Source organism: Apilactobacillus quenuiae, from assembly GCF_002994005.1.
Taxonomy (GTDB): Bacteria; Bacillota; Bacilli; order Lactobacillales; family Lactobacillaceae; genus Apilactobacillus; species Apilactobacillus quenuiae.
Genome location: NZ_POSN01000005.1, coordinates 57,672 through 112,798 on the forward strand (window position 1 = coordinate 57,672; position 55,127 = coordinate 112,798).

At 32.4% G+C, this 55,127-nt stretch carries 12 protein-coding genes (1 of these 12 only partly in view); 5 read left to right on the forward strand and 7 right to left on the reverse strand.

Annotated elements, in window-relative coordinates:
* Nucleotides 1-7,376, reverse strand: the 5' portion of a protein-coding gene (locus C7N44_RS07345) for a DUF5776 domain-containing protein (protein ID WP_105957270.1). The gene continues 3,262 nt to the left of window position 1, outside the view; the window shows 7,376 of its 10,638 coding nt (coding positions 1-7,376); the start codon lies at nucleotides 7,374-7,376; its stop codon lies off the left edge, out of view.
* Between the two features lie 242 nt (nucleotides 7,377-7,618).
* Between C7N44_RS07345 and rlmD the strand changes: the two genes are divergently transcribed.
* Genes rlmD through C7N44_RS07360 form a run of 3 tightly spaced genes read left to right on the forward strand, consistent with a single transcriptional unit; the run spans nucleotide 7,619 to nucleotide 10,041 of the window.
* Nucleotides 7,619-9,022 carry a 23S rRNA (uracil(1939)-C(5))-methyltransferase RlmD gene (gene rlmD / locus C7N44_RS07350; RefSeq protein ID WP_105957271.1) on the forward strand — a complete coding sequence of 468 codons (1,404 nt, stop codon included), beginning with the start codon at nucleotides 7,619-7,621 and terminating at the stop codon, nucleotides 9,020-9,022.
* 48 nt (nucleotides 9,023-9,070) lie between these two features.
* Complete coding sequence (locus tag C7N44_RS07355; protein WP_105957272.1) at nucleotides 9,071-9,469, forward strand: hypothetical protein; 399 nt, start codon at nucleotides 9,071-9,073, stop codon at nucleotides 9,467-9,469.
* Nucleotides 9,470-9,522: 53 nt separating this feature from the next.
* Nucleotides 9,523-10,041, forward strand: a complete 519-nt coding sequence (locus C7N44_RS07360; protein ID WP_157945069.1) for a YiiX/YebB-like N1pC/P60 family cysteine hydrolase — start codon at nucleotides 9,523-9,525, stop codon at nucleotides 10,039-10,041.
* A 415-nt stretch (nucleotides 10,042-10,456) separates the two neighbouring features.
* Here C7N44_RS07360 and C7N44_RS07365 read toward each other — a convergent pair whose 3' ends face one another.
* The 3 genes from C7N44_RS07365 to C7N44_RS07375 all read right to left on the reverse strand — a co-directional run bounded on the left by C7N44_RS07365 (nucleotide 10,457) and on the right by C7N44_RS07375 (nucleotide 28,720).
* Nucleotides 10,457-10,738, reverse strand: coding sequence for a hypothetical protein (locus C7N44_RS07365; RefSeq protein ID WP_191983105.1), 282 nt, complete (start codon nucleotides 10,736-10,738; stop codon nucleotides 10,457-10,459).
* Nucleotides 10,739-10,862: 124 nt separating this feature from the next.
* Nucleotides 10,863-20,429, reverse strand: a complete 9,567-nt coding sequence (locus C7N44_RS07370) for a DUF5776 domain-containing protein (protein ID WP_105957274.1) — start codon at nucleotides 20,427-20,429, stop codon at nucleotides 10,863-10,865.
* Nucleotides 20,430-20,599: 170 nt separating this feature from the next.
* A complete protein-coding gene (locus C7N44_RS07375; protein ID WP_105957275.1) occupies nucleotides 20,600-28,720 on the reverse strand; it encodes a DUF5776 domain-containing protein in 8,121 nt (2,706 codons plus the stop codon).
* Nucleotides 28,721-28,947: 227 nt separating this feature from the next.
* On the opposite strand from C7N44_RS07375, the gene C7N44_RS07380 reads away from it, so the two are divergent.
* Entirely contained in the window at nucleotides 28,948-30,576 is a 1,629-nt protein-coding gene (locus tag C7N44_RS07380) for a glycosyltransferase (RefSeq protein ID WP_105957276.1), read from the forward strand.
* 3 nt (nucleotides 30,577-30,579) lie between these two features.
* Nucleotides 30,580-32,100, forward strand: a complete 1,521-nt coding sequence (locus C7N44_RS07385; RefSeq protein WP_105957277.1) for a glycosyltransferase — start codon at nucleotides 30,580-30,582, stop codon at nucleotides 32,098-32,100.
* A gap of 302 nt (nucleotides 32,101-32,402) precedes the next feature.
* Here C7N44_RS07385 and C7N44_RS07390 read toward each other — a convergent pair whose 3' ends face one another.
* The 3 genes from C7N44_RS07390 to C7N44_RS07400 form a co-directional block, all read right to left on the reverse strand.
* Entirely contained in the window at nucleotides 32,403-44,057 is an 11,655-nt protein-coding gene (locus C7N44_RS07390; RefSeq protein ID WP_105957278.1) for a DUF5776 domain-containing protein, read from the reverse strand.
* 217 nt (nucleotides 44,058-44,274) lie between these two features.
* Nucleotides 44,275-52,797, reverse strand: a complete 8,523-nt coding sequence (locus tag C7N44_RS07395) for a DUF5776 domain-containing protein (protein WP_105957279.1) — start codon at nucleotides 52,795-52,797, stop codon at nucleotides 44,275-44,277.
* A gap of 169 nt (nucleotides 52,798-52,966) precedes the next feature.
* Nucleotides 52,967-55,127: DUF5776 domain-containing protein (locus C7N44_RS07400; RefSeq protein ID WP_157945070.1), on the reverse strand; the 2,161-nt coding region annotated here is incomplete at its 5' end.

A 55,127-nucleotide genomic window follows, 5' to 3' on the forward strand; every position in this document is an offset into this window, starting at 1 on the left:
GCTATTGTTTCAGTCGTAGAATCAGTATTATTAATATTATCAGCTTGATTGGGCACTCCCGCTAAAGCATTTGATAAGGCTTGTTTAGCATATAAACCAGCAATATTAGCAATTGAGTTAGCAGTAGCAATTGAACTGGTTGTATCACCATTAAAACCTTGTTTTGTCGAATTATAAGCAGCTTCATAATACTTATTAAACTGTCCATTTTGTGAGTAACTATTATACTTTTTGTCTGCCAAAGAATCATTTATAGCTGCTTTAACCGCAAACCCAATGTTATTAGCATATACATTTACATTATTGTTGCTACCTTTAATTCCATCTTGATAAGCTTGACGAGCATTATTATATGCCTTTTGCTGATCAGAGTTTCCCTGTGGATTAGCAGGATTCCCAGCAATTACATCAGTTAATGCTTGTTGTGCTGATTGACCAGCAGTATAAGCAGCATTATATAATTGAAAATTATTATTACTGTTATTAATCCCAAATCCAGCTTGATATGCAGTCATTGTATTTTGGGATGCAGTTTGAGCTAATTTATCTCCCGGCGCAACGTAGCTACCACCATAAATTAATTGATGTAAAACATTATAAGAAACTAAACCAGCTTGATTGGCTGTGGTATTTTTATTGCCTAAATCTTGATAATTATTACCATTAATATCTTGGCCAAGATTATTATTTTGACCGGCAATATAAGCATTTCTAGCATTTTCGTATGCGTCTTTAGTAAAAGGCTCACTTTGACTATTAGATAAATCATTGTTACCTGCAAGGGCATCTTGAAGTCCTTGATAAGAAGCTAAACCAGCTTGATTGGCAACATAGTTCTTATTTCCTAGATCTTGGTATTCATTATTATAACTATCTTTACCAGTATTATTATTTTGACCAGCAATATAAGCATGAATAGCATCGACATAAATACTTTGTAAATTAGTATTTTCCGTTGAATCATTAGAAGTCAAGTCAATATTAGTAATATTAGTTGTGGATAGATTACCATTATTTGCGTTTATCATGGCATCATAAACCACTTTACCAACACGACTAGCATAATCATTCAAACTAGTAATTTGACCTGATAATCCAGTTTTATAAGCGGTTTGAGCATTTAAATATGCCCGCGTTTCCACAACATAATTAGGATTGGAGGTATCATTTGGATAATGCCCATAAGAATTAACAATTACATCTTGAATTCCTTGATATGCAACTTGACCTAAATCATTGGATTCCTTATTAAAATTAGATATATTGCCATTTTCTCCTCTTGTACCAATATAATAGGAGGTCTTTGAACCTTGATATATATTATTAAGATTATCTGAGTATGATTTTCCTGAAAAGTAATTGTCTTTATCTAAATTATAATAAACTGAATTACCATTAACAGCATCCATCATTCCATCAAAAGCAGCTCGATTAGATCTATAGGCTTCATTATCTTGACCATTTTGAATATTTTTTTGCAAGTTTTGATAATCGTTCAGTGCGTTTTCATATGCTTGCTGCTCAGTATTTTTATATTTATTTTTGTTTATATTATTTGATATTGAATCTTGAACCCCAGCATTATATGCAAGCCCTGAAGCAAATGGTAATTGATTTTTATCAAATCCAGAATTATTATTCTGACCATCCGCATATAATATCTGAGCATTATCATATGCTTTATCATTTAAATCATTATTATTATCACTAGAATTATTAGGACGAACATAATCTTTATAATTAGATGATTCTCCATATATGATGGCATTTAATCTTTTATAGGATACTTGTCCAGCTATATAAGCAAAGTCATATAATTCATGACTCTTATTAATTTCTGCAGTATTATTCTGATCTAAATCATTTTGTCCAGCTTTGTAATACTTTTGTGAATTTGAATATGCCAGTTGTGATAAGTCATTATAATTATTGCTATTATCATAACCATTAATTGCATCATTTAAACCTTGCCTTGAAAGAAATCCTAATTGATTAGCTGCACTATTAGTATTATTATTTCTGCCTTGTTGTCCATCTACATATGCCTGCCAAGCATTATCATATGCTTGTTGTTCTAAATTTTTATATGAATCACTGTAATTATTATCATTTTTAGGATTATTATTAATCGCATCTGATAACCCAAAATAGGCAGCATTCCCAATAGCATTAGCTTCTATATTTTGTTTGGCTAATGTAGTATAAGTTTGATTCTTTTTACCCTCTTCATATGCTTGCCAAGCATTAATATAAGCTTGTTGTGACTGTGAATTATTAGAGTATCCACTAGATCCATCGGGGCTACCATTAATCTCATCATTAATTGCTTTTAATGCGGCTTGTCCGACTGCCCATGCAATATTATTTCTCATTGCATCGGCATCAGTAATTGGCTTATTAGCTAATCCAGCATTATATGCACTTTGAACATAGTCATATGCGGCTTGTGCAAATGAGTTCTTAGCATTAGCCTTTGTGTTCTGATTACCAGCAAGGGCATCATTCAAACTATCATAAGCTATAATTCCAATACTATTAGCAAAAATATTTAAATTGGCTGTAGCGCTAGTATTATCACGAGTATTTTGTCCTGTATAATAAGCCAAACGAGCATTTTCATAGGCTTTTTGTTTATTAGAATCAGTATAATAATTATTATTATCACTGGTTCCATTAATCATACTGTTTAGCCCATCTTGTGCAGCTTGTCCTACTTGACTAGCATATGTGTTTAAATTACCGGAACCATTGTTATTTACATTTCCAGATGAAATTGCACTAAATGCTAATTGTGCATTATTATATGCATTTTGTTGTAATTGGTCTTGATATTTAGATTTATTATTATTACCACTTAATGCGTCAACGGTTCCTGTATAAGCAGCTAAACCAACTTGATTAGCATATGGATTTAATCCGGCATTATTACTATTATTAATACCACTTGATCCATCATTAAATGCTGATTGCGCATTTTGATAGGCTTGTTGTTGCAATCCTGAATAGTTTTCTAAGCTATTACTATTATTGCTAATAGCATCATTTATTCCAGTTCTAGCAGCAATGCCGGTATTTAATGCCGTCTGACTTAAATCATTAGTTACAAATTGAGTAGTATTGTTTAACCCATTGCCAAATAAGCTTTGTGCTAAATTATAATAAATATTTTGATTATTAATAAAATTATATTCACTAAGATTATTTGCGTTGCTAATAACATCCTTTAATCCATCATAAAAGGCTTGACCATTTTGGTATGCGTCTAAATCAAACGTTTGTTCATTTCTGGCAGGTGCTTGATTATTCGTATCTTGGTAGCCTTGCATCATTTGTGTTCCATATTGATATGCAGGATTAAATTGGTAAGCTAAACTACTATGATCATTATTGTGATTAATTCCATTAATTAAATTTTGATAGCCAATACCATAATTAGCATCAGCATTGGAATTCTGATGATTATTTTGCATGACATCAAGTGCACCACTACCATAATCAAATCCTAAAGTATACATAGCATTATTGGCATGGCCGTTATTAGTATTGTTGTTAACTACCCGATCAGTAAAACCATTGCTTACATCATTATAGACAGCATTATAACCTTGTTGCATGGCAAAAGTATTGGCTAGATTATATGTTAACTGAGCTTGATTATAACTATCATTATTCGCTTGATAGTCATTTAATCCTTTAATATAACCATTATAAGCATCTGTATAATAAGTTTTATATAAATTATGGGGATTTCCATTACTTGTGTATGGTTCATATTTATACCAATTTTTACCATTATGGTAGTCATTAACATTGGTCTTATTATTAGAAACATTATCAATTGCATCAGCAATCGCATCATTTTCTGCATCTATATCTGATGGTTCATACGGACTCTTAACAAAGTTTTGTAATGTGGTGTTATCAATTGGATCATTCCCATATAATGGATTATTCAAAGCATCGCTAACATTAGCTGAACCATCATTATTTTTCGTTAAAGTTTGTGTTTCAATGTTATTAAAATAGTTAGCATTAACTTGAACTGTAGAATTAGGCGTACCTTTAGGTAATTCATAATAGAAAACTATTTGATCACCATTTTGCGCATTTTGTGGTATCAATATTGAATCATCATATGGAACATTTCCATATGAAAATGTTGGATTAGCACTATTTGAGCTCCCAACACTAACTACTTGATTAGGTACTGAGATATTAGAACCAGTATCATTTAGATTTGAAATGACGTTCCCATTTTGATCCAATAAAATAAACTTTCCATTCTTAAGAATGGACGGATCAATTCTTTTACCATCAATATTAATTTGCAAATTAATATTGCCATTATTGGTCGACGACAAATTATTTACTTTGAAGGTACCAGTTAACACATTCGATTTATCAGCATTTTGTTGAACTTCAATTGGGCCATTAAAGTACCCTGTAGGGTTTGCTTGCTGAAAAGTTAAAGATTGGGCGTTTGTAATGTTGTCATTAGAAGTTGTCATTCCACCATTAGCAGCATATGATATATTACCGCTGTTTGACTTGGGTACATAGATTTCATAATGCTGCGGTGAAACTCCATTTGAATTAATCGCATATGCCGTATTATAGGCATAAATAGGTTCTTGATTGATAATTCCATTATTACCAACTTGTAGATTAACATTCCCAGGACTATCTAAATAAAGGCCATTTCCACTATATAATAATGTGGGATTATTTCCACTGCCATCAGTAGTAACTTTAAAATTACCACCTTTATTTACAAAAAGAGAATAGTAATTATAAATAATGTCTCCGTTATAGCTGCTGGATGAATAAGTTCCACCATTGACTGAGTTAGTAACTCCATTTAAATCATCAGCATTAACGATTAAATTTCCACCATTCGTAATTAATCCAGCTGTATAACTATTAGGAATCCATGGTGAGGTTTGACCTCCACCAAGATAGTTAGCATTCCCGGAATTTACTGCTCCATTCATATTAATAGTAACGTTTCCACCATCAATAATGGTTTGAGCGTTAGTAATATATAGTGGCTTAGCCACATAAGAGTTCCCTTTAGCATTAATAATTACATTGGCATTCTTTTTAACAATAAAGTTTCCACTATTATTACCATTTAGGAATATTCCATCAGTAGTATCACCATAAGCTCCTGTATTAGGTTTTACTGCATTATAAAAAGGAAGTAGTTCCACATTAGCATCTTGTCCAACTACTAAATTATTTCCACCCATACCACTAATATTAGTGTCATGTCCAATTGCAAGTGAAGTTCCACCAGTAGTGCTGCCATAAAAATTAGCTCCAGATTGAATATTTAAATTCGCCGCTTCAATATTTTCTTGAGTAGAACCATTGTTAATCCCACTATTGCTCCAATAGCTACTTTCATTGGTTACATTATAGTCATTAAATGGACTACGATAGACTCCCAATGAAAATAAGTTAACATTGCCTGAAATATCTACCCATCCATTTGCAGAAGAAGTAAACTGACCACCTACATACGTTAAATTGCTTACATGTAAAGTAGCATATTGATTTTCGACCTTTGCCATTCCCCAATAATTAGCACCATAAGCAGTCGCAAAATTTTTAACTGTTAAATTGTTACTATTATGATCAGGACTTCCAGCTGGATCTAAAGAATAAGTTAATCCCTGAAAGTCAGTAACGTGATTTTGTCCATCAAAGGTTAAGTTATAGCTACTACCTGTTGGTTGTATATATACATAAGTATTATTATTTGTTGTTGCAGCATAATTTGTGGGTTGAAAATCAATATCATTCATAAATCTAATATCTTTGATACTATTATTAGATTGAATTGTTACACCTTGAGCTGGTAATGATTGCGATTGCGTACTATTTTTTTGATTCTGGGTATCAATTGAGTTATTAATTTGAATTGCATTAGTTACAAATGCAGTCCCATTTTTAACCTTTGTTATGACATCATTGAATCCTAATTGATAATCGTCAGAAGACGCAGTTATACTCATTTTAGGTGCAAATGTTGATGGACTATTAACATTATAATTAAAAGTGTCATCTGCCTTAAACTGTTGGCTAATTGCATCTTTAGCCCCTAAATATGATTGATCATAAGCATTATCCGAATTTTCAGATGGCCTATAAACATCGACACTATTAGGATCAGCACTCCATCTACCAGTTTCTGCATCATATGTTCCCTGTTCTTTTAGGAAGTAATTAACTCCCCAATTATAGGAATCCATATCTATTGGTGCTTGCACACCTGAATTAACAAAAACTTTATCACTGCTTGGACTGACAACATTGGCATTTTGAGTTTTAGCCAATGGATCATTAACAGCTTGAACATTTTGCGTAGGGTCAGTAATACTATGTTTTTGACTATTTAAATTAGGGTCAACACTTTTAGGATCATTGGGATTGCTAGCGTTATTACCATTGTAGCTTTTGACTGATTGTGTTCCTAAAGAGCCATTTAGACTATTATAAGTTTTCCAGGCATCTTGAACCCCTTGATAACCACTTTGATAGTAGCGATTATAAGCATTAACATCTTGATTAACCGGTTGCTTAGCATCCAAATGAATTGCATTCCATGCCGCAACGGCCCCGTTAATGGCGGCTTGTTTTTCTTCATCATCTAATGCATTCGAGGTGCTGGCCGTCAATTGTTGAGAAAAAACTGATGCTAAAGATTTTTCATCCAAATCTTTTAGCATCCCATCAGATATATGAAAATTAGGTGCTTGCTCTGTTGTAGGAGTACCTGAACTTGGTATCCTTAATGAACCATGTTGTTCTTCATTATTTGCTGCAGAATTATGGACACTTGAAGCACTAACTGCTGCCTTAGATTCCGGTGAACCGTTGGCTGGAGCTTGTGATGATCCACTATTTGCTGCAGAACTATGACTACCTTGCGTACTAGCTGATCCTTGCGAACCACTATCACTGGCTGCTGAGTCATGCCCACTGGTTACATTAGATGCTTTCGGTTCACTATTAACATGTCCATTATTATTGGATACATTTTGTACATTATGATCATCAGCTATTTTAGCTGGTTGTTCATCCTCATGATTATTAGAATCATTGGAAGTTGATGGCAAACTTTTACCATTATTATTGTTATTAGTGGTATTACTTATTACTTGATTACCATCATGTTTTAAATTATCATTATTAGTTATCGTTTCTTGATTAGTATTTACAGTATCAGCTTCAGCATTAGGTGAATTATAAATCGTAATCCCCGCTGCTCCTAAAGCTGCAAACATGGATACTGAAATTGTAATCCATTGTTTTTTGACCTTATGTAAAACTTTTTTATCATTTATTTTATTAAACTCGTTCTTATTATACATAGCTTAACAACTCCTTCAAAAGCAGAATCACTATATTAAAAAATTATAGTTGTATAATAATTTCATTAGCGCAATCCTATAATACTCATAAAATTGCATTAACAATTAATGATAAAATATTTTATCAATTAATAAAAGCGTTACGAACTAAAAACTAAAATTAAAAGAATTTTTTATTTTAATTTTTTAGAATGATATAATCTAGTAGACTATTAATAAATGGATTTAGAAAAGGACTTTTTATGAAATATAATAAAAAAAATAATCGTCATAAGTTTGACGATGTTAGTGTTGAAATTGGTCAGCAATTTAAAATGACCATTAAAAGGATGGGCATTAACGGTGAAGGAATTGGTTTTTATGAACATAAACTAGTTTTCGTCACCGATGCTTTTCCTGGTGAAAAAGTCGTGGCTGAAGTAACCGAAGTATATCCTAACTATATCAAGGCTAAAGCCGTTAAGTGGAATAAAGAATCACCAGATCGTGTGCAACCACGTGATAGTTATGCTGGTGAAGTTGGTGGTTTTGAGTTAGAAAACCTATCATACCCGGCCCAGCTACGTTTCAAACGTGATTTAATTCGCCAAGCATTAGAAAAGTTCCAGCCTATTGGTTATAAGGGATATAAAATCCATGCAACGATGGGGATGGAAGATCCTTACGAATACCGAAATAAAGCACAATTCCCAATCCGTGAAAAAGATGGAAAAGTTGTAGCTGGACTATTTAAAGCTGGCACCCATGAAGTCGTTGACTTAGAAACTTGTGCCGTGCAATATCCTGAAACTATGACTGTTATGCGTAAAGTTGTATCATTTATCCAAGAATTAGGGATTCCTCCTTTTAATGAATCTAATCATTCGGGAATTATTAAAACTGTAGTTGTTAGAGCTGCTTTAAATACTGAAGATGTACAAGTAACCTTTGTTACTAACACTCCTAAGTTTGTAAAAAAAGGATTTATGTTAAAGAAAATTGCTGAAGAACTTCCTCAAGTAACTTCAGTTATGCAAAATATCAACCCTGGTGACACTTCACTAATTTGGGGAGATAAAACTATTAATCTAGCTGGTAAAGATTACATTGTGGAAAGAATTAAGGGGCTTAAATTTGAATTGTCAGCTCGAGCTTTCTTACAATTAAATTCAATTATGATGCCCAGATTATATGAAGTTGCAATCTCAGCACTAGAACTAACTGGTAATGAAAAAATTGTAGATGCTTATTCTGGTGTAGGGACCATTGGTTTACCACTAGCTAAGCATGCCGAAGAAGTGCGTGGGATGGACACCATTGCTGAAGCAGTTGATGATGCTAATCATAATGCGATTATTAATAAAATTCGCAATGCGCACTATGAAGTTGGTAAAGCTGAAGACTTGCTACCAGAATGGTTGGCTGAAGGGTTTAAACCGGATGCAATCATTGTTGATCCACCTCGTACTGGTTTAGATGATAAATTAATCAAGGCCATTCTAAAAAGTGCACCTGATAAATTTGTTTATGTATCATGTAACCCTTCAACATTAGCAGCCGATTTGGTACCATTAACCAGAAAATACAAAATTGACTTCATTCAACCTATTGATATGATGCCACAAACTCCTCGTTGTGAAGCAGTCGTTAAATTTACTAAAAAGTAAATTAATGTTAATGTAGTTTTATTATTATCAAAAGGAAGTAGGTATAACATGCAAAATCCATTTGGAAACGGAATGATTCCCCTACCTTCTAATATTATCGTTTTAAAAAAAGGTAACTCCCAAAATGTAAGAATTGGAAAAATAGGTTTTTCAATTTCTGCTTTGTTATTTCATTGGTTGCCATCAATTTTAAGATCAGATATGTACAATTTTTTATGTATCTTAGGTGTTGATGCGATTTTATGGATGGCAGTTAATATGTTCTTACGTTTAGTGTTAGGCATTGATCCTAGTTCAACTTTTACTTTTGCCTACATTATAGGAAGTATCATATGGGGATTAATTTATAATCGAATGTATATTGTCCATTTATTAAAAAATGGATATAGTCCAGCTGATAAACGCTCAGAAAAATTATTAAATAAAGCTGGATATCTTAAAAAATAAATTTAAAGTCACACATAATATTTGTGTGACTTTTTTTGTAGGGAGTTCTTATATTGAAAAATGGTGATTTATTATTTGTTAGATCTAGACAAAATCAATTTGAAAAAATGATTGCTAACAGTACTAGTCAAAAATATAATTACGTACATGTAGGAATATACATAGATGGAAATGTTATTCATGCAACATCAAAATATGGATGTATTAAACAGTCCTTAAATAAATTTATTCAAACACAAGCTGCCTCCATTGATAATTTTCGTGTTATTGATAATCAAATTGATTTTCAGCTAATCAAAAATAATGCCAATCAAATGATTGGACTGCCTTATAATCATTCATTTTTGCAAACCAGTAGTGGCTTATATTGTTCAGAATTAATCACGGAAGTGTTTAAGGATTATCATATTTTTCATTTAGCTAAGTTACAGTTTGGTAATGAAAAACAAATTGCATATTGGAAAAGATATTACCATAAATTAGATATGAAATTACCAGTCAATGAATTAGGTAGTAGTCCAAATTCATTAATTGATAGTGCTAAGCTAAACTTTATTAAAAAAATAAATTAATCATTAATATATAGCTTTAATAGGTATTTAATTAAACACATAACTACTAATTTTTTAGAAGAATTTATAGTCTTAATTTCATTAAATATATATGGAAAGCACTGTGGTTAATTATTATTCTAAATAAGAATATGTTTTTTAATAAACGTAATAAATACGAAGGAGCAGCTTAAATTGATTAAAATAATATTGATCTTTATCATGAGCATCTTATTGCTAATATCTATAGCAATAAATGCCAGTCAAAGCGTCAAGTTAAGAACTTTAACGCAACAAGTTAAAACCATTAAAATGCAACAAAATGAAACAAAGAAATATTTGCAAAGCATTTGTTCAAGTAATAATTAGTTATATTAATACTAAAAAAGAAGCTGTGTATCAAATTAGTTTTTGATAAACGGCTTCTTTTCATAATTTAGTCAGCATCAGTAGTGTTAACTGTACTATGTCTTGCGATATCCACTTTAATTTCAGCGCCGGAATTCTTAGGTTCCATATCTTCATCATAACTGAAGTCAGCTTCTTTAAAGTATTTTTTCATTTCATTATTGATTGTACTCAATTCACGTGTATCTTCTTTTTGACGTGTGATTAGCAAAGTGTATTCTTTGTTGTCCTCATCAGCATTTTCAAAATCATAAACTACATCAACTGTATTTAAAATTTCTTGAATTAATTGACGTTCTGTCATTTCCATAATTCTATTACCTCTTTATTGCTAATTGTTAATACAATTATAGTGTAGTTCTTATTATTACAAATGTAAAATTATATGCAAAAAGTGGAATGTTAGTTAAACTAACATTCCACTTTTATTTAGACTAATTAATTACTTTTACACATGTCTTGTTACTAGTAATATAATTACCATTTTCTAATTTGAATCTAGTTATATGACCTAGCTTAACCACTTTCTCAATACTTATTTTTTCGCCATACTGGATATTTCTAACTACGTTTGCATCACTAAAATTCTTATTACTATGCATCCTGATTCCAGTATCACGAATTACCTTAACTGTGTTAATTGAATTATCACGATAGTAAACTTCATTAATCTTTCTAGTAACAATGAAAGTCCGATCACTCAAACGACATATGGTATTGCCATTGGGTTTTCTAATGATACCAGTTATTTTAAAAGTTTTAGCCTTATTTCTAGGTCCCGCTTTATAATACTTAAGCAAATTTTTATGGTTAAAATTATAACTACGGTATTTAAACATTCTACTAGTTGAATATACATACATAGGAAAGTTTAACCGTTCTTTTTTATATGCAGCTCGATATTCCTTGGCATAAGCGGAACTTTTGCCATGTAAACTATTAGCAAAACCTCCTTCACCAGCTAATTTACCAGCTATGATGCCATCATATTGCTGTTTACCGATTCTATAACCTTTCATATATGCATATTTATAAGCTTTAGATTTACCTAGTAATAAATCATTTATTTGATATTTTGAAATATCATCAAACCCCAGTTTATGGCCTGCTTGATAAGCATTATAACCATAATCATAGTTATAATCATGACTTCTTTTAGCTCTATGATGTTCAACATCATTTACACCATCTAAATAATTCTTTCCAGCTCGATGTCCTAAATGATATTCTTCATCATTATTTTTATTATCAAAAGCATGATAAACTGTATCATAAAAACCTTTTTGAGCACTATCATATGATGCTTGATAAGCATTTATAAAATTACTATCTTTATCCTTAAAAATAGTCTGATTTAAAGACATCCCAGCTTGATAATTAATCTTAATATCAAGCGGTGTTGGCGTTTCATTTACTGAAATATCTTGTTGGCCATTAATATAACCAGCATCATATCCATTAACATAAATTAGATTATTGGAGATTGGGTATTTAGTGTGAACTTGATTTTCAATCCCATTAAGTCCATCTTGATAACCTTTGTAACCACCATAATAACCTAATTTATATGCATTTCTTTGATAGGTTTTTAGTGCAATGCCAGTAGTATTATTAACTGGAAAATCTGCAGATGGTTTATTTTGTTTATGCTTATATGCATCATATGCTCCGAGCATTCCGTATTGAGCAATATCATAACCATACTTATAAGATTGATTATTATTTACTGTTGTCCTAATATTACTGGAATCGACATTTTGTTTAGAGACATTCTGTTTTAACAAACCATCTTTAATCGATTGATTGTATCCAGCTATAATATTTGAATATGCATCTAAATAAGCATTCTTAGCTAATGATTGATATTTTCTAGATAAATCAGGATTATTAGTAAGCTTTAATTGGCCGTGATTCATATCAATATTACTTATAAAGTCATCAACTGCCGTTGATATAGCTAAACTAGCAGCTTGTGTTGCCATTATATATGCTGATTTTGCAAAATTATTTATCCCAACTCGACCATTGGTAGCTGCAGAAACTGCCATTGATTCATTAGATTCATTGCCATACTCATAATCATAAATTGCTTGTGAAGCTGCCTTTTCAGCAGCTTGATAAGCATTATTCCATGCTGCATATTGAGCACCATTATCTTTTTCAACATATGGATTATTACTATCATCGGCATCAAATGCGGCTGCTCCACTAATGGCTGCTTTACTAGTATTATCATATACTGCAACATATGCACCGGCTTGTACACTATTATAATCACGTGGAATCGCCAATTTACCTGCTTTATTTACTACACCATTATTATATGCATTTGCTCCAGCCATTGCTGCCATATAAGCATTTTGGAAAATCTGATAGTCTACTCCATTTGGATCATTACTAAACGGATTGGTATTATCATTAGGATTTATAGTATAGGCTTTGACTCCCTCATTATTAGCAGCATCAATATTAGCATTAATATTTGTGTAAATTTTAGCTTGTAAAGCATTATATCCATTGGGAACACTTGGCCTTCCATTTGCATCATACTTTATTTCACCATTGTTATAATCATTAATTCCTTTAATAACAGCTCCATAAGCATTCTGCCAAATTTGATATTGAATTCCATTAGGATTACTTGCATATGGATTTACTTGATTACCTGAATTGTTCATATATTTATTAACACTATCATTAGATACTTTAGATAATTGATTATAAATTTTCACATATGCATCGACTTGAACTTTATTATAGTTACTTGGTGCTCGTAAATTACCATTTAAATAATTATCACTTTGATCATTATAATCATTTAAAGCTTGTCTAGCTGCATCATAGGTTTGTTGCCAACTTTGTTTTTGAATTAGATTTGTATATGGATTTACTTGATTTTTAAAATCATAAATATAATTATTCAATCCATTTAATGAAGCTTGAGATATTTCATCATAAGTTTGTCTGTAAAGATTAACTTGTGCATCATTGTAATCACTAGGGGCCTGTAATTTACCGTTTAAATAACTCGCCGTCTGATTATTAAAAGTATTAATTGCCGTATCAATCACATTAGATGCTGTGGCATAATTTCTATTATATGCAGCAATTTGTGCAGCATTATAACCATAGCCATTAACTGCATCTTGATGGATATTTTTGATCCTATCATCAAAACCTTTAAATGTTGCATCATGCAATTGTTGCCAAATTTGATATTGTACACCTGATTGATCATTTTCATATGGATTATTAAGATTCTCAGGATTTTTTAGATAATTATGCTCACTATCAGATGCTGCTTCAATTACCTTATTATAGGTTTGAACATATGCACCAGCTTGTGCATTATTATAAGTCTTAGGTGTTTGTAATTTACCATCAGAAGAATAACTAGCAATCTGATCATCATAGTCATTTAACGCTTGTTTAGCAGCATCATATGCTTGTTGCCATACAATATATTGATTACCATTTATATTATTTATATATGGATTAACAGAATGAATATCTTTTAAATAGGCATTCATCCCATCAGCATTGATATTAATGAAATTGTGATATACGTTATCATAAACTTTATATTGATCATTATCGTAATTTACTTCATTTTGATGTAATTCATAGTTGTCTTTAAAAGCATTCAAAGCCGTGTTAGCTATATTCCGAGCATTACCATAAGCACCATTATAGGCATTTACATCTTGTTGACTACTAGAAATATCATTATCAGATGGTTTCATTAAACTATCATAAATAGATTTGATACCAGCACTAGCACCTGAATTGGCAAAATTATATACATTTTGATAAACAGGTAAGTATTTATTGTCGACATTTATACCATTATTATAAGCCGTACTTATCCCATCACTAGTTGCGGCATATGCCATACTATATGCATTATCCGCAATTGTTTTTAGATTGAAATTAGCATATGAAATAAATCTTTCCTGATTTCCACGTGCATAATTAACATCATAGATGGCTTGCGAAGTTGCACTAGAAACAGCATTATAAGCATTATTCCAATCTTGCCAATTTTTAGGCTGAATATTCTCATTATAGTTATTATCACTAATGCTTTTTTCATTATTATATGCAGAGACTGCTTTATCAATCACTTGAGTTTCACTTGCCCTTGCATCATCAAAAGCCATGCGATAAATTCTTATCTGTGCTTGATTGTAGGTAGAAGGATATGAATACTGTTTACTAAGAATATTTCCATCAAAAGCCCCTAATTTATGTGCATCATACGCATTACTATAGGTAGTTTTAGCTAAACTATTCAATCTAGCATTAGTCTCTGTCAAGTTATCATTGTAACTATTTTGATTAAAGTCTTTAATGGCTTTATGTTCAGCATTTTTTAATATACTGCTAGTAGTATCAAAAGCACTTTGCTCAGCTGAATTAGCATATGAAGCAATCCCACTATTTTGATCATCGACATATCTTCTGATTGCTTCACTATCGGCACCAGAAACGTTGGTATATGCTTCAGTGTATGCTTTTTGATAAGCGGCGCTTGCATTACTATCACTCAAGCTACTATTACCGTCAGTGTTAAATGCATCGATACCTTCACTAATAGCATTATATTCAGCATCATAATTATTTTTATCAATGCCTAAATAGGTATCACTTTTGCTGTTTATTAAGCCATAAGCATCACTAGCACCCGTACTAGTAACATTGTATGCATTATTATAAGCAGAACTAGTAATATTTCTTAAGGTTGTCTCATGATAATCAATTTTGTTTACAAATTGATCTACTCGATTACTTAAATGATCATTAAAATCACTAATTCCTTCGTTATTTGCGGATTTAGCTGTGCTATATCCAGTAAGCCACCCCTTATAAGCGTTTCCTTTTTGATAATTAATGAAAGGATTGGCATTCATACCCATCACTGCAATATAAGCCTGATTTCCTTCAGTAAGAGCGTGCTCAGCAATAGGATGGGCATGATCAAAAGCTTGCCCATATTCATACTTTTGCACTTGCGTATATCCATCTAAATTAGTTCTTTTAATATCATAATTTTGATTATAAACATCATCTGTTGCCAAAGTGATGGCTTTAAGTGTTTCGTTGTAAGCAGTATTAGCAATCTGATCAATCCCATTGCCTGCTAACTTTAAGGCTGCAGATCCATTGTTTTTATCAAAGGCAGTTACTGCGTCTATTGCTGCTTGCGAAGCTACTTCATAACCTTGTTTCCATTGTTGATATTGAATACTTAGTATACCTCTATTTGCATAGCTATTATCATTTTCAGTATTTCTTTGATTGTAGGCATTGAATCCATTCTTAGCTGCATCGTTCACTTCATTATATACATCTTCATATAATTGTGCTTGAATTGCATTATAATTAGCATTTGCTGGTGCTACTACTTCACCATTAGCATCTTTATTTACTTTATTTCCAGCATTAAAATCATCATTGGCACTTTGAGCTGCTGAATAAACATTATTATAAATTGATATTGCAGATGACTTAAAACTATTTTGAATTGAAAAATCATGTTTTATATCATTTTCACCATTAATCTGAGATATTCCATCATTAAAATTATTAGATGCCAAACTAGATAATGATTTTGTGGAATTATAAGCATTCTCATATACGCTTGCAGCGGCTGATCTAGTCCCATCTAAATAACTACTTACTGTATTTTGAGCAGCACTAGTCAAATCACTAGAATTTAAAGTAATGGTAGAACTATTTGCTTTACCAATTCCTAAAATGGCAGCTGAAGATAATGCATTGTTGGCTTGATTCCAAGCTTGATATTGAATATTATTGCTACCTAAATCCGTATAAGGATTAGTAGGTGCACTATTGTAGTGTTCAACATTATTTGCAACCGCACTTGAAATAGTTGAATATGCCGTAGAATATGCTGATGACTGAGCAGCATTGCTAAAACTATTAGTAGATCTATTTTGATAATAATCATTTACCGCAGAACTGGCTTCATTGTGAGCATTATGCCAAGCATCATATTCAAAATTTACATTTGAATATGGATTAACATTATCATTAGGATTATTTATATATGAAAGTTCACCTTGTTGTGAAGCATTCATAGCATTATAGTAAGCATTTACATAAGCACTAACAATTGCAGATTGAATATTAGAAGAGTATTGATGTGCATAATTATTAGCATTGTTATTAACTGATGAAAAATCTAGCTTAGGACTGTTTTTATATAAGTTATAACCATTAATTGCTATATTAGGACTATTTAATACTCCTGCTTGATATGCTTCTTTTGGCGATACAATTGCATTATCACCATTATATCCTGACCAATAGGCATGCTGAGCGTCTATATATAATTGTTGATTGGATTTATCTGAATAATTCAAATCAATATTTCGATTATTATTTTGATTTTCAGAGTATTTAATTCCATCGTTAATGGCTTTGCCACTACTGTATCCAGCCATATAAACATTATCATCTGGACTTTGTGGATTAATACTGTTTTGTGCATCAGCATAGCCATTATCATAATCGTTAACATCATTATTATGGAACACATCTTGCTTGATAATTGAATCATTACTCGATGGTGTAGATGAAGGTGCTGATAAAAGTGGATTCTTAAATGAATGAAGCACATAATAATAATAAGTACCCGGTTCGATTATCATTTGTTGCTCTTGAATTGAAGTGGAATAATATGCATCCACTATAATACGATTATTAGGTAGAGATGGTAAATCGTAGTTAAATGAAATAACTTGATTATCATGTGGATTGTCTACATGGATTGGAACAACAACTTCTGTATTATCATCAATTTTATAATGCATATTGATATTGTCATACTTTTGACTTAACGTACCTGTATTAGCCAAAACCAATTTACCTGAAATCTTATATGCACTAGGAGAAGTTGAAGAACGCTCTAGTGAAATATTACCGTCAAAATTAGCAGATGGTGCTGCATTGATAGCAATATATCTTGCACCACTTATGTCATTGTCATTATAGCTATTGCCTTTATCATCTTGCCAAGTAATGTTGTTGTTATGAATAACAACTCCGTATCTAGAATAACTAGATTGATTACCGCTACCATTGTTATAAATATAAGAAACTGAATAAGCTTTTAATGAAACATTATCACCTAACAAAGTTCCATTACCATTACTATCTAGTATTACTTCTCCTGGATCAATCATGTTTGCAATTGTGGTATTTGAATTAGCTGATAGTAAAGTAGCGCCACCATTTCCACCTTTGGTTTGAATAAGTAAGTTTCCCTTATTATTAACATTTAAATTAGGACAATATACTAAGGTAGCACCATTATTAAACGAACCAATTCCATTAGAGGTAACCTTTACCCAAGCATTATTGTTAATTGTAATGCCACTTTGTGGTTGATTATCAATTAAAATAACGGATTTATTGTTTGCCAATGTTCCACTAGTATTAACTAAAAAGTATCCAATATGTTGCTGGTCAGGAGATGTTACGTTAATAGAGCCATTAGCATAAACAGAAACAATATTATTAGTCATTCCATACTGTGCATTAATGTCAATGGTTCCCCCATTAACATGCAAATTTCCACCTTGTAGCTGCAAAGCACTAAATCTGGTTTGTCCATTATTGCTGCTAAGCGGGGTAATATTTAGTTTGGCATCTGAATCAACTCTTAAATCGGTTCCATTAACCATAAATACTGTACTTTGTGGATTATGATAGTTTTGATCAGAAATTGGTTTTAAATTCATATTAGATCCAGATTGTAACCAAATACCACCAGATGCACTACTAGTATTAGATTGTGAATATGCAAAATTAAAAATACTAGCAACGTTTTGAGTAAAATTATTATAAGTGGCATCTCTAGTTACTATAAAATTAACAGTTTGACCGTTTTGAACCTGAACACTCTCTTGTTCTGCATAATTCATTGTGTTCCATGGACTGATATATCCATTATTAGTACTAATATTAACTGTTCCTGAATCAATTACTACGTTGACTTTATTTTGTGCAGTAAAGTAGATAAATTGCGCACCTAAATAATTTAAATTTTTAAAATGAATGGACCCTGGATTATCACCATATGAACCATTCATTTGAAACGGCCCATAGTTAGCATTATAAATAGTATGAAAGTTTTGAACATTAACTGTAGTACCAGTGCCGTTAAAGCCATAAGAAGTATATTGAAAATCTGCAATATGATTTTGACCATCAATGGTGATTGACCCATTAACATTATTCAACACATCAACATTTTGATTTGTATTATGATTATTGGGTGTATTGAAGTTAATATCTTGGGTAAAAACTACCTTTTTTACATTATTATTCCAATTAGTTTGGCCAATATTATAGCCTTGGGTGAATCCTAACGCTGTTTCAAATTCACTTTCACTATTAACAAAAGCCTTGCCATTAATGGACTGGTTAACAACATCATTATAACCAATATTATAATATTGAATATGACTAGAATTATTTTGCTTATAATTATTTGCATTTAATTTTACATATTTTTGTGAAAACTCTGGTCCTGAAAATTGTGATTTCATAGCATCTTGCACACCTAAATAAGCCTGATCATATGCATTTCCATTCATATTTGGTGTGTATGAATTATCGTTTCCATCATTAGTCACAACATTCCATTTCCCAGATTCGGCATCTTTAATTCCTTGATTAGTTAGGAAATAGTTATATCCGTAAACATTATTCGAAGAAGATGTAGCAAGTAATCCCAATGAACCATTTGACAAATTTTTACCAGAAAAAGCAGGTTCTGAACTTTCGTCATGAATCATTGCACCATTAGGATCAGTTTGAGCAACCCCATTAATTGCATTTGAATAGTCCTTATAAGCTTCAAAAACTCCATTAAAGGCATCTTGATAATTTATATTTGATTTATCTGGACTAAAATTTGAATAGCTGGTTGATTGAATACTACCTGTACTGCCTGTTGATGCTGCTTGACCAATAGTACTAGCGTTGTTAGAATTGGCTGCTGCCAATGAAGATTGAATTTTTTTCCATGCGTCATCTGCACCCATAAATTTAAGGACATTAGGGTCTTCCAAATAACTATTAATCTCATTTAATGAATTATTTGTAGCAGTGTTATCGGCAATGTTATTAATACTATTAGATGAATCACTAATATTTTGTGCATAAGAAGAAACTGAAACAAGATTGTTCTGTGCTGATTTTAACTGGTTATTATCATAAGAGTATTTAATCGTATGATCAAAGTCATATGGAGTAGTTCCAGCATTCGGATCACTCATTGATTTATAATTATTTTCAACTGCATCTTTAGCATTACTTAATGAATTATTATTGCTATAAATCTTTGATTGATATGAAGTAGCCGAACTATAAGCATTCGAAATGTTGCTATAGTCATTACCAATATTAGCGTTATATCCACTACCGTAAGCACTTATGGAATTGTTAATATAGTTAGCATAGCTAGCATTATGGTATGCATCACTTAAACTGTTAAGATGATTATTAGCGCTTTTTACAGTTTGATTTGCATTTGAGCTAATTGAATTAGCAGATTGAACTTTGTCATATCCACTACTCTGTGTTTTGGCATCATTGTCAGCATTAGAACTTGCAACAACAGCCGAACTAGTAATGGCATTGCTACTAGTAGCATTATTAATGGTGTTAGCATTACTGTTAACAGTGTTATTATCCAGATTTGCTTGACTATTATTGCCTAATTTTTTTGCAATATTATAAGTATTATCCGTATCATTATTTGTTTCATTCCAATTTTGCTTTGAATTGTTATTACTAGCAGCATGGGCATTAATCGTATGCCCCAATAAATCCGATGCTTCATACATAGAGACTGCCATTGCACTACCCAAAGCAAAGACTGAAATTGATACAGTTACCCATTGCTTTTTGACTTTTCTTAATATCTTTTTATCGTTACTTTTGTGGACTCTTAATTTGTTGTATATCATAGTATTCACCTTCAAATATACATAGAAGTATTAATCATATTTTATAAAAGAATATCATCATTTAATTAAAAATAAAAACTATTTGTTTTAATAACAAAAACCTTATAATAATCAAAAAAAGAGATTCCCAAATAAATGGGAATCTCTTTTGAATTTAGCGAAAGAATTAATTAACGAACTCTTTCAACAATGGTCTTGTTACTTGAAATATATTTACCATTACCGATATAGAATCTAGTAATATCGCCAACTTTTACAAGTTTTTCAACACGAATGACTTCATTCTTCTTAACTTTCTTAATTGAAGTATTGGTATTGAATTGCTTACTCTTGTAGATGAAAGTACCTTCAGGTTTAATGACACGAACCTTTTGAGGTGCTTTAGTTTCATTGTGACGGTAATATGCATCGACTACATGACTATCGTTAGCAGTAATATAACCACCAGCAACACGGTATCTTGGTAATCCACTCTTGGAGAAGGTTACACCTAATACCTTAAAGACATGAGCCTTACCTCTAGGTTCTTTAGCATAGCCCTTAACACGACTGGACTTACTAAATTTATTAGAATTATGCAAGTACATACCGTTAATATTGTAAACATATCTTGGTGTATGACGAGTAAATTCTTTTCTAAATGCTTTCTTATAAGCTCTTACATAAGCGGCTGAACGATTACGTAAGTTGGCTGATTTATCTCTTTTAGCAGCAGCTAGTCCAGCTTTAATTCCTTCATTATTTTGACGACGAATTTCAGCACGAACTGCTTGCTTAAAGGCATATGAGTAGATGATACCTTTACCTGATAATGCACTTTTATCATTTAGCTTACCAGGACGTTTTGCAAAATCAATACCATCTTTGTATCCATCGAAACCTTCATAGTAGGCTGAACTACCATTAGCTTTAGGACTAACTGCAGTTTTAGCATCACTAATTCCAGTTAAGCCTTGTTGACCAGCATTGTAACCTGCTCCATAGTACTTAGAACCATTAGGATTTTGCATAGCATTTTGTAATGCTGTGTTCAATCCATCTTTAGTCTCGGTATATGCTTTTTGATAAGCAGCCTTTTGATCTGGATTATCAAAGTTAGTTTGTGGGGTAGCATTATTTAACAAATCATTGGATCCAGCAGCAGCAACTGATGAATTATTATCATTATTTGCAGGTGCAGGAATATCATTTTGACCTTGCTTAAATGCGGCATTGTAAGCAGCTTGATATGCAATATTAGAATTATTTGGTTTTTGACTACCACCATTTAAACCAGCATTGTAACCATCGTAAGTTCCTTGATATACATCAAGGTAAGCCTTGCGAGCTGCAGAACTACTGTAATCAGAAGGCACTGGTACTTGGCTAAGATCTAACTTACCATTCTTTTGATACTTACCAGCTTGGGCAGCTTGAGTAGCATCCTTAATAGCAGCTTGAGCAGCATCAAATCCAGCTTGTGAATCAGCATTTGGAGCTGTCTTAGCACCACCTGTAGCAGCATTGATTCCAGATTTTAGATTATTAGCTACTTGAGCAGCGGCTTGATATGCTGTAGAACTCTTATCAGTTGAACTAGCATTATCATTACCTGGATTCATTACTGAATCATAACCATAATTAGCATCTTTCTTAGCTTGGTTATAAAGTGCTTTTTGAGCTGATGTTAAACCATTTGGAGTATAATCACTTGCTTGTTTACCAGCACCATTCAAGCCTAAAGCATCATTCTGCCCATTAGTCATAGCATTTTGGTTAGCATTGTATGCCATGTTATATGCCATTTGATAGTCTGCACTTTGGTTACTATTATTAGTACGCTTACCAGCTTTAGCATCTTGGAAAGCACTTGCAGTTGCTTTGTATGCTTCACGAGCAGCTTGATCTGCAGGAGTATTTCCAGTCAAAATAGGATGTCTGTTTGAATCAACAATTGCATTAGGATCTGGATCAGTCAATCCTTGAGCTGCGGCATAACCAGCACTAGCTTGTCTTGCTTCATTAAATGCATTAGATGCAACTGAGTTTGGATTAGCACCTGTATCATAAGGATTGTGTCCATCTTGAGAAACTAATCCAGTTGCATAACCTTTTTGTGCATCAAATGCATTTTTAGCAGCTTGATCAGCAACATTAGTTGCATGAGAATAAGGATTTGATACATTAGCAATTGCTGCTGAATTACTTAAGTCCACATTCTTGGTATTATCAAAGAATGCTTGAGATCCTCTATTTCTAGCACTTTGGGCATTCCCATAAGCTTGGTTATATGCCATTTGATATGCTGTAGATTTACCAATATTACTATCAGCATTGTCACCAGCAATTCCAGCAGTGTAACCATCATGAGCACCAGCATATGCATCTTTCTGTGCTTGGGTAGTAGCATCATCAGGAATCTTATTAATTCCATTTGCTACATCGGTACCAGCTGTGTCAATTAACTGTTGACTAGCTTTACCAGAATTATAAGCTTGAGCTTCAGATGAACTTGCTGGATAAGATGCATTTTGATTAGTAGCACCTTTATCATAAGCAACTTGGTTATCATAAGCATTATTAAATGCTTTATCAGAAAGACTTAATGGTGAATTTGTTTTACGGTTTGCACCACTAAAATTATCAGCAATTGCTTGTTGAGCACCTGACTTAGCTGCTTGAGATGCATCCCCGTATGCTTTAGCATATGCAGCATTATATTCGGATGCTTGGGATGGATTAGTTGGATACTTAGCATTTCCATTTGGATTATAATTACCAGTTTTAGCATCATCAAATCCTTGAGATGCACCATTTGCAGCTGGAGTACCATCATTGGTTCCATCAATTTCCTTGTTATAAGATGCAGCTGCATTTTGACCATTTTGATAAGAAGCATTAGTGCCAGAATTATCTTTGTATGGTGATGGTACTGAGCTTCCTTTTTCAGTTGCAAGACCAGCATCATATGCTTGTTGATTCTCATAACCTTGTTGTGCTAATAAACTGCTACCAGCATTAGTTGATTTCAATTCTTTATTATCTGCTTTATCATTTAGATATTGCTTTGCTCCTTGAGCAGCTTCATCTTGAGCTTGTTTCAAAGCTTTTTGATAAGATGCTGAATCAGTTTGAACATCAGATGGTACTTTGTTATCACCATTAACTTTATCGGTGTTAGCACCTACTTGAGCTCCCCAGTATGCATTCACTTCAGCTTGATTAGACTTATTATCATCAAGAGATGGAGCAGAACCAGGCTTAGTGGCTTCACTATATCCAACACTTTGATTCTTAGCTAAATTATATAATGTTGGATTATTTTGAGCATCTGGTTGATGATTATATTTGTCAGAATTACCAGATTGTCCGTCAATTAATCCTGCCATTGTAGCATTGTATGATGAATTACCAGTTTTGAAAGCAGTTTTACCAGCATTAAAATCAGTAACCGCTGCATTATATCCAGCATTTGCAGAATTACCTTTTGTAATAGCATCAGTATACTCAGATGACAAATTGCTGTGATCATTAGGGACAACTTTACCATTCAATCCAGCTTGATAACCAGCTTGAGCATCAGCATATCCTTGTTTATAAAGTGGATTAGAATTTGTATTATCAAAATTATTATCAGCAAATGCTTGAGCTCCTTGTTGACGTTCAGCAATTGCTCTACTATTAACACTTGTGTAAACAGGATCATGATTAGATGGACTTGTGCTAGGTGTTTTACCAGCATCTAATAATGCATTAATGGTATCTCGATATGCTGGGTCTTGACTATTAAAATCATCAGTATTTGGTTTATGTTTTAAAACTGATGAAGGATCTTGAGAATCCTTAGCATAAGCACTGTTATAATCTGTTTTTGCTTGATTATAGGCACCAGATGCATTAGATTTCTTTCCTGATGTAGCACCTTGTTGATATTCAGGTGACTTACCAAAAGTATTAACATCAGGATTGTTCAATGCTGCTAAATAACCAGCTTGAGCATCTGTATAACCCTTACTATAATTTGTATTATCACTACGTGTAGGGTCTTGAGGTTTTGAATTCAAGAATGCATTTGATCCGGCTTTAGCCTGTCCTAAATCATTAGCTGTACTGTATGCATTTAAAGCAACCTGATTATTAGAATCATTCTGCTTATTATTATCCTTATTAGTAAATCCATCTTTATACCCATCAACTGCCGCATTATATGCAGTTACATATGCAGTTGGATTAGAAGTACCAGCAGGTACATTAGAAATATCTATAGTACTAATGCTATTTTCGTTAGCACCTTTAGAATCAATTTGTCCAATTTCAGCTTTTGCAGCAGAAAGTCCTGCAGATTGAGATTGTGCAGCATCATAAAATGATGTTGTTGCATCATTAGGACGAGGGGTTGTACCTCTCAACCCATTAATTGTGGCTTGATATACAGAATTATTATCTGGATAATTTGGTTTTATATTCGAAGGACCAGCATAATAATCTGCAATTGCTTGATTATATGCTTCCCTAGAATTATCACTGTTTGCTGAACGAATTCCAGCTTGTTCATTAACATTAGTAGATGTATAACCAGAATTATTTAAAGCATTTTGGAATCCATTTTGAGTTTGATTGTAAGCATTGTTATAAACTCCTTGTTCAGCAGCAGAATCTTGTGGATTCTTATTACCAGTTAAAAATGCACTTTGTCCATCAGAATTTTGTTTAGCTGCCTTATTAATTTCAGCATTATATGCATTTACATAATCGGCATTATCAGAAGCACTACCATCATTTGTTTTAGAAATAGTAGCATTTTTACCAGCTTTTGCAGCTTGAATAGCATCTGCATAACCTTTATATGCATTTTTAGCTTGATCATTACCTAGTGTTGATAAATCATCATTATTATTACTCATAGGATTGTTATTATTTTGAGCTTTACTATATCCAGCCTGAGCTTGGTTCCCAGCATTTAATCCAGCATCATATTGTGCTGAATATTTCTTATCTGAATCACTCATATGACCATCACCTAATAAGGCTGCTTCATATCCAGCTTGAGCATCTTTATAACCACCGGTAACACTTGAATTAGCACCTTGTTGTAACTTTTGACCACTAATATAAAGGCTTTGACCGTTATTTCTATCTTGAATTGCTTGATTATTAGCTGATTGATAAATTGGTGAATTATTATCAGAATTAGTTTGTTTATTCGTAGCAGCATCTGTATAACCATTAATAGTGTTCATATATGCTGATTGAGCATTACCGTTAAGTCCAGTATAACTTGAATCATGTGTGTAATCATATGATGGTTCACTACTATGCTTCTCAAATGCATTTTTAGCATTAGTGTATCCAGTTTTCATATCAGGGGTCATAGACTTAAAACCACTGTTATAGCTATCTGTATTGGCCTTATCTATATCACTAGTTGGACCGTTATTATTATCATTTAAAGCTGCTATTAATCCATCATTATAAGCAGTATTGGAATCTTTACTACCAAAAGCACTACCATTAATTTTGTTAGATATTCCAGCAGAATCAGTTACAATATAGTCATTTGGATTTATAGTAATTGTTTGACTTTGACTAGAAACACCATAACCTGCATTAACTTGTATTGTATTTCTACTACTATCATTAGGTGTAACAGGTAAGTCTAATGAAAATGGTACAATCTCACCAGATATAGGACTATTAACAGGTATTGTTTGTGATACTTTTTGACCACCAACAGTTACATCTATATCAATGTCTTTATAAGTAGTAGATGGATCAACATTAGATAATTGGAAATTACCTGTAACTTTATAACCACCAGGAGCAGTAGATGATTTTTGCAATTGAACTTTATCATAAAAGTCAGCGTTAGGAGATGCTGTTAACGTTAAACTTCTAGCATTAGACAAACTTGGTCCTGTTGAAACAGATCCATCTTTATTATGAGAATCAACCGTGTTTCCTGCAGAATACTGTACATTATAAGATGGCTTACCTTGTATTGTCGTTCCGTCATTGTATACAATTTTATAACCTACAGAGTTAGCATTTAATGTACCTTGAAGTAAAGGAGCTCCACTACCTCCATTATCAATCACTACATTAGTACCAGGATTATCAATATTTATTGTAGCTCCAGGAGCACCTAATAAGGTTGGAGAACCAGAATTATCAGTTGTAATAATAAAGTTACCTTTATTTTTTATTGATAAACTGGGTACATAAGTCATTGTAGAACCTGAAGTAATTCCATTAAGACCAGTAGCATTTAAATTAAATGTACCATTATTTGATATATTTAACTGCGCTGGATTTTTTGTACTATCACCATCATTATTTAATATTATTAATGATCTATTTGAACCGAAAGTACCCTTACTTTTAATGTTAAAATTACCACTATTAACAGTAATAATTGAACCAGGATCAAAAACAATAAGATTAGCACCATTATTATTTCCAGGACTAATATTCCCATTATTATTAACAGTCAAATTACCACCATTAATATTAAGAATACTATTTCTAGTCATATAAATTAATGAATTATTAATATCATGATTATTTATAATATTAATCTTACCACCATCATTAATATTTAGATGCCCATCATTATTAGTTAATGCTCTATCATTATTAGTTGTACTTATGTTTAATATTGCATTTTGATTAATAGATATTTGACCATTATTATTCAAAGTAAAACTATTACTGTTGTAATTAAGATCTTGATAGTTAATATTTCCACTACCACTAGTAATTTGAATAGGTGCACCACCACTAGCATTATTATCAGTTAAGCTATTAAAATTGATAAGAGTTACATTACTATTGTAATTACCAAAATTATAAGTATTACCACCAAAATCAACATTATGGTTTTGACCATTAATAGTTAAATCACCATTAAAGTTATTAATAGTATTTTTTGTTGAACCAGGATTAAATGTTACATCCTTAGTAAATACAATGTTTTTAACATTAGAGCTAGCAGCTGAAGTTATCGCATTTTCAAATTGATCTTGAGAATTAACAAACTTTGTACCTTGGTCAATACTATTTTTTTGAACGTAATCAAATCCATGTGTAGTTGCAGAATCTGCTGGAGCACTGTTATTTCCATTATCCATAGCATTTTGAGCACCTAAATATGCTTGACCATATACAGCTCCGCTATCAGGAGTATAAGAAGTAGTATTTATGTTCCATTTACCAGTTTCAGCATCTTGAGCAGCTTGAGCAGCTAAATATTTATCATAACTAGCAGAATCTATACTACCTGATGCAGATAGTCCATTAAAAGAACTACTTGAAGGAACACTACCTGAAGATAGACTATTTACAACTCCGTTATATCCATTAGAAGCTGCACTATATGCAGTGTAAGCGGATGTTTGTGTAAATTTAGTAATATCTTCAAATGCAGCACTTGCAGCACTTGAATCTGCTGAAATTGCATTAGATGCATCTGAAATAGCACCCGAAGCAGATGTCAATGAATTATAGCCATCAGTTTCACTATTTAAGTACGTTTTATCACTAGCATATTTAACTCCATGATTAGTGTCACTAGATGAACTTCCAGCACTTGGATCTTTCATTGAATTATAGTTATTTTGCACTTTAGTATTTGCATTTGAAACAGCTTGACTGTTGTTAGGAATGCTTGAACTTTTTGCAGTAGCATCATTATATGCACTACTAATTTTCACATAAGCATTAGATACTGATGAATAGCTATTATTACCATATGAACCTAAGGTATTATTAATAGCATTAGCTTGACTTGCAGTATTATATTCACCACTTAGTGAACTATAGTTGTTACTAGCACTAGTTACACCATTGGATGCATTACTACTAGAATTACTTGCATTTGATGCATAAGAATAACCACTACTTTGAGTGATAGCATCACTATTAGCATTTGATGCATTATTATAATCAATTGTAATATCTGAACCACTAGTTGCACTGCTTACATTAGTATTAGCAGTAGAAGTAGTATTAGCATCACTTGATGCTTGTGAATTGCTACTACCATTAGAGTTTAAATTTTTAGAAATTGATTGGGCATTATCATTATTTTCCTTAACTGCACCAGAAGTCTGTTCATTTTTATTGACTGTACTATCAGCATGAGCTTCCACTGTAGTAGGAACCCCCATCAAATGAGATGGACTTTCATACAATGAAACTGCCATTGCTCCACCAAAAGCAAGCATGGAAACAGAAACGGTTACCCATTGCTTTTTGACTTTGCGTAAAAGCTTCTTCTCATTGCTTTTATGAAATTCATTTTTGTTATACATCATAAAATCATTCCTTCTTTAAATAGAATAATTACTTAACTTCTAGAACAACATACCACCTTAATGAGAAAAATTAAAATATTATGCTCATTAAATTAAAAATAAATTAGCGATATATAATTTATCGATTATAAAAAGATAATATAAAATTTTAAATGCAATTCATATAATTGTTTTCATTTTAAATTTAATATTATAATGGAAGCATTATCTAATGAAGGAGAATTTATATGAACTTTTTCTTGAACGCAAACTTTAACGAAAAAAATTCTGGCATTGAACATGCTGAGATAGAAAGAGCCCTTTTATTTAAAAATAATAATGAGCCCTTTAAAATTGTCTTTCAAAGTTGGAACCCATTATTGCACCACTGGCTAAATCTAAATGATATTAAGGACAATGAAATATTAAACTTATTTGATTATTATCAACATACTCAAAACATTAAACCTAAAAAGATTCAGGCTAAAGATATTGATTTTGGTATGATTAAGCTTGAATATAAAGAACAAACTGATAAAAATCGCTATATTGTTTATCAAGCTGAAAAGATTGTCGGCAGAATTAACTATTTTGATGATAATATTTCTAAAGATAAGCTTGTTAGTTCAGTTGAACTCTTTGATGGCTTTGAGCATTTGTATAGAGTCGATTTTTATGACATTCGAGGCTTTAAATCTATGGTGCAATGGTACACTCCCGACAATAAAATTGCGACTGAAGTTTGGTATTCCATTGATGGAAAACCAGTTGTTGAAGATTATTTTAGACTAAATGCCCAAGGTAAGCTGACTAGGTCTGGTTACAAAACCATATCTGATGAGGGAACTGTTAGAAGTTATCTGAATTATTATGAACTAGTTGAAGCCTTTATCAATGATATTAATGATCAATATTTTTCTTTAGAAAACCCAAATATATTTATTATGGATCGTTCTGAAAACGTTGAGGAATTTCTTCCACATTTGAGGAAACCTTCCTATAATGTATTACATTTACATAATTCACATGCTGGTGATCCTCAAAATCCAGACACATCAATTATGAACAATAATTATGAATATACATTAATCAATGCCAACCGTTATGATGGCATTATCGTACCATCTAAGAAACAGACACGTGATGTTAAGCGCAGATTTCAACCGCAATGTGATATGTACACCATTCCGGTAAGTATCGTCTCCAACAAAACATTGAATGAAAAGCAAGTTCCAATGAATAAACGAAAAAACAAAAGTGTAATTGCTACTGCCAGAATTGCACCAGAAAAGCAATTAGATCAATTAGTCTGGGCTGTCTATTATGCACGAAAGAAAGTCCCTAATATCACTTTGGATTTATACGGGTTTATTGATCATTCTAATAATGATATTGCTCAAAAAAGGTTAAAAAAAGCAGAAAAAGAAACTGGACTAGAGGATGTTGTAAAGATTCATAGTTATACCAGCGATGTTCCATCCATTCAAAGAAACTCACAAATATATGGGGTTACTTCTACTAGTGAAGGGCTAAGTTTAGCCGTTATGGAAGCTCAATCTCATGGAGATGTTGTTCTATCATATAACATTAATTACGGTCAAGATGAACTAGTTCAAGATGGTAAAAATGGTTATTTAGTTAAACCTAATGATGCCAAAAGTTTAGGTAAAAAGATTGCTAAACTATTTGCCAATCCTAAATTACTTCAAAAAATGTCTAATCAAGCTTATGAACTATCCAATCGTTACTCTGAAAAGAATGTTTGGAGTGCTTGGCAAAACTTTTTAGAACATGCACAAAAATCTTGGCCAGATAAAGTGAAACTATATCGTCCTGATATTACTAAGGGCATTCAACAAATGGATCAAGGAGTGTGAAGAATGAATAACATCTATTATTTTATAAATGAAAACATATTTACCTTTAACTCTGGAACTGAATTTTCAGCTATGAATCGACAAAAAATTTTTAAAAAATTGAATTTAAAATCCAAAATTATTACTAGAAATTATAATCAAGGATTACACCAAGTCATAAGAAACTACAATCTTTCAGATGATGATGTACTTAATATGTATGACTACTTTCAAAAAGTTATTGATATCCCCTATCATCATGAAAAGCTAAGATATTCCAAAGTAATTGATAAACAGCACTATAAAATTGTGGGAATTGATAATAATAAATCAGTTATAACAAGACATGGTAATACTGTTGCTGAAGTGAATATTTTTCCTGGAACTATTGGTGAAATCGGTTCAATCAATTATTTAGACCAATTTGGTAATACTTCAAGTCGAGATATTTGGGACGCACGTGGCTTTAAATCAAAAACACAATACTTACATCCAGATGGTAGAATTGGGCATGAAGTTATTTTTGATTATCAAGGAAACCCTGTAATTGAAATTACTCACATGAACAAAGATAATGATTTTCCTACCATGTTTAAGCTACTTAATTACAAGGGACACAATTTCCGCTTTGATAATGAAGATGCTTTATTTAACTTTTTCTTACGTGAAATTTCTGATGAAAATTCCACTGTTTTAATTAATGACCGCCCTACTTTAACTGCAGTCGTAGCACAAGTTCCCAATGTTAAAGCTAGATATCAAGTATTACACAATGAACATACTGTTAAACCAAAATTAGCAGACAAACCTAATGGAAAATTATATCCTAATTTAATCCCATTATTTAATCAATTTAGTGATCAGTTTAATGGGATTATTGTTTCAACCAGTCAACAAAAACAAGATTTAAATAAATTCTTTCCTGAACTTAACGTAATTGCCATTGCGGACACAGCAATTATGCATAAACATGCTCCTGCAACAACTAATGAAAAGAATCGACACGAAATTACTTATCTTGGTCGTGTCTTTCACGATAAGCATATTGACCACTTAATTAAAATTACTGAAGATGTTAAAAAAGTAGTTCCTGATGTTCATATGAATGTTGTTGGTTATTTTGAATCACCAGCTTATAAACAAGAATTAGATGAACAAATTAAGAAAGCTAAATTAACTAATAATGTTACGCTTACTGACTATAGAATTGGTAAAGATAGGGACAACATCTTAGCTAATACTCAAGTATTATTACAAACTTCATTTGGTGAAGGCTTAAGTATGACCCTAGTACAAGGATTAGCATATGGCATTCCAGCAGTTGCATATGATGTCAATTATGGTCCTAATCAAATCATTGATAATGGTAGCAATGGTTATTTGATCCCGGCTGGTGATAAGAAAAAAGCTGCTAAAGCCGTGGAAAATCTTATTACTAATCAGGATTTGCATGCTAAGTTTAGTCAAGCTGCTTTGAAAAAGGCCGCACAATTTAGTGCTGAACGCATTGGTAAGCAATGGCAAGCATTTGCAAAACATTGTTAAATATAAACTAAAAACATTATTAGCTTTAATTAAAGGAGCATTTATTATGACAAAAGAACAGATAAAAACACTAAATGAAGCTCTGGATAAAAGTATTAACGATGGTGTAAAAGAAATTAGAAAGAATGCTTATAATACAAAACGAACAATAAAAAACAAAAAGTAACTATATAAGATAGTAAAATTATATTGTTGATGAAGCTTTAAAACATTAGATTGCAAACAAACTGAATATTTTATACTAAAAAACACTTGTAAATTTTTTACAAGTGTTTTTTCAGTAACTATTCAATTTTAGATTGTTACTTATGAAGTTTATCTACATACGTCTTATTGCTAGTTACATACTGACCTTTACCAAGATACAATCTAGTAATGCCATTGTATCTAACAACTTTTAGTACATATAAAATTTCATTGTGATGCAATTTTCTTACAACATTTTTATTACTAAATTTCTTACCAGTATGAACTAATGCTCCTTTAGGTCTTATAACCTTAAATTTATCGTAGTTATGTTGGTAATATGCATTAGCAACATATTTACTATTAGCAGTTACAAAGCCACCGCCTTTAATAATATATCTAGGAAGTCCAGTCTTAGAATAAGTGATACCAATAACTCTTAATACATGATTTTTATCCCTTGGAACAAGTTTATACTCTTTTGCTCTAGTTGAGTTATTAAATCTATTAGAATTATGTTTAAACATTGCCTTAAGATTATAAATATATCTAGGCATCTTCTTGCTTAATTCTCGATCAAAAGCTTTGCGATATGCAGCCTTATAAGTATTAGAATACTTATTTAAATGAGGTAGATAAGTAAATTTTCTCTTGGCTGCTTCATATCCAGCTTTAACTCCTAGATTATGTTGACGACGAGTTTCTGCTTTAACTGCTTGTTTATAAGCATAATTATAAATAACATTCTTATCTTTTGAATAAATCCTAGATAACTTACGATCTTCTTTAGCATTAGACTTAGCAAACCTAATTCCATCTTGATAGCCATTATAACCATTCATATATGATTTATTATTCTTTTCACTAGCAAGTTTATTATTCTTAGCAGCTTTAATTCCTAACAAACCATCTGAACCAGCTTGATAACCACTATCATAATAATTAGAAGCATTCACTGCTTTTAACTTATTATTCAAAGCAGCATAGAAACCAACTTTAGTATCATTATAAGCTATTTGATATGCCTGTTGTTGTTCGGGATTACTAAAGTTAGTCATAAATTTATTATTCAAGAAGTCAATAGGTGCTGTAATATTATCTGCTACATTAGCATGACTTGATGGTGCAGGTATATCTTCTTGACCTTTCTTAATGGCACTATCATAAGCTTCTTGATAAACAATATTATTAGTATATTCCGTATCGTTAGTAGGATGGTTACTACCACCATTTAAACCTGCTTCGTATCCATTATAAATGCCCTTGTAGACATTCAAATATGCTTCATGAGCTGATGAATTAATACCTGCCGGAATTTGAATCTTGTTGACATCAAGTTTTCCATTTTGCCCTTGATTCTTATTACCTTTTGCATCATTTAAAGCATTTTGCATTGCCAAATTAGCAGCATTAAATCCATCTTCATCTCCATTCGGAGCAACTTTTTGAGAACTAATAGCAGCTTTAACACCATTTAATAGGTTGGTTGCTAAATTCTTTCCAGCAACAAATGCTGCTTGATCAGTAACACTTTCAGTTGTATGTGGATTGATAACAGAATCATATCCAGCCTTAGCTGATGAACTAGATGCTGAATATAAGCCATGCTCTGCTGCTTGATTTGAAGCATCATAAGGATTATTAATATTGGCACTAGGATCATTTATAAAGTTTTGACTACCTTTATTCATTGCTGATTTATATAATGCAAAAGCATTGTCATAAGTTGACTTATACTTTGTATCAATTGAATCATTGTTTTGGACTCGACCATGTTTAACATCTTGAAAAGCCTGGGCAATGGCTTTATATACCTTTTGAGCATTCGGTGAAAGATTTGACAAGTTATCATTTGGATCAGGATTAGTTGATTGTTGTGCTTTTTGATAACCAATCCCATCCTTGATTCCGTTTTGATAAGCAGCATTTTCACCATCATTATGGAAATCAATATTACCATTTGGATTATCTAATCCTTCATCATATGCCTTTTGGTTATTATAACCTTGGTTATATAGCTGGTTACCGTGGGGTTCTAACGGAGTTACACCTTTTTGCTTATCCGCAATATATTGTTGTTGTCCAGCTTGAGCTTCCTTTTGAGCTTGTTGTTGAGCTGAAAGATAAGCTTGTGAATTTTTATTAACATCACTTGGTACCTGTTGAACAACATTAGCCCCAGCTTGAGCTCCCCAATAAGCATTATAAGCTACTGTGTTATTCTTATCAGGTTTTTTACCATTAGCAGCATTTTCATACCCTGAATTCATATTAGTAGTTGCGTTGTAACCAGCCTTAGCGGCATTACTACCATTAACTGCTTTACCATTCAAATATGAGTTTCGTGCATCATTTGCCCCTTGAGCATATGGAGAAATTCCAGGAACATTTTCGTTAACTTTTCCGTTAACGAAATCATCAGCACCTCTTTGTTGAGCCCCTTGGTCAAATGAATTGGTATAAATTGGATTGTTCTTTTGATCGCCATAGTTAGCCTCAGCATTGCCTGCATTATAACCAGCTAATGTTGATTGATATGCATCGTTATAGGCAAATGGATTCAAGCCTTTTGGCATTGGCGTCGTTGTTTTACTTTGCGCATCAGTAATGCCATTCTTTACTCCTGTGCTTTGTGCTCTCGCAATTTCATATAATGGGGATTTATCTTTAGGATTATTAGTGTCATTACCTGCTTCTCCGTCAATTAGACCTTTAATGGTGTCTTGATAAGCTTGATTAGTATCCTTGATTTGACCTATTGATTTTACACCATTTTTATAGAAGTCTTGAATTGCTTGCTTATAGCCACTAGCTAAATTATTATCCTTAACTAATTTATATCCAGCCTGCTCATTAGGATTGCTTGGATTAATATCATTGCCACTTAATCCTTCTTGGAAACCTAACTGTGCACTTTGATAAGCAGTTGTATAAGCTTTCTTCATTGCTCCAGTAGTTGTTGGTGCATAGGATTTACCATTAACAAAATCATCTTTACCTGCTTTAGCACTCTTAAATAAATCATCAATGACTTCATTATAAGCATTGACATAATTATCCGCATGACTAGCAGTTGGATTATATTGTTTGTTATCTAATCCCTTGGTTGCATCTATGACTGCGGCAGCTACTCCATCATAAGCTTGCTTAGATGCTTGAGAATAGTTAGTACTTGTCGGATACTGACCGATTAGAGGATTTTCAGATTCCAATGCGCCTTGATATCCTGCACGTGCATCATTACCTACAATAATACCACGATTAGTATCACTATAAGCATTATCTGGGGTAACACTAGCTTTCAACGCACTTTCATATCCTTGCTTAGCATTATTATAACCAGTTGTATATTCACTAGTTGCTGGTTGAGCGACTTGCTTGCCATTTAAGAAATCAGTAGCTCCTTGTTGATTAGCATCCACAGCTTTATATACCGCTTGGTAGGCTTGATTATTAGCATATTGAGCATCAGCTTTAGCTCCTGTAACTTCATTTCCCACTTGATATGCATTATAAGCTGCATGATATACATCTAAGTATTCTTGATATGCAGAATGGTTATTGTCGGTAATTTGATCACGAGTCAAAGTACCAGTTCCAACATGTACTTGGGCATCATGCATTGCATGATCAATTGCTTTCTTAACAATTTCGTCATTATTATTCAATGGATTCTTAAGGTAATTATTAAGCTTATCCAATAAAGTATTGGCTAATTTTTTACCAGCTTGCACAGCTCTGGTATTTTTACCATCATCAGCAGCTTTGTTCATAACTGCATTGTAGCCTAACGCTGCATCATTATTGCCTAGACTATACAAAGTAGCTTGTGGATTGTTTTCTCCATATTGATTACTAAATGGAGCACTTGGATCATTTGTATATGCATCTGAACCTGATTGTAAAGCCTGCTTATAAAGATTAAAGGCTTTATTATAAGATGTTTGATATTCAGTTGACTTTTTACTATTATCCGTAGGATCAGCTTGATCATTATGAACATCTATAAATGCTTGTGCAGCTCCATTATAAGAATCAGTTTCACCATTTTGGGTAGTTGGACTAGCAATTTTTTGTACATCATTATAACCGCTAGCTGCTGCTTGACCGGCTTTATAACTATCCTTCTCACCCTTATTTTGATAAGTATTAGTTCCATCCGGAGCATTAAATCCGTCTTCATATGCCTTTTGGTTATTATAACCTTGAACAATGGCGTGCTGGTTTTCAGTGCCGTCTTCATTTGGCTCATGGGTAGGATTATTAATATATTGTTGAGCCCCTTTCTGAAGATTATCACGAGATTCACTTTCCGCATGATTTTTAGCTGACTTGTATGCTTGAGAGTTAACATTTACATTATGTCCGCTAGAAGGAAGTGGTATATCGTTTGCTGAATAACCATCTTTAGTACCCCAATAAGCATTATACTCATCAGCATTGGTAGAATCGGGAACCTCACTACTAATTTGTTGTGCTGCAGTAATTCCAGCATTTTTATTTTTCGCTGCCTTTGTTCCGATTTGAGACGCAGGGCTTTGGTCAGTAGGAGAACCATTATAAGCATTTGAAGCGGTAGTTACACCCTGATTATAAGCATTAGCAAATGGTGCATTTCCCGGAACATTTTGACTATTCCCCTTAACAAAATCATTGGCACCTCTTTGTTGAGCACCTTGGTTAAAGGCGTTTACATAAACTGGATTATTAGATTGTGAATTGTCATAACCATTACCACTATTATCAATTGCTTGGTAACCAGTTTTAGCTGCGTCATAAGCGATTTTATATGCTTGTGCATTAATGCTAGGGTTATTTAATTTATAATAGTCATTATCGTTATTCTTAGATTGAGCATCACTAATTCCACCATTAGTACCCATACTCTGAGCACGAGTAATTTCATAAAGGGGTAGATTTGATGAAATATTACTCCTATCATCTGTTTTGTTATCAATTAGTCCTTTGAGAGCTTCTTGATATCCTGTTTCATTATATTTAGGGTCAGTTGATTCAACTTTAGTAATCCCCTTAGTATAGTAAGCATCAATAGCATCCTTATAACCATTAGACAATGATTTGGCGGATTGATAACCACTTTGCTCATTAGGCAACATCTTATTAATAGTTGCAGTATCAAGATTTGGATTATTTAATGCTTCTTGATAACCATTTTGATAGGTACTTTTTACATTATCGTAAACTGATACATAAGCTTGATCACTTGGATGTAATGAATTAGTTTGTTGTTTATTAAAGTCATCTATTGCTTGCTTACGAGCATTCTTAATACCCATTAAAGCATTATTGTAAGCAAATTTGAATACAAGGCTGTCTTGAGTATCCTGGTCACCTAATTGTTGCAAATCTCCACTCTCACTAGCCTCAGCATCATTTACGGCTTTAGCAAATCCACTATAGGCATCTTTCTGGTCATTACCTGATAATGATTGTTCATTATTATCATTTTGAGTTGGAGCATAGATACTTTGCGCTTTGTTATATCCAACCCAATAATTATCATGACTACCAATTCCAAGATCAACACCTTGCTGATATTCTTTACTACCAGTAGTATATGCAGATTCTTGCTTAGCAGAATTACCATTCGAAATGCCCTTTGAAAATCCTGATTTAGCTTGACCATAGCCATTTTGATAATCACTTGATTCATCAACTGGTGCTTTGTCAGCTAGATAATCATTAGCACCCGCTTGATTTCTTCCTAGTTGGTAAGCCTGTTGATACCCAACATCATAATTTGTTTTATCGTTATCTTCAGGATTATTTTTCTTGGCAGTAGCATTATTTGCCAGACCATCAGCATAGCCATCTAGAATACTATTATAAGCAGTTTTATAAGCATTAGTATTAACAGCTTGGGTATTTATCGATGAAACATTATCCAAACCAATATCCTTAGTATTGATATCTGGAGTGTTTTGATTAATTTTACTTAACGCATCCCTAATTCCTAATTGTTGTGAATTAGCAAAAGCATAAATAGCAGTTTTATTTTGATTATTATTATTGCCAGCAAAACCATCTTTCAAACCACTTAAAGCTTCAGCATAAGCTTTTTGATTATCACCCGTATAAGAAGCGTTCGTACTATGATCCTGGTTAAAATTGTTTAAGGCTGCTTGGTATCCGTTAAGCACTTTAATGGCAGCGTTAATTCCAGCAAATTCATTAGTCGTTTGCGTACTACCATCGGATTGTTGTCCACTCAAGCCTTCTTGATAACCTTTTTGATAGTCAGAATAAGATATCTGATAAATAGGTTGCTCTTGTGAAGCTGAAATATCACCAGGGGTTGATGGTTTTCCAGAATTAAAATCACTTTGAGCAGTATTCATCGCTACATTCAAATTTTGTAATTCTTCATTGTAAGCTAATTTAAATATTGGTGAATTATTATTATTAAAATCTAATCGAGAAGTTGAACTATTATTCTTCGCTGTTAAATTATTTTTATAGTCGCTAATAACGGAAGCAATTCCATTATAAGTATCAGAAGCATTATTATCAAAGTCGTTGGAGTGATCACCACTATTAGGAGTTTTAGATTGCGTTCTAGCTATTAATCCTTGGTTATAATCTGAAGATTGTAACCTGCCTTGATCAGCAGCATCTTTAAATTCCTTGGAACCATCTATATACGATGAATTATTTTTATAGTTAGTAGAATCCAGTACTCCCATATTAAAGCCGTCAGTTGCATCATTATATCCTTGCATATAAGCTAAATCACTGGTTCTTTGTGCTTGATATGAACTAAGTTCGGTAATATTGTTATAATTTCCATTAAAGAAATCATTAGCACCAGCATCATTGGCACCTATCTTGTTCCCTGAATTATATGATAATTTATAAGAATTGTCTGAATTAATGCCACTATAATTATTTTGATTTTTAAAACCATCATTATAACCATTAATTACAGCATTATATGCTTCTATATATGCATAGCTCTTATTTCTTTCATTTCTTGGATCAAGAGATCTTGGTTGAGAATTGGGATTATTAAACACATTAATATTATTAACTATATTCAATGATTTATTTTTACCATCATTCTGGTCTTTAGCTGCATTATAGAATGGCAACAAATGTCCAAATGTAATAGTATTATCTGCTTTAATTCCTGAAATAGTTGCATTATATATATCATCACCATGAAAGTTTCCACTAGGATTTGTATAATAATCTTTAATGGCTTGTTGATAATCTTGAGCCTTACTACCATTAGCAGCATTAAAACCAGTTTGAGCATTTTGATTATTACTATCGATGTTATTACCATCTAAAGCAGTTTGAAAACCTCTGTTAGCATCATTATAAGCCTTATTATAAATGGTTTGATTAGACTGGCTTAGATTAGATAATTTAGAGTTACCATTGATAAAGTCTTGTGTTCCATCGTAATTTTGATAGTCATTCAATGCTTGATTGTATGCTAATACATAATCAACAGAATGCGTACTATCGGCTGCAATTGGCTGCACTTTATTACCATTGTTTTTAATTACCTTATCAAATGAATCTGCAACTCCATTATAAGTATCTTGTTCATTTTGATCATGATTATTATTATTATATTGGCCATTTTGAGGATCAAAACTTGTATATGCAGCATTATATGCATTTTTATATTTAGGATTTGAATAATTATTATGTGCAGCCTGATATTCGTTGGTTGCTTGCTGTTCAGCGGTTGCGCCACTAGCATTTTTGCCTTCAACAGCATCTTGATAACCCTTTTGAGCATTTTGATAGCTTTGAATATAGGCTTGATTGTTATTAGTTGTAGACATTAACTTACCAAATATAAAATCATTGTATCCAGATGCCCGATCATTCTTTGCACTGTTATTAGCAATCCTATAAGCAGCTGCGTGATTATTTGGATTAGTGTATGGTGTCCTGACAAGCGATGCATCTTTATAACCTTGCATTGCTGAATTATATGCAGCTTTACTAATATCATTAGTGCCATTATATTCACCAGTATAGTTTTTCTTATTAAAATCAGTTAATGCTTGTTGCAATCCGGCATTAATTAGATCCTTATCATTAAAGCCATCAGAATATGCCTGATCATAGGCTGGCTTTTTAGTACTACTTGTATTACTACCATTAATTAATCCACTATATGCACCAGCATTATAACCATCCATTGATGTTTTATATGCTGTTTGTTGTAATTGAGTCCATGAATGTTGATACTTTGTATCACTACTATCTTCATTTCTGTCCAATTTAGCATCTGATAAACCATAATTACTTGCTTGACCAATTAAATAAGCAGTTGGATTTAACTTAGCATCAGGTTTGGATGAATCAGTAGGATTATTAATTCCAGCTTGATATGCTTTTTGAACATTATCATATGCTTGATGTTGCAAATCACCACTATTATTAAAATCACTTGCATTATAGGAATTATTATTCTTACCTATTGATACATCAGCAAGGCCTTGATTAGTTGCGACACCAACAACATATGCTGTTTCATTCAATTTTGCATTTGAATTAGATGAATCAGTAGGATTATTTAATCCTTGTTGATATGCTTTTTGTGCGTTAGTAAAGGCTTGATATTGAGATGACGTACTAGACCATCCTTTGTATTCTACATCATCATTAGGATTTATCCCTTGAATAGAATCAGTAATCCCTAAACGAGCAGCTTGCCCAGCTTGATATGAATCTGGGTTATTTTTATTGGCCAAAACATAATCAGCCTGAGAGCCATTATGTTTTAATCCAAGATTATATGCATCTTGTACTTTTTGATAAGTTGAAAGTGCATCATCTTTATAATTAGCACTATTATCTTGACCCTGAATTGCATCATTTAGAGCACTAGTTTTTGTAAGGGCATCAGTAGGATTAGCATCAGCTTGTTGCAGAATAGTATTATAAGGTAAATCTACAGTTGATACACTACGATCTGCTGTTGTAGGGTTAACTAAAGTTGTATTCAAAGTAGCCTTCTTGGTACTATTACCATCAGCAATGGTGCTTCTAATACCTGATGTATAGTAATGAACAACTACTGAAACATTGTTTGAACTACTGCTACCATTCAATTGACTTGCATCAAATATATAAGAGAATGGTATTATTTGATTATTACTATAGTATTTTGGATTAATAGTATAGGTATATTTGTTGTCATCTCCATAAGTATTGCCATTTGATGAGTTTACAACTCCTTGTCCATTAAGAACGACCTGTTTAGTATTGCCATTATTATCAACTTTGGAAACAGTTCCGCTTAATGATGGCTTGCCATTTATACTTATTCCTATATAAATTGGTTGAGAATCATCATTAGATGGAACGTTATTTAGTCTTATAGTTCCACTAACTATATAATGGTGTTCATCGGACTTTTGAATTTGCATCCCATCATTAATTAAAGCAGATGGTGATGAAGAAAATTGAAAGTATTTTGCATTTGCGATAGTACCTAAACTACCTGTTGATTGATTTGCATTTTCATACGTAATATTACCATTTTGATCAATTTTTAATAAATAATATGGACCCTTATTATTCAAGCTAACTGAATAAGCATTAAGTGAAATCTTTTTATTTCCATTACCTAAAAGGAATCCATTACTTTGTTTCTGCTTAGGATCAGTATGTTTAGTATCTAAATCAAGAATAACATTATGCCCAGGGTTATTAATATTTATTTGACTTGTATCAGGTGAGTAAGCATAAAGTAATGATGGATCACTACTGCCATCAGCTTTCAAAATCAAGTTACCTTGGTTAGTAACATTTAAATTAGATCCTGCATTTTTACCTAAAGCTAGTATATATGGGTTAGAACCAATACCTCCGGTCATCTTATCAGCTTCTATATAAATAGTTCCACCACTAGTTGAAGTAATTGCACCATTAACATAGGTTAAAACATTATTATAATTACCTATGTTTTTTCCAACTATATTAAGGTTACCATTATTTTCAACAGTTAATGCACCTTCAATGTCAACTGGATATTGGGCTGGAGTTCCAACTATATTTACATTGACGTTTCCACCATCAACATACATATTAGTCCCTTGTCCTCCTGTTACCGTGTTTTCTGCATTACTGTCATTAGATCCTGTTAAGTACAAAGCATTAGTTCCTGAAGTATTAACCGTTGCACCATCACTAGAAACATTAATATTCAAATTACCCAAAATTTGAATATTACCATTATTTGAAGATGCAAATATTCCTTGTGCTCTACTTGTATTGTCACCATGTTGTATATAAGGCTTACCGTTATTTCCATTGCCAAGAGGAGTTACATTTAAGGTTCCACCTTTATTAACATTTAAGTTATATAAGTCCAATACATTAGCATTTTGAGTGTACCCTGAATAAGTAGCACCTGAATTAACAGTTAATGTATTGATTTGCATATTTTGAGAATTTCCATCTGTACTATGGCTACCAGTGTCACCACTAATACCGGAAGCTTGATAATTACCTTGAGAATTTACAGTAACATTATTGTTAACAATAACATTAGCATTAGTATCATTAATAATCTTGCCACCGACATAATGAACATTATCTAAATAATAAGTAGGTTGATTATTTCCATTACCAGAAGAAGAATTTAGTAAAATACCATTATTACTGGTTCCATAAGCATTTTGATTTTTTAATGTAACTGACTTAACACCAGTAATGTTATATGTGATTCCTCTGTAATCAATGTTAGACCAAGTTGTCCCGTCATGTTTTAAGCCATCAATTACAAAATCCCTAGTTGAATCATTTCTAGTAACATTAACAGACTTATCACTATCTCCATAGCCCTTACCATTAGCATTAGCTAAATCTATATCATTATTTACTTTAATGGTATAAATTTTTTGGTCATTCATAGCATTATCAAATTCAGTCGCACTATTAACTACTGCAACTGAATTATCTTGTTGAGCAGCAGATGCCTTTAAACTATTTAAATCTGCCATTCTAGAAGGTACTGATTTTCCCTTCTTTAACTGAGTTGATGAAAAACTACCTTTATCTTGATTATCTGTACTTTGGTTTTCAGAATCAGATTGAGCCTGATCATTATTAACATCTAATGAATTAACATCATTATCGTTTATTTTGTTGTTTTGTGGAGATACTTTTGGAACTGATTTATCATCACTACTACTTGGTGATATTTGGCTTCCTTTATCATTACCTGTAATTTTGTTATCTTTAGGTGATACTTTTGAATCTATCTCATTGTCACTACTATTTGATGATACTTGACTTCCTTTATCATTATCTGCCACTTTGTTATTTTTAGGTGATACTTTTGGAGCTGATTTATCATCACTACTATTTGATGATATTTGATTTTCTTTATTTGGTGTTGAAACATGAGACTGTTTACTTACTTTTTGATATGTAGTTTCTTTAGATGAATCGTTATTTGAAGCTTCAACATCATTTTGTGCCACTACATCATTACCTGATTCACTTTTTTGATCAGAATTTGGTAAAACAGATTTATTAATACCTACTTGTTGATTATTAGGCACAATTTTTTCTTGAGATTGTACTTTAGACTGTTTTCTTAGTATAAGTGTACTGTCATTATTATCAGCATGTACTACAAAATCAGTTGTACCATATGCTGTAGCAATACCACCTAGCATGGCCAAAGAAGCGATGGAAACAACCACCCATTGCTTTTTGACTTTCTTCATTACCTTTTTATCATTTACTTTTTGAAATTTATTTTTATTATATTGCATAATAAAATCACCTTCTAAATATACTTTATAATAATAACTTATTATATTTCCCTACAACTTTATTTTATTACTTAATTAAAAATGCATATAATAATTTGCTTATTAAAAAGGGTGATACAATCACCATATAATTATAAGATTGGTAATATAAATTTAAGCAATAAAAAAGAGTTTATCTAACAATTAGATAAACTCTTTTTTGAATTAATTTATTCAGTTAACGTACAGTTTCAACAATTGTCTTGTTGCTTGAAATATACTTGCCGTCACCAATATAGAATCTGGTAATGCTACCGATATTTTCTACTCTCTTAACACGAATTGTTTTGTTCTTGTTAAGCTTCTTAACAGCAGTCTTCTTATTGAAGTGCTTGCTATTGTAAATGAAAGTACCTTGTGGCTTAATTACACGGATTCTTTGGTTTGGCTTAGTTTCATTACGTTGGTAATATGCATTAGCAACATAATCGCCACTAGCAGTGACCATTCCACCGCCACGAACAATATATCTAGGAAGTCCAGTCTTAGAATAAGTGATACCTTCTACCTTAAATACATGAGAAGCGTATCTTGGTGTCTTCTTATATCCCTTAATACGACTAGCCCTAGTAAATTTAGCATTAGAATGTCTAAACATACCCTTTAAGTTGTAAATATATCTTGGCATTCTACGTGCTAATTCTTTTCTATAAGCCTTAGTATAAGCATTAATATATGCTTGTGAATGCTTGCTACTTAAGTTAGTTGGATAAATATGTGACTTTCTAGCCATTTCATATCCAGCTTTAGCACCTAGATTGTTTTGACGACGATTTTCTGTCTTAACAGCTTGTTTATAAGCATATGAATATACGATACCTTTATCTACTAAATCATTCTTACTGTTTTTACTATCTTTAGCAGAACGTTTTGCAGCATCAATACCTGCTTGGTAACCAGTATAACCATTCTTATAAGCAGCATTACCGTTAGGGTTTGCTTGTGATTTGTCTTTAGCATCATTAATACCAGCCAAGCCTTGCTTACCAGCATCATAACCATTGTTGTAATACTTAGATCCATTTGCATTAGGATTCATATTAGCAACAGCGGCTTTAAATCCTCTATCAGTATCAGCGTAGGCGTTTTGATATGCATTTTGTTGATCTTGATCATCAAAATTCTTCTTAGGAAGATTATTATCTAAAAAGTCTAATGATCCTGCAGCGGCTGCACCATTATCGTTATTATTTGATGAAGGTGCTGGAATATCATTTTGTCCTTGTTTAAAGGTATTATCATAAGCAGCTTGATATGCAGGATTATTTACATAATCAGCATCTTTAGATGCATCAGGTGTTTGACTACCACCATTTAATCCAGCATTGTAACCATTGTATGCACCTTTATATACATCAATATATGCTTGTGTAGCTGAAGTAGGAACATCATTTGGCACAGAAATCTTAGAAGGATCTAACTTTCCATCTGTTCCTTGGTTCTTATTACTCTTTGAATCATTAACTGCATTCTTAATTGCTTCATTAGCTACATTAAATCCATTAGTAATATCTTTATCAGTACTTGGAGCACTCTTATCACCCTTAGCTGCTGATTTAATACCGTTTAATAAGTTATTAGCTAATTGTGCACCTTTATTATATGCATCAGATTGAGTATTTGGATTAGATGAAGCCTTAGATTTATCCATTACAGAATTATAACCATCTTTACTATCGTTAAATCCTTGATCATATAATGATTTTTCTGCTGATTTTTCTGGTTTATCATTATAAGGATTATCAGATGTAGCATTTGGATTGTTTAATAAGCTCTGAGATCCATTATTAGCAGCAGATTTATCAACATTATATGCCATATTGTAAGCCATTTGATATTCAGGTGATTGATTAGAATTATCAGTTTGCTTACCATCTTTAACATCTTGATATGCTTTAGCAGCTGCAGTATATCCAACCTTTTCTTTATCATCATTTAATGAAGGATTAGTTACTTGGTCAGCTGTTTGCTTAGTTGGATCAGTTGACTTTTGAGCAGCTTCATAGCCTTGCTTAGCGGCTTTTGCTTCATTAAAACCTTTATTATATGTTGATCTATCAGGATCTTGTTGATATGGATTCTTATTTTCAGTATCATTAGCTATTCCAGCGGCATAACCTTGTTGTTCAGCAAATGCATTATTTTGTGCTTTGCCTTCAATGGAAGTATCGCCTTGTGTCTTACTTCTTGCTGGATTAACTTGATTTACATTGTCTAAATTATCACCATTAACTTGATCAAAGAAATCTTTGGCTCCAGCTGCTCTAGATTTTTGCATATCACCAAATGCATTATTGTAAGCATTTTGATATTCAGATGATTTACCAATATTACTATCTGATGGGTTCCCATTAGCACCATCTTCATATCCAGCTAAAGCTCCATTATATGAATCAGGTTTCTCTGTATTTTGTGCACCATTTCCAGCAGCATCTTGTTGAGCACTAGTTTTATTTGATTTAGCAGCCAATCCTTTGTCATATGCCTTAGCTTCTGGGGAACCATCAGGATATGGATTCTTCGTTCCATTAGGATATACGTTTTGATTTGATCCACTAGAATTTAGTCCAGAATCATATGCTTTTTGATTATTATATCCTTGATTGAATGATTGAGCATCTTCATTAGAATTAGGATCAACAGTTTTACCATTTGTAGAAGCATTACCATTCTTATCAGCAGTATATTGTTGTGCACCCTTATTCATTTGTGCAGATGCTTCAGCATATGCTTTTGCATAAGATGATTGGTAAGCAATTTGACCTTTATCATCTAAATTAGATGGCATCTTATTAGAAGGATTAAATTGGCTTCCAGACTTAGCATCAGCAAAACCTTGTTTAGCTCCATTAAATTCTTGAGAACCATCACCATCTTTATTTTGTTGGGCAGCTTGATAACCATTTCCATTCTTGTTGGCATTTTGTCCAGCTGCATATGCATCATTTTCACCGTTAGTTGATAATGTTTTTTGAGTATTTGGATTATTATAACCATCATCATATGCTTTTTGATTGTTATAACCTTGATTATATAAAACATCAGAACCTGAAGGTTGCAATGGTGTCTTGTTGTTTAATTTATCATTTAAATATTGTTGAGCACCATTAGCAGCATCTTTTTGAGCTTCTTTATTAGCATCTTTATATGCCAATGAATTTGTATTAACAGATGTTGATGGCGTATCTCCAGTATTAGCACCAGCTTTAGCTCCCCAGTATGCATTTACATAATCTGGATTTGTTGGGTCTTTAGGTCCATGAATATTAGAGTCTTGTGCATCTTTATACCCACTATCCTTTGATTTTGCTGCATTTGCACCAGTATTTGATGCTTCGCTTTCATCATTTTTATTGTCAGGATTTTCATAAGCTCTTTGAGCATCAGTATGACCCTTACGATAATTTCTACCATAATCAGTACTATTGTCTGGATTAGTATCATTATTATTTAAGAAATCATCAGCACCTTTTTGTTGAGCACCTTGATCAAATGAGTTTGTATAAATAGGATTATTATTTTGTCCAGATTCATAATTTGAAGTACCATTATATCCTTTTTGTGCAGCATCATAAGCAGTTTTATAATATTGAGGATCTACATTGCTGCCTTCTGGAACATCAGAACTGTTAACTGAAGGAGACTTCTTTGCATCACTAATTCCGTGTTTAGATCCCATGCTTTGAGCACGAGCAATATCATATAATGGAGAATTATTTGGGCTTGGTTTATTAGTAGTACTTTGATCAGATGTAGAACCATCAATTAAGCCTCTAATTGTATCTTGATAGCCTTGTTCATCTTTGTGAGTATTACTACCAGGTAATGTTTTTACTCCATTATTATAAAAATCATTAATCGCATCTTGATAGCCCTTTGCTACTTTACCAGCCTCATCATATCCTGATTTTTCATTATGATCACTAGGTTCTGCAGTCTTATTGGGTGAAGATTGTAAACCTTCTTGATAGCCTTTTTGAGTATTACTATATGCATTAGTGTAAACTGATTTTTCAGCATTGGATAATGATGGTGTAACATCATCTGGTTTAGAAGGTTTCCCTTGTAAGAAATCATTGTTACCAGCATTATTTGCTTTATTAGCATTTGCTTTGGCATTATTATATGCGTTTATATATGCACCAGAACCAGATGGTTTACTATCATCACCTTTTTTAACTTTGGCAATTGCATCAGCAACCCCATTATATGCAGCTTCAGAATCTTTAGAATAAGAACTTCCACTAGGATAATTACCATTTTGAGGATTACCATTGTTTTCAGCACCATGATAACCATCATACGCACTATTAGCTGCAGCAATTCCTTGTTGACCTTCAACATTATAATTACTATCATCATTGATTAGTTTCTTATCTGAACTAGCATTTATCGCATCACTATAACCCTTTTGTGCATCACCGTAACCGTTATTATATAAACTACTATCAGAAGCACCAGAACTGTGAGAACCATTTTCTTGTCCATTCAAGAAATCACTGGCACCACGTTGAGTATCATAAGCAGCTTGGGATACTTTATCAGGATTACTTAACTGATTATTATTGGTAGCATTTTGTTTTGCTTCATATGCACCATAATATGCTGATTGATAAGTTAATGCTTTAGGAGTTCCAGCATTATATCCAGCAGGTAATGATACATCGCTTGAACTATTGTAGTTTGCTCCAGAAGTTGCATTAACTGCATCTTTTTTAGCTTGTTGAGCAACACTATATCCTTCTTGTTGAGTATCACCACTGGCAGGTTTGTTTTGACTATTAGCACCATCTACATATGCATTACCATAGTCTGAACCATCATTTCCATTAGTTTTTAGTGAATTCTTAAATTTAGCTTGGGCTTGTTCATAACCACTATTGTATGAATTTATATAACTATTCTGAATATCAGGTTGTTGAACAGATGAATAAGTAGTGGTCCATTTTGAACCGTTTGTGTGGTTTTCAATATTTGATTTTTCAAATGCTGTATTCCCATCAGATGAACCTGCAGCTTGAGCAGATTGAACAGTAGGAGTAAATGGTTGCGTTAATTTAACACTATCGGTACCAATTACATCATCAGAAGGTCTTATAGGATTAGATAAAGCATTAGTAAAATTATTTGTTCCATCACCATTTATACTCTGTTTTTGACTAGTTACAGAATAGTTTGCCAAAACAGTAACACTACTTGGTTTATCTGTTAATGGATAACTAAATTTAATAATGTCTCCATTAGCATTCCCACTATCTATACCGTTATCTTCTAAGTTTATAGCATCAGTATAAGTGTTTGTACCATACTTATTCAATCCTTGAACTTGCTTAATTGAAGTGTCATTAGAGTGAGTCAAGTTTTTAATAAAATTACCATTAGAATCATATAAAGATAAAGTACCATTTTTACCAAAATCATTACTTTGCGGACTTCCATTTACATTTACGTTAATATAAACTTGTCCTTTGGCATCATGAGGTACATTACTCAAAGATAAAGCACCATTTAAGTCATATTTTCCTTGATCATTTTGCGGAACACTAATCTTATCTCTAAAGAATACATTAGGTGTAGCTGTAAAAGATAAATATCTAGTACTGGTAGTAATTTTACTACTATCATCATTAACTAGCTTACCAGTAGTAGGGTCAATATATTGAATGCTGTTACCCGATGAACTACCTGTGGGAACAACAACTTCATAGTATGGACCATTATACTTATCACTATTCCTTGGTGTATCTCCAGTATCATTTTTAATGTAGTTTACAGAATATGCAGTTATAGGATTACTAAATAATTTACCTTGCCCTAATTGACCATTACTTTGTTTATTAATTTGTAAAGTTACATTATTACCAGGATTATCTATATTAAATGAACTGGAGTTATTTAGCAACGTAGGATTACTACCAGTTCCATCTGTAGATAAATCTAGATTACCTCTATTAGTAATATTTAAACCATTTGATGATAATAAAGCATTAGAAAATCCACTCAAATTATGACCATATATCTTAAGTAATCCATTATCTCTTACATTTAAAGTACCCTTAATAGTATTAGCATCATGATTCAAGTATCCATTATCATCTATATTTAAAATACCACCATTTATATTAACAGAACCGCTTTCAATATCTAAACCTGTGGCTAAGCCTGATGAACCTGATTGTGTAGGAACAATATCAATCTCAGCACCAGGATCAATAGATAAACTCCCAGTGTTTAAATATATACCAGTTGGATAAGTATTATGTTCAGCACTGTTACCATTATATTGAGGTAATAATTTCATATGTGAATTATTCTTTAATTCAACATTACCGGTAGTATCCATTCCAATTTCCAAATTATTTCCATCGACTGTACTACCATAATACCTACTCCCATTTTCCATAGTAAGTGTACCAACTTCAAGATTTTCCTGATTGTTGTTTGAGCCTTGAATACTATTAGCGGTAGAAAATGGAGTTTTATAACCATTTACGGTGAATATATTCAAATTATTTTCAACTGATACATTAGCTTTTGTAGCATTAGACATTTCAGCACCAATATATGTTAAATTAGAGTATTTTAAATTACCATAAGTCTGTATTTTGAATGAACCCCAGTAATCATTACCATATATAGTAGCAAAATTTTTAACGGTTAGATTAGGCATACTGCTATTACCTTGGTTAACAGAAATTGTTAATCCTCCCATATCAATAATATGGTTTTGTCCATCATAAGTTAACTTAAAGTTGCTTACTTCAGGGTTAATGTAAGTATAACCCCCATTACCAGAAGTATTAGTCTTGCTAAAATCTAAATCATTTAAGATTTTAATATTTTTAATAATATTATTACTATTAATGGTACCACCTGCTGACTTGTATGATTGGCCAGAAGAATCAGGTATTTGAGAATCATATCCATAAGCAATAACATTATTCATTTGAGTTGGATTAGAAATAAATGCTGTACCAGACTGAACTTGTTTTATTACATCCTTAAATCCAGATAAATAATTAGAATCTTGATTGCTTGTTGATGGATTAAAACTAGATGGATTTGTTTTCAACATATTATTACCATCGAATTGTTGTCCTATTGCATCTTGCGCACCTCTATATGCTTGATCATAAGCATTTTGTGAATCATTAGTTGGTGTATAAGAACTATTACCAAATTTTCCAGTCCATCTACCACTTTCAGCATCTACAGTACCTTGATGAGCTAAGAAATAAGTTATTCCCTGGTTGTATTCTGTAGTTTGATTGCCATCCACAATGGATTCTGATTCATTTTGCTTAGTAGCATTAGGATCTTGGGGAATGATGACTTTAACATCACCATTTTTTTGAATACTAGATTTCCCACTATTAAAGAATGAATCAACTGAACTAGGATCATTACTATTATGATCAGTATAATCTTGTACTCCTTGAGTTCCAGCCTTACTATTAAAGCTATTGTAAGATTCCCAAGCATGTGCTACACCATTAAATCCATCTGAATAAGCTGAAGTATTATTAGTTCCTGACATGCTAGGAACAAAAGATGCATTTGAACCATTTGATTGTGCTGATTGGATTTGACTCCATGCATCATAAGCACCATTATTTGCTTGATATTTTGGATCATTTAACAAATTAGTAAGCTTACCAGATTGAGTTTCTGCATCCTTATATTTCTGAGAAATTTCATTAGCAGCATCATCTATAGATGTTTTTAAACTATTAAGATTATTGTATGAATCTTGTTCTAATCTCAATTGATCACTATCAAAATCAGCTTTTTTTGAAATATTATTAGTAGTAGCTGTACCATAATTGTTTTTATCACTAATATTGTTTCTATTATTCTGAATATTTGTGTTATCAGAATCTGCAGAGGCAGCATTAGAAGATATAGATGAACTGGATACTGTTCCATTATAATCTGCCGATGCATTATTATAATCATCTTTTATACTATTATATATATCAGTTACACCAGAACTACCATTAGAGCCAAGTGCTTGATTTCTGTCATTAGCATTACTTGCAGCTGTATAGTCATCTTTAATTTTATTGAAATTACTTGTTGCACTTTCTTTACTATTTTGTATATCGTTATTATCTGCTGATGCTGAATTAGCTATATCTGCAGCAGAGTTTTGGATACTAGCATCACTTGAAGCATGATCAGTATCCTGTTTAGCAGAATGAGCTGTTGCTTGAGCTTGGGTAGCATTTGTACCTTCAGCACTAGTGTTTAATCCATTACGTCCAGCATTTGATCTGTTAGCAATATAACCGCTAACAGCGTTAGATTGATCGCTTATGGTATTAACACCATTGCTTGCAACAGCACTATCTTCATTTATTTGTTGATTAGAGGCATTAGAAAAATTACTTCCACTTTTAATTGTATCAACATTTTGCTTATTATTTGTTGCTGAAGTTTTATCATTGTCAATAGATGTTTGTGCTTTATCTACAGAATTAGTAGCATCTGAACTAGGTGTATTATCAGCTGGATCTCCAGAATTAGGAGCAGCATGTGCCACTACTTCACTTGTAGGTTGATTCATAGATAGAGTTCCACTTACAGCGAAACCACCTAAAACAGCTAAAGTAGCAACAGATGCGACAACCCATTGCTTTTTAACCTTTCTCATGACTTTTTTGTCATTTACTTTATTAAATTGATTTTTATTATATTGCAATTAATAACAACTCCTTTTCTATAAAATGAATTGAAACAATATTACATAATTATTAAATTATCATTAACAATTAAATTGTATTATACATTGAATATTTTTTTCAAATAAATAGCTTAAAAATAAGGTCTATGGCTTTAAACCATAGACCTTATTTTAAATTACAATGACATTAATTTATACGATGAACAATCTTCTTGTTGCTTGATAGATACTTACCATCTCCTAAATAGAATCTAGTAATATGACCTGATTTTTCAAGCTTCTTAATATGAACAATTTGTCCAGTGTGTAGATATTTAACCTCATTGTGACGATCAAAGTGCTTATTATTATAAATGTAAGTACCATGATTACGAATTACACGAACTTTTTGATCATGTTTCTTCTCACTACGTCTGTAGTATAAATCAGCGATTGATGATTTAGCAGCACTGATCCAACCGCCCTTAACTCTAAATACTAAGTGACGACCAGGAGTAAAACCATAACCATATACTCTAAAGGTATGACGATTACGAAGACTTGTCTTTATATACTTAGCGTTCCTAGTTTTACGGGTTAAAGTAGGTTTACTATGACGATAAATTTTCTTTAGATTATAAACATAACGTGGAATATCACGCTTAATAGCTCTTATATATGCTTTCATATATGCATTCTTATATGCTTTAGAACGACCTATTAATTTAGCAGGTGAATCAAGGGCACTACCACGTTTATATCCAGCACGAGTAGCACGAAGAATTTGATTTGATTTGTGCTTAATATTCTTCTTAGACTTCAAAGAATTACGATTCTTATTAGCTGCATGAGTTTTCCCATTGTTATAAGCATCGTTATAAGCTTTCTTATAAGAATTATTCATTCCACTATCATTACGTGCCTTATTATTATGACCATCCTCATATGCATCATAACCACTATTATAAGCATAACTACCATTATTATCACGAGGGATTCCACGACTAGCATCAGATTCTCCTCTTTGATAATTTTTAGCAGCTTGATATCCATTATTATAACTATTATCTGTAGGATTCATATTAGGCTTATTATTTATACCATCATTAAATCCTTGTTGTGAACGATCGTAACCATTGTTATATGCTGCTGAATGGTTATTTTCATTATTAGAATTACCGTTAATAAAGTTATTACTGCCTTTGTCTTTATCTGAATTAGATGGAGTGCTTGGAATATAGGAATTATTTGAATTGTTTGAATTAGTATATTTATTATATCCATCATTATTAGCTGCTGAATTAGACTTAGCGGTTGTACTACTATTATCACCATTTTTACCAGCATTGTATGCATTTTGTGCTGTATTATATGCATTCGAAGCTGTTGAATCTCCAGCATATTTAGATGCTGAATTACTATTGCCTTGTTCGGCATCGTGGATACCATCTCGAGTAGCTGATCCAGCTTTATTTGCTTCTGGACTATTCTTTGCATTTGCAGTATCAGTTTTTCCATTTAAGCCATCATTATAAGCTTGTTGTGCTGTATTATATGCATTTGAGGCTGTTGAATCTCCAGCATATTTAGGTGCTGAATTACTATTGCCTTGTTCGGCATCGTGGATACCATCTCGAGTAGCTGATCCAGCTTTATTTGCTTCCGGACTATTCTTTGCATTTGCAGTATCAGTTTTTCCATTTAAGCCATCATTATAAGCTTGTTGTGCTGTGTTATATGCATTTGAAGCTGTTGAATCTCCAGCATATTTAGATGCTGAATTACTATTGCCTTGTTCGGCATCGTGGATACCTTGTTCATAAGCTTGACCTGCTTGATAGGCTTTGTTCTGTGTTGTGTCTGGTTCCCTTCGAGCAGCTTGTTGATTACTATTTAGTCCATCTTGATATGCTTGCAAACCATTTTGGTATGCTTGCTTTTGACCTTCGGTCCAAATAGTTCCTGGACGATAGTCTTTATTGTAGGCACTAGCAGAATTATTTTGTGCATCTGTAACATTATTAATACCACTTTCTGCATCTTTCACTGCTGCTCTAACTGCACGTCCAGTGTTATAGGCATCACCTTGATTATTAGTTTGAGCAGTTGCAACATATCCTTCATCATCAGCATATCCTTTATTAAAGGCTTCTTTAGCATTACTATAAGCTTGTTTCTGCTTATTAGCTGCATCCGTTGAAGCACCTGTATCTCCTGGGTATTTACTTTGATGACTATCAATATCATTACTTGCAGCATCATCGATTCCATCTTTAGTAGCTTGGGCTACTGCCTTGGCATCGGCTGCTAATTTGTTCTTAGCATCGATTCTACCTTGGATGTATGATTTGTAAGCGTCATCATATTCT

Bases quoted from the DNA above. Each gene is read 5' to 3' on its own strand.
- C7N44_RS07370 (WP_105957274.1), bottom strand. From the start codon at position 20,429: ATGATATACAACAAATTAAGAGTCCACAAAAGTAACGATAAAAAGATA.
- C7N44_RS07380 (WP_105957276.1), top strand. From the start codon at position 28,948: ATGAACTTTTTCTTGAACGCAAACTTTAACGAAAAAAATTCTGGCATT.
- C7N44_RS07355 (WP_105957272.1), top strand. From the start codon at position 9,071: ATGCAAAATCCATTTGGAAACGGAATGATTCCCCTACCTTCTAATATT.
- C7N44_RS07375 (WP_105957275.1), bottom strand. From the start codon at position 28,720: ATGATGTATAACAAAAATGAATTTCATAAAAGCAATGAGAAGAAGCTT.
- rlmD (WP_105957271.1), top strand. From the start codon at position 7,619: ATGAAATATAATAAAAAAAATAATCGTCATAAGTTTGACGATGTTAGT.
- C7N44_RS07385 (WP_105957277.1), top strand. From the start codon at position 30,580: ATGAATAACATCTATTATTTTATAAATGAAAACATATTTACCTTTAAC.
- C7N44_RS07365 (WP_191983105.1), bottom strand. From the start codon at position 10,738: ATGGAAATGACAGAACGTCAATTAATTCAAGAAATTTTAAATACAGTT.
- C7N44_RS07390 (WP_105957278.1), bottom strand. From the start codon at position 44,057: ATGCAATATAATAAAAATAAATTTCAAAAAGTAAATGATAAAAAGGTA.